The organism is Lysobacterales bacterium, assembly GCA_016721845.1.
Classification (GTDB): Bacteria; Pseudomonadota; Gammaproteobacteria; order Xanthomonadales; family Ahniellaceae; genus JADKHK01.
In genome coordinates, this window is the sequence record JADKHK010000005.1 from 171,484 (window position 1) to 227,658 (window position 56,175).

56 protein-coding genes (2 of these 56 cut by a window edge) are annotated in these 56,175 nt (G+C 65.4%); 39 read left to right on the plus strand and 17 right to left on the minus strand.

The features are described 5' to 3' along the window. The 3 genes in view from IPP28_03170 to IPP28_03180 are tightly spaced (at most 53 nt apart) and all read left to right on the plus strand, a layout consistent with a single transcriptional unit that may run on beyond the window. A protein-coding gene (locus tag IPP28_03170) for a restriction endonuclease subunit S (GenBank protein MBL0040053.1) crosses the window boundary here: on the plus strand, positions 1-260 show its 3' end. 997 nt of this gene lie to the left of the window's left edge; the window shows 260 of its 1,257 coding nt (coding positions 998-1,257); its start codon lies beyond the left edge, outside the window; it ends in the stop codon at positions 258-260. Between the two features lie 38 nt (positions 261-298). Then, on the plus strand, positions 299-1,396 hold the full coding sequence (locus IPP28_03175; GenBank protein ID MBL0040054.1) for a nuclease: 1,098 nt from the start codon (positions 299-301) through the stop codon (positions 1,394-1,396). A 53-nt stretch (positions 1,397-1,449) separates the two neighbouring features. Then, positions 1,450-3,804 (plus strand): hypothetical protein, encoded by a 2,355-nt coding sequence (locus tag IPP28_03180; protein ID MBL0040055.1) that lies wholly within the window; start codon positions 1,450-1,452, stop codon positions 3,802-3,804. A 209-nt stretch (positions 3,805-4,013) separates the two neighbouring features. On the opposite strand, the gene IPP28_03185 is transcribed toward IPP28_03180, so the two are convergent. After that, positions 4,014-4,670 (minus strand): hypothetical protein, encoded by a 657-nt coding sequence (locus IPP28_03185; protein ID MBL0040056.1) that lies wholly within the window; start codon positions 4,668-4,670, stop codon positions 4,014-4,016. 245 nt (positions 4,671-4,915) lie between these two features. On the opposite strand from IPP28_03185, the gene IPP28_03190 reads away from it, so the two are divergent. From IPP28_03190 to IPP28_03200, 3 genes are read left to right on the plus strand one after another with little or no spacing between them, the layout of a single operon-like run. Then, positions 4,916-5,593 (plus strand): hypothetical protein, encoded by a 678-nt coding sequence (locus tag IPP28_03190; protein MBL0040057.1) that lies wholly within the window; start codon positions 4,916-4,918, stop codon positions 5,591-5,593. A gap of 34 nt (positions 5,594-5,627) precedes the next feature. Continuing rightward, positions 5,628-6,917, plus strand: coding sequence for an O-antigen ligase family protein (locus tag IPP28_03195; protein ID MBL0040058.1), 1,290 nt, complete (start codon positions 5,628-5,630; stop codon positions 6,915-6,917). Then, the gene (locus IPP28_03200; protein ID MBL0040059.1) at positions 6,914-7,435 is read left to right on the plus strand and encodes a hypothetical protein; all 522 of its coding nucleotides are present in this window, start codon (positions 6,914-6,916) and stop codon (positions 7,433-7,435) included. The genes IPP28_03195 and IPP28_03200 overlap by 4 nt, the downstream gene beginning before the upstream one ends. Here the strand turns inward: IPP28_03200 and IPP28_03205 are convergent, their stop codons facing one another. Continuing rightward, entirely contained in the window at positions 7,436-8,617 is a 1,182-nt protein-coding gene (locus IPP28_03205) for a glycosyltransferase (protein ID MBL0040060.1), read from the minus strand. 79 nt (positions 8,618-8,696) lie between these two features. On the opposite strand from IPP28_03205, the gene IPP28_03210 reads away from it, so the two are divergent. The 6 genes from IPP28_03210 to IPP28_03235 all read left to right on the plus strand — a co-directional run bounded on the left by IPP28_03210 (position 8,697) and on the right by IPP28_03235 (position 18,275). Then, on the plus strand, positions 8,697-9,872 hold the full coding sequence (locus IPP28_03210; GenBank protein MBL0040061.1) for a glycosyltransferase: 1,176 nt from the start codon (positions 8,697-8,699) through the stop codon (positions 9,870-9,872). 40 nt (positions 9,873-9,912) lie between these two features. Then, positions 9,913-11,085, plus strand: a complete 1,173-nt coding sequence (locus IPP28_03215) for a beta-aspartyl-peptidase (GenBank protein MBL0040062.1) — start codon at positions 9,913-9,915, stop codon at positions 11,083-11,085. Continuing rightward, a complete protein-coding gene (locus tag IPP28_03220) occupies positions 11,085-11,924 on the plus strand; it encodes a cyanophycinase (protein MBL0040063.1) in 840 nt (279 codons plus the stop codon). The genes IPP28_03215 and IPP28_03220 overlap by 1 nt, the downstream gene beginning before the upstream one ends. Positions 11,925-11,978: 54 nt before the next feature. Next, positions 11,979-14,777: a cyanophycin synthetase gene (gene cphA, locus IPP28_03225; protein MBL0040064.1), complete on the plus strand. Its 2,799-nt coding sequence runs from the start codon at positions 11,979-11,981 to the stop codon at positions 14,775-14,777. Positions 14,778-14,854: 77 nt separating this feature from the next. Continuing rightward, positions 14,855-16,507, plus strand: coding sequence for a Mur ligase (locus IPP28_03230; protein MBL0040065.1), 1,653 nt, complete (start codon positions 14,855-14,857; stop codon positions 16,505-16,507). Between the two features lie 49 nt (positions 16,508-16,556). Beyond that, complete coding sequence (locus tag IPP28_03235; protein MBL0040066.1) at positions 16,557-18,275, plus strand: L,D-transpeptidase family protein; 1,719 nt, start codon at positions 16,557-16,559, stop codon at positions 18,273-18,275. On the opposite strand, the gene IPP28_03240 is transcribed toward IPP28_03235, so the two are convergent. Next, on the minus strand, positions 18,225-18,926 hold the full coding sequence (locus tag IPP28_03240) for a murein L,D-transpeptidase catalytic domain family protein (GenBank protein ID MBL0040067.1): 702 nt from the start codon (positions 18,924-18,926) through the stop codon (positions 18,225-18,227). The genes IPP28_03235 and IPP28_03240 overlap by 51 nt on opposite strands. Positions 18,927-19,029: 103 nt before the next feature. Here IPP28_03240 and queD point away from each other — a divergent pair, with 103 nt between their 5' ends. Both queD and IPP28_03250 read left to right on the plus strand, forming a co-directional pair. Further along, a complete protein-coding gene (gene queD / locus IPP28_03245) occupies positions 19,030-19,386 on the plus strand; it encodes a 6-carboxytetrahydropterin synthase QueD (protein ID MBL0040068.1) in 357 nt (118 codons plus the stop codon). A 111-nt stretch (positions 19,387-19,497) separates the two neighbouring features. Beyond that, positions 19,498-19,881, plus strand: a complete 384-nt coding sequence (locus IPP28_03250) for a phasin family protein (GenBank protein ID MBL0040069.1) — start codon at positions 19,498-19,500, stop codon at positions 19,879-19,881. 122 nt (positions 19,882-20,003) lie between these two features. Here the strand turns inward: IPP28_03250 and IPP28_03255 are convergent, their stop codons facing one another. After that, positions 20,004-20,384: an MAPEG family protein gene (locus tag IPP28_03255; protein MBL0040070.1), complete on the minus strand. Its 381-nt coding sequence runs from the start codon at positions 20,382-20,384 to the stop codon at positions 20,004-20,006. Between the two features lie 80 nt (positions 20,385-20,464). Here IPP28_03255 and IPP28_03260 point away from each other — a divergent pair, with 80 nt between their 5' ends. Beyond that, complete coding sequence (locus IPP28_03260; protein ID MBL0040071.1) at positions 20,465-22,144, plus strand: SpoIIE family protein phosphatase; 1,680 nt, start codon at positions 20,465-20,467, stop codon at positions 22,142-22,144. Here IPP28_03260 and IPP28_03265 read toward each other — a convergent pair whose 3' ends face one another. Together IPP28_03265 and IPP28_03270 are read right to left on the minus strand one after the other, a co-directional pair. Next, positions 22,145-22,729 carry an STAS domain-containing protein gene (locus IPP28_03265; GenBank protein MBL0040072.1) on the minus strand — a complete coding sequence of 195 codons (585 nt, stop codon included), beginning with the start codon at positions 22,727-22,729 and terminating at the stop codon, positions 22,145-22,147. It abuts the gene before it with no gap. After that, positions 22,726-23,514 carry a cyclic nucleotide-binding domain-containing protein gene (locus IPP28_03270; protein MBL0040073.1) on the minus strand — a complete coding sequence of 263 codons (789 nt, stop codon included), beginning with the start codon at positions 23,512-23,514 and terminating at the stop codon, positions 22,726-22,728. The genes IPP28_03265 and IPP28_03270 overlap by 4 nt, the downstream gene beginning before the upstream one ends. A 133-nt stretch (positions 23,515-23,647) precedes the next feature. Here IPP28_03270 and IPP28_03275 point away from each other — a divergent pair, with 133 nt between their 5' ends. The 13 genes from IPP28_03275 to IPP28_03335 all read left to right on the plus strand — a co-directional run bounded on the left by IPP28_03275 (position 23,648) and on the right by IPP28_03335 (position 35,188). Further along, complete coding sequence (locus tag IPP28_03275) at positions 23,648-24,595, plus strand: hypothetical protein (GenBank protein MBL0040074.1); 948 nt, start codon at positions 23,648-23,650, stop codon at positions 24,593-24,595. A 147-nt stretch (positions 24,596-24,742) separates the two neighbouring features. Beyond that, positions 24,743-25,111, plus strand: a complete 369-nt coding sequence (locus tag IPP28_03280) for a hypothetical protein (protein ID MBL0040075.1) — start codon at positions 24,743-24,745, stop codon at positions 25,109-25,111. A 10-nt stretch (positions 25,112-25,121) separates the two neighbouring features. Next, a complete protein-coding gene (gene atpB / locus IPP28_03285) occupies positions 25,122-25,961 on the plus strand; it encodes a F0F1 ATP synthase subunit A (GenBank protein ID MBL0040076.1) in 840 nt (279 codons plus the stop codon). Between the two features lie 62 nt (positions 25,962-26,023). Further along, positions 26,024-26,302 carry a F0F1 ATP synthase subunit C gene (gene atpE, locus IPP28_03290; GenBank protein ID MBL0040077.1) on the plus strand — a complete coding sequence of 93 codons (279 nt, stop codon included), beginning with the start codon at positions 26,024-26,026 and terminating at the stop codon, positions 26,300-26,302. Positions 26,303-26,396: 94 nt separating this feature from the next. Continuing rightward, a complete protein-coding gene (locus IPP28_03295; protein ID MBL0040078.1) occupies positions 26,397-26,867 on the plus strand; it encodes a F0F1 ATP synthase subunit B in 471 nt (156 codons plus the stop codon). 2 nt (positions 26,868-26,869) lie between these two features. Beyond that, positions 26,870-27,403 carry a F0F1 ATP synthase subunit delta gene (locus IPP28_03300; GenBank protein MBL0040079.1) on the plus strand — a complete coding sequence of 178 codons (534 nt, stop codon included), beginning with the start codon at positions 26,870-26,872 and terminating at the stop codon, positions 27,401-27,403. A gap of 67 nt (positions 27,404-27,470) precedes the next feature. Further along, positions 27,471-29,018 (plus strand): F0F1 ATP synthase subunit alpha, encoded by a 1,548-nt coding sequence (locus IPP28_03305; GenBank protein ID MBL0040080.1) that lies wholly within the window; start codon positions 27,471-27,473, stop codon positions 29,016-29,018. 12 nt (positions 29,019-29,030) lie between these two features. Continuing rightward, positions 29,031-29,894: a F0F1 ATP synthase subunit gamma gene (atpG, locus tag IPP28_03310; protein ID MBL0040081.1), complete on the plus strand. Its 864-nt coding sequence runs from the start codon at positions 29,031-29,033 to the stop codon at positions 29,892-29,894. A gap of 63 nt (positions 29,895-29,957) precedes the next feature. Beyond that, positions 29,958-31,364, plus strand: a complete 1,407-nt coding sequence (atpD, locus tag IPP28_03315) for a F0F1 ATP synthase subunit beta (GenBank protein MBL0040082.1) — start codon at positions 29,958-29,960, stop codon at positions 31,362-31,364. Positions 31,365-31,388: 24 nt separating this feature from the next. After that, positions 31,389-31,811, plus strand: coding sequence for a F0F1 ATP synthase subunit epsilon (locus IPP28_03320; GenBank protein ID MBL0040083.1), 423 nt, complete (start codon positions 31,389-31,391; stop codon positions 31,809-31,811). A gap of 120 nt (positions 31,812-31,931) precedes the next feature. After that, positions 31,932-33,362 carry a M20 family metallopeptidase gene (locus tag IPP28_03325; protein MBL0040084.1) on the plus strand — a complete coding sequence of 477 codons (1,431 nt, stop codon included), beginning with the start codon at positions 31,932-31,934 and terminating at the stop codon, positions 33,360-33,362. Next, positions 33,362-33,820: a nuclear transport factor 2 family protein gene (locus IPP28_03330; protein MBL0040085.1), complete on the plus strand. Its 459-nt coding sequence runs from the start codon at positions 33,362-33,364 to the stop codon at positions 33,818-33,820. Before IPP28_03325 ends, IPP28_03330 begins: the two co-directional genes overlap by 1 nt. A gap of 102 nt (positions 33,821-33,922) precedes the next feature. After that, positions 33,923-35,188: an FG-GAP repeat protein gene (locus IPP28_03335; protein ID MBL0040086.1), complete on the plus strand. Its 1,266-nt coding sequence runs from the start codon at positions 33,923-33,925 to the stop codon at positions 35,186-35,188. A 222-nt stretch (positions 35,189-35,410) separates the two neighbouring features. Here IPP28_03335 and IPP28_03340 read toward each other — a convergent pair whose 3' ends face one another. After that, positions 35,411-36,427, minus strand: coding sequence for a 3-oxoacyl-ACP synthase III (locus tag IPP28_03340; protein MBL0040087.1), 1,017 nt, complete (start codon positions 36,425-36,427; stop codon positions 35,411-35,413). A 146-nt stretch (positions 36,428-36,573) separates the two neighbouring features. Here IPP28_03340 and IPP28_03345 point away from each other — a divergent pair, with 146 nt between their 5' ends. The 4 genes from IPP28_03345 to IPP28_03360 are packed head-to-tail and all read left to right on the plus strand — an operon-like array spanning position 36,574 to position 42,405. Beyond that, entirely contained in the window at positions 36,574-38,040 is a 1,467-nt protein-coding gene (locus tag IPP28_03345; protein MBL0040088.1) for a wax ester/triacylglycerol synthase family O-acyltransferase, read from the plus strand. An 11-nt stretch (positions 38,041-38,051) separates the two neighbouring features. Then, on the plus strand, positions 38,052-38,810 hold the full coding sequence (locus IPP28_03350; GenBank protein MBL0040089.1) for an alpha/beta hydrolase: 759 nt from the start codon (positions 38,052-38,054) through the stop codon (positions 38,808-38,810). 2 nt (positions 38,811-38,812) lie between these two features. Beyond that, positions 38,813-40,927, plus strand: coding sequence for a hypothetical protein (locus IPP28_03355; GenBank protein ID MBL0040090.1), 2,115 nt, complete (start codon positions 38,813-38,815; stop codon positions 40,925-40,927). Next, positions 40,924-42,405 carry a M20/M25/M40 family metallo-hydrolase gene (locus IPP28_03360; protein ID MBL0040091.1) on the plus strand — a complete coding sequence of 494 codons (1,482 nt, stop codon included), beginning with the start codon at positions 40,924-40,926 and terminating at the stop codon, positions 42,403-42,405. Before IPP28_03355 ends, IPP28_03360 begins: the two co-directional genes overlap by 4 nt. On the opposite strand, the gene IPP28_03365 is transcribed toward IPP28_03360, so the two are convergent. From IPP28_03365 to IPP28_03375, 3 genes are all read right to left on the minus strand, one after another. Further along, positions 42,390-42,704 carry a DUF4156 domain-containing protein gene (locus tag IPP28_03365; protein ID MBL0040092.1) on the minus strand — a complete coding sequence of 105 codons (315 nt, stop codon included), beginning with the start codon at positions 42,702-42,704 and terminating at the stop codon, positions 42,390-42,392. The genes IPP28_03360 and IPP28_03365 overlap by 16 nt on opposite strands. A 71-nt stretch (positions 42,705-42,775) precedes the next feature. Beyond that, positions 42,776-44,641: a signal peptide peptidase SppA gene (sppA, locus tag IPP28_03370; GenBank protein ID MBL0040093.1), complete on the minus strand. Its 1,866-nt coding sequence runs from the start codon at positions 44,639-44,641 to the stop codon at positions 42,776-42,778. A 34-nt stretch (positions 44,642-44,675) separates the two neighbouring features. Then, entirely contained in the window at positions 44,676-46,079 is a 1,404-nt protein-coding gene (locus tag IPP28_03375) for an MATE family efflux transporter (protein MBL0040094.1), read from the minus strand. Between the two features lie 58 nt (positions 46,080-46,137). Here IPP28_03375 and IPP28_03380 point away from each other — a divergent pair, with 58 nt between their 5' ends. From IPP28_03380 to IPP28_03395, 4 genes are all read left to right on the plus strand, one after another. Beyond that, positions 46,138-47,310 carry a DUF3667 domain-containing protein gene (locus tag IPP28_03380; GenBank protein MBL0040095.1) on the plus strand — a complete coding sequence of 391 codons (1,173 nt, stop codon included), beginning with the start codon at positions 46,138-46,140 and terminating at the stop codon, positions 47,308-47,310. A 111-nt stretch (positions 47,311-47,421) separates the two neighbouring features. Next, a complete protein-coding gene (locus tag IPP28_03385) occupies positions 47,422-47,859 on the plus strand; it encodes a rhodanese-like domain-containing protein (GenBank protein ID MBL0040096.1) in 438 nt (145 codons plus the stop codon). Positions 47,860-47,958: 99 nt separating this feature from the next. Then, complete coding sequence (gene secB, locus IPP28_03390; GenBank protein ID MBL0040097.1) at positions 47,959-48,450, plus strand: protein-export chaperone SecB; 492 nt, start codon at positions 47,959-47,961, stop codon at positions 48,448-48,450. A gap of 48 nt (positions 48,451-48,498) precedes the next feature. Continuing rightward, positions 48,499-49,515, plus strand: coding sequence for an NAD(P)-dependent glycerol-3-phosphate dehydrogenase (locus tag IPP28_03395; protein ID MBL0040098.1), 1,017 nt, complete (start codon positions 48,499-48,501; stop codon positions 49,513-49,515). A 63-nt stretch (positions 49,516-49,578) separates the two neighbouring features. On the opposite strand, the gene IPP28_03400 is transcribed toward IPP28_03395, so the two are convergent. From IPP28_03400 to IPP28_03415, 4 genes are all read right to left on the minus strand, one after another. Further along, positions 49,579-50,130: an outer membrane beta-barrel protein gene (locus tag IPP28_03400; GenBank protein ID MBL0040099.1), complete on the minus strand. Its 552-nt coding sequence runs from the start codon at positions 50,128-50,130 to the stop codon at positions 49,579-49,581. Between the two features lie 88 nt (positions 50,131-50,218). Then, positions 50,219-50,704, minus strand: a complete 486-nt coding sequence (locus IPP28_03405) for a tRNA (cytidine(34)-2'-O)-methyltransferase (GenBank protein MBL0040100.1) — start codon at positions 50,702-50,704, stop codon at positions 50,219-50,221. A gap of 30 nt (positions 50,705-50,734) precedes the next feature. Further along, positions 50,735-50,965 (minus strand): hypothetical protein, encoded by a 231-nt coding sequence (locus tag IPP28_03410; protein MBL0040101.1) that lies wholly within the window; start codon positions 50,963-50,965, stop codon positions 50,735-50,737. 168 nt (positions 50,966-51,133) lie between these two features. Then, positions 51,134-51,664, minus strand: a complete 531-nt coding sequence (locus IPP28_03415) for a hypothetical protein (protein ID MBL0040102.1) — start codon at positions 51,662-51,664, stop codon at positions 51,134-51,136. Between the two features lie 188 nt (positions 51,665-51,852). Here IPP28_03415 and IPP28_03420 point away from each other — a divergent pair, with 188 nt between their 5' ends. Next, a complete protein-coding gene (locus IPP28_03420) occupies positions 51,853-52,533 on the plus strand; it encodes a 2-C-methyl-D-erythritol 4-phosphate cytidylyltransferase (GenBank protein MBL0040103.1) in 681 nt (226 codons plus the stop codon). 1 nt (position 52,534) lies between these two features. Here the strand turns inward: IPP28_03420 and IPP28_03425 are convergent, their stop codons facing one another. Both IPP28_03425 and pyrE read right to left on the minus strand, forming a co-directional pair. Further along, the gene (locus tag IPP28_03425; protein ID MBL0040104.1) at positions 52,535-53,170 is read right to left on the minus strand and encodes a DUF4124 domain-containing protein; all 636 of its coding nucleotides are present in this window, start codon (positions 53,168-53,170) and stop codon (positions 52,535-52,537) included. 20 nt (positions 53,171-53,190) lie between these two features. After that, complete coding sequence (gene pyrE, locus IPP28_03430; GenBank protein ID MBL0040105.1) at positions 53,191-53,838, minus strand: orotate phosphoribosyltransferase; 648 nt, start codon at positions 53,836-53,838, stop codon at positions 53,191-53,193. 103 nt (positions 53,839-53,941) lie between these two features. Between pyrE and xth the strand changes: the two genes are divergently transcribed. Continuing rightward, positions 53,942-54,709, plus strand: a complete 768-nt coding sequence (gene xth / locus IPP28_03435) for an exodeoxyribonuclease III (GenBank protein ID MBL0040106.1) — start codon at positions 53,942-53,944, stop codon at positions 54,707-54,709. Here xth and IPP28_03440 read toward each other — a convergent pair. Further along, on the minus strand, positions 54,697-56,007 hold the full coding sequence (locus IPP28_03440) for an MFS transporter (protein ID MBL0040107.1): 1,311 nt from the start codon (positions 56,005-56,007) through the stop codon (positions 54,697-54,699). The two genes, xth and IPP28_03440, sit on opposite strands and share 13 nt — an antisense overlap. A gap of 101 nt (positions 56,008-56,108) precedes the next feature. On the opposite strand from IPP28_03440, the gene IPP28_03445 reads away from it, so the two are divergent. Next, on the plus strand, positions 56,109-56,175 hold the start of the coding sequence (locus IPP28_03445) for a hypothetical protein (protein ID MBL0040108.1). 182 nt of this gene lie beyond the right edge of the window; only the first 67 of its 249 coding nucleotides appear in the window; its start codon is at positions 56,109-56,111; its stop codon lies beyond the right edge, outside the window.

Sequence of the window (56,175 nt, forward strand, 5' to 3'; positions counted from 1 at the left end):
AGTTTCTTGTCCTGCTTCTTCGTTTTCTCGACCTAAATCATTTGTCGTTTGACGGAAGCCAGCCAGTCATCTCAGGCAAGCGAGTTTATCCACTCCCCACTCCTCTGCCGCCCATCGCCGAGCAAGCTGCGATCGTAGCGAGGGTGGAGGCGCTGATGACCACCTGCAGTGCGCTGGAAGCGGAAATCGAGCACGCCCGCACCCACGCCGCCCAACTCCTCCAAGCGGTCCTGAAGGAAGCTTTCGCCCCTGCCGCTTGAAAACACTGTTCGACATTCTCAATGCCGCGAGATGAAACATGTCCATCAAACACGCCATCTGGAAAGTCGGTGCACGGCCTGCGCCCTTGAGCGACGCAACCCTCAGCACCGAGCAACTGCTGGAGGACATGATCGTGGCCTCGCCGCAGATTCTCTCGAGCGAGTGGATGCTGATCGGCAAGCAGGAACTGACAGGGCTTGGCGGAAAGATCGACCTCTTGGCGATCGCGCCCGACGCATCGTTGGTTCTCATTGAACTCAAGCGCAACCGGACTCCTCGCGAAGTCGTGGCGCAGGCGCTGGATTACGCGTTCTGGGTGGAGCAATTGACCGCCGAAAAGATCGCCCAGATTTACCAGCGCTTTTCCAACGGCGGCAGTTTGGATGCGGCCTTCAAGCTGCGCTTTGGGGCGGATCTTGATGAAGAGACGCTCAACGAATCCCATCAGATCGTTGTCGTCGCGGCAGAACTCGACGCTCAGACAGAGCGCATCATCAGCTATCTGAATGCCCGCGACATCGCCATCAACGTTCTGTTCTTTCAAGTCTTCCAGCACGGCAGCGAACAGCTGCTGAGTCGAGCGTGGCTCATCGACCCCGGTGAAACGCAGGCCAATGTCGCTGCAACTGCGAAAGTCAAAGGAGAGAAGGAGCCGTGGAATGGCGAGTTCTATGTGTCCTTTGGAGATACGAACTCGCGCTCTTGGGAGGACGCTCAGAACTACGGTTTCATCAGTGCTGGCGGCGGTGCCTGGTATAGCCAGACGCTGAAGCTTCTCTCGCCAGGTGATCGCGTGTGGGTGAAGATTCCCAAGACGGGCTACGTCGGCGTTGGCAGAGTCACGGAGCCCGTTCAAAGCGTCAACGACTTCAAGGTGAAAACTCCGGAAGGCGAACGCCCGTGTCTGGACGTACTTCAACACGCGGACCTCTACAAGAAGCATGCCCATGATCCAGAGACCGCCGAGTATTTCGTGCGTGTGGAATGGCTCGACACCGTGCCGAAGAAGAAGGCGGTCAACGAAGTTGGCCTTTTCGGCAATCAGAACAGCGTCTGCCAGCCGACCACCCCGAAGTGGCGGCACACCATCGACCGACTGAAGGCGCATTTCCCGAAGTGGGATGCCCAAGCTTAGACGCGCTTGTTCACCTTGTGCTTTTCGCCTACCCGAACTGAGGCCCATTGAGGATGACGACAGAAGTCGAATTGGTCGGGTCGATCAATAGTGATGATCCGGTGCGGTACGAGACCGATGATCTGCTCGACGGTCGCGCAACTGCTCGGACTCTGTTGCGCGCAATACGCGCAATTCCGAGCGAGTCGTCGGGTCGTATCGGTCTCGTCGGTCCTTGGGGCAGTGGAAAGACGACAGTCCTCAACCTTGCAGCAAATCAGTTGAGCGACGCTGCAATCGTTGTCCGGTTCTCGACGTGGGCTGTCTCCAACGACGTTGAACTGTTTGGCCGCTTTGCCGATGCTCTCATTCCCGAATTAAAACGGTCGAAAGTCCCCGTCCCTCGTTGGGTTCTAGCCAAGCATTATGTCGGTCGCAGACTCCCACTCCTTCGCCTATTGGGTGGAGTTGTAGCCGTTCCTGTCAAATGGATTGCTACTTACTGCGGCGTTTCAATGCTCTCAGACTGGCTTGCACTCAATGTGCCCGATCTGCGCCAGCTGTCAGATCAGAATGGCTGGACAAAGATCGGTGAGAAAGATCTCAAGAGGTTGACGGACGGGCTGCAAGGGAAACGGGTCATCGTGATGATAGATGACGTTGATCGCACCGATCCCGTTGTATTGCCAAAAGCCCTGCTCGCATTGCGCGAACTACTCGACTGGAAGGGTTTTGTATTCATTCTGGCGCTTGATCACGGGGTGGTTTCGGATGCCTTAACGGAATACTCAAAGGTGTTCGGCACGCGAGCGGGTGGGTTCCTGGACAAGGTACTCGACGTTGTCGTGTTGGTGCCCGAGCCCACGCCAGCCATGAAGCTGCAATTCGCACGGAAGGTCTTCGCCGCCAGCTGTGCATGCGTCTCACAAGCGGTTCTTGACCAGGTTGTTCATGCGATGCCGCGCAATCCGAGGCGGCTAAAAACAGTTGCGCGGCAAATTGGGGTTGTGACTGAGGCAGCAAAGCGCCACGACGACGATGCGATTGATTGGACAGGCTTGGCCTTGTTCGTTGCCCTGCGCGTTGAAGCACCTGTTCTCGCGCGTCGAGTTGTCAGTGCGTTTTCGAGTAGGCCTGACGTTGAGGACATCGCAATAACCTACTCCCAGATATTCGGCGTCGACACCGATCAACTCAACAATGCAGCGGGACTCGAAAAGCTTTCAGAGACCCTGACGGCGCTGGTTGATGATGAAGTCGCTGATGTTTCCGAGCGCAAGCGTCTCGGACAAAGCGCTGCCGGGCTCGTGAAGCACTGGCGATACGTTACCGAGGTCACTATCGAGGCAACAGCCGATCTAGTTGAACGCGACCCGATGATCACTGGGCGCGAGCTGAGGTCGCTCGTTTCACGATGCGAGGGGCAGTGGAGTGATCAGCTTCTGAGGGAGTGCGTTGCGGGCATGGCCGCCGCGGGGCTAGTGACCGAGCAGCTCGCGGCAGAAGCGCTCGTCAGCGGTCTGCATCGCCTCTATGCTGAATCGATCTCAGCGATGGCAGACGGTCAGACGACCGAATCTCAACAACGTAATCGCCGCTGCGCCACAACGGCTTTGAGCGGATTGCTACATATCGCAGATACCACGGGGATTGAGGTGCTAAGAGACGCCGTGCGCTCGACTGAGAGTGCCGCCGCGGCGGTCAAGTCGGTTGAGGCTCGCGTGGACTGGGTCGACGATGCCATCGACCGACCATTGCGTGTCGCCGAGCGCAAACTCGCTCAGGCACTTATCGACACCACATCTCAACCCGATGCCCTGCTCGAGATGCTGGACTTGGTTGATGTGGAGAGTCTGGGCTTTTTTTCGCGCGCCCAGCATGAGTATCGATCTGAGGTGCGGAGCGCCTTGTATGAGCGGCTAATCCCGATGTTGCTGCCAAAGCTTCGACACGAAGGATTCGTTTCGAGTGTTCTCGGTGGAGGGGATCCATGCGCGACTTGGCTGTTGCAGAGCAAGCGATCAATTCTATACGACCATTTCAGCGACAAATTCGTGGCGGCATTCGGCGACCCTGGGAGCTCGACGAAGCGTCACGCGCTGCAAGTGAACGCGATCGACTATTTGGGGGTCCTAACGACTCGCCAGACCATGGCCAGTTGGCAGCCCAGCCTTCGCGAATGGATTGATCGCCTACCGGAATTGTTCAAGGCCGCGTGGTTAGCTGCCGTCGCGACGCCAGTGCCGTTCAGAATGTTGGGAAATATTTTGAGTACAAGGCAGCAGCTCATCAGCCAAGGAATGTCCGAAGCCAATTTGGAAGTGCCGCCATGGCTTAGCGAACGGCAAGCTGAATTAAGTGCGATGGTCGAAGCTAGAAAGGCGACTGTACGGGGAGACGATGACACTGCTGTGCTGTCTGGGGATTGACCTCTGGTGTCGGTCGCCCACGCCCCGCAGAAGTGAAGAGCCGATCTTGATAAGCACCTATGGCCGTGGTCGGTACAGTCTCGTCGCCGAGAGAGACTTTACAACTTTTAATTTTAGGCCGTCGGAAGTGGGGGTCGAACCGCTGCACCTTTACAAGCAACGAAGGGTCGTAAAATTGGCCCATGGTGATACAACCTTTATTTTTAGGTTCAGAAAGGCCACAGCGGACGAAACAAGTCCCACGGTCCCGGATCGAAGCGCAAGCTTGGCGCCTCCCCTTTGTCGAGGATTTCTTCCGCCGTGATCAAGTGGTCGATCCGGTCGATGACTTCCTGGGCCTCGATCGACACGCTGCGCAACTTGATCTTGTCCGCCAGCAGCCGCTCGCGCAGGCGCTCCAATGCGGTGCGGAACGCCGGCAACTGATGCAGGCGGTCGCGCGTGGCGAGGGTGCGGGTGATCACCAGCAATCGAAGCGACTTGTCTTTGTTCAACAGCGGACGCACCCGGACCTTGTCATCCACCGACGCGGCCGCTTCGGTCACCGCGGTCTCGATGGACCGCCACACCGGCTCGAACGGATCGGCCGGTGCCGCCGGGGGCAGCACGGGTCCATCGGCGTACCGCCGGACCGCGCGAGCCGCGGTCGATGACTCGAGGAAGGCCTCGAGGTCGGCGGGCAGCACCATGAAGCGAAACGCCACCGCCGCCTTGCCGAACTCGCGCTCGAGCTGCTGCCATTCGGCCGGCGGCAGGGCCAGGAAGGCCAGTGTCAGGCCGATGGAGTCGACGCAGCAGCGGAGCTCCCCCTCATGCGGCTGCCGGACCTGCGTGTGCCAGATCAGGTCATCTTCATGATTGAGCATGTCCTCCCAGCTGCAGCTCGCGGGAGACCGGGTCAGCATGCGTTGCGCCAGACGCAATGAATGTTCTGATGTCATGTCGAGGAGTGGGTTGACGTAGTTCTTGAACCGCTTCGGTGACGCTGCCGTTGTCCCGGCCATCCCGGTCTTGCAGCAAGGCCCCGCCCGGCTTCGGCATTGGGCCAGCCGATGATATTAGTGCCTAGAATGGACCGTAGACTCGCACACCCAGGTTGCAGGGACTGACCATGAAGCAATTGCTGATGATGATCTTGTTGGCCGGATGGTCTGCGCAGGTGAGTGCACAGTCCGGCCCGGTGGCCGATTATCGTTTCGATGGCAACTTGAACAGCTCGGTCATCGGCGCACCGGCGCTGAGCGCGCTGGCCGCCGGCCAGAGCTTTGCGACCGAAACCGTGCAGGGCCAATCCGATCAGGTGCTGCTGTTTCCGGCGGGTGCCGGGTTGCTGCTGAACGCGACCGGGCTGCTCACCCGCAACGACGAGTACACGATCGTGTTGACCGTGCGATTGGACAACTTCATCGGGTTCCGCAAGTTGATCGACTTCAGCGGCGGTGTCCAGGACCCCGGTCTGTACGTGCAGGGCAGTACCTTGCGGCTGTATCCCTACGCCGGTTCGCAGACGGCGCCCATCACCACGCTCTACTACCAGATCGCGCTGGTTCGGGAGAGCAATGGCACCGCACGCGCTTATGTCGATGGCGCGGAGATGTTCAGACTCAATGACACCAGCTTCGCCGTTGCCGTTCTGGATAACGCGAATACCTTTCGTTTGCTGGCCGACGATACGCAAAGTGCCGGGTTCGAGCAGAGCTCCGGTGCGATCGCGAGACTGACGCTCTACAACCGCGCGCTGACCGGTGAGCTGCCGATGGTGACGATCTTCAGGGACACCTTTGAGTAGTCGGCCATCGGAAAGGACCTCAAGGGAGATGGCAATGGCGGTCGGCGCGGGACGGACGTTGGCAGCAGTGCTGATGTTCGCGCTGCTGGCTGCGGGCTGCGCAGTGGCGCCCTGGGATGCGGCAGCCTTCGATGCGCCGAAGCGTTTGCTGGTCGCGCTCGCGCTGGGCTCGGCCCTGTGGATCGCGCTGTGGTGGTCGCCACGGCCGCGATGGCAGGACCTGTCCGGTCCGGCGCGGCTGCTGTTGATCCTGACCGCCGCGCTCGGGATCGGGGTCGGCGTGTCGATCGGGCTGTCGCCGCAGACGCGGATCGGCATCGACCAGGGTCGCTGGATGCTGTTGCTGTCGAGCGGGTTGTGGCTCGGCGCCTCGACGCTGTTGGCGGAAGCGGATCGACGCCGGATCGGCGTCGCGGCGGCACTGGTCGTTGTGTTGAATGCCTTGCTGTCGCTGGCGCAGGCCGCAGGGTGGGGGCCGCAGTTCACGCTCGCCGAGAGTGGCGGCCGCTTTCCGACCGGTGCCTTGTTGGGCAATGAAGCCTATGTGGCGCTTGCGTGCGCGCTGCTGGGCGCCGCAGCGACCGCGGCGTGGATCGGTGCCGGCCATGCACGCGAACGATGGACGGCGGCGCTCCTGGTCGTGCTCTGCCTCGCGACGATCCTCGTCAACCAGCAGCGCACCAGCCTGATCGCGTGGATGGTCGCGACACTCGTGTTGGTGCTTGCGCGGTATTGGCTGAGTGGCCTGCGCCGATTGCTGCCGGCGGTGATGGTGCTGGCGGTGCTTGCCGTGCCGCTGCTGCGCGAACCGGTGCGCACGGCGCTGACCGACCCGCAGCGGGTCGCGGCGTTGGAACAGGCCACGACCTACCGGATCGGGGCCTGGGCAGCGGCGTGGCAGATGATCGAGGCGCGGCCGTGGACCGGTCATGGTCCCGGCAGTTACGCACTGCAATCGCAGCGCTACCGGTTCGTCGCCGAACGGACCCTCCAGGTCCGATTGCGGCCGCCGCCGACCGCCACCGCTTATGCCAACGCGCATCAGGACTATCTGCAACTCGCGGCGGAGTGTGGCGTGCCGGCGCTGATCGCGGCCCTGCTGGCCATCGGCACCTTGCTGCACGGCTTGCTCGCGTGTGTCGAAGCGGCCGCGCGTGAGGGTCGTCGCGATGTCGAGGCGCTAGGTCTGCTCGCGATCCTGGTCGCGGGTGCGGTGGCTGCGCTGGCCTGGTTTCCGCTGCAGATTCCGTTGACCGCGCTGATCCTGTTGCTCGCCGCGGGCCGCGCGTGGCGGCGCGTGGCGGCGTTGCGGAGCGCGCCATGAATCGGCTGCCGCGAGTGATCGCGATGCTCGTCGTCCTCGCTCTGGTCGCACCGGAAATCCGGCGCGAACAGGCCGAGCGCCAACTCGCGCAGGCGACGGCACGGATCGATCCGGTCCTGCGTGGCGATCTGCAGGGTGCCCCTGCCGTGGCCGCCGCCGCCGATGCCGCGACCCTCGCTGCTGCTGCTGCGCGCGCGCTGCCGGGCGATCCGCGCCCGCCATTGCCGGGAGCGATTGCGGCCATGCTGCTCGGTCGCACGGACGTCGCCGTCACCCTCCTCGATGCTGCGATCGACGAAGGCGAACGCCCCGAGTTCACCGTGAATCTCGGACGTGCCCGAGCCATGCAAGGCGACATGGCTGGGGCCGACCGCGCCTACCTGCGCAGCGCCTGGGCCAGCGAGCTCGCGCTCGCCACCTTGCCAGCGGCGATGCGCGACGATTTGCTTGCGCGCGTGCGGCTGCTGGAAGCAGCGCTGCATCGGGGCACCCTCGACGTGCCGCCGCCGCTGGATTGATCAGGCGCGGCCGACGGCCTGCAGCCAAAGCCGTTCCAGCGCCAAGGCCGAATCGCGCCAGGAATGCCGTTGTTCGACCAGGCGTCGTGCCGCGCCCGCCATGCGCAGCGCAGCAGCGCGGTCGTGCATCACATCGAGGATCGCGGCAGCCATGCTCGCAGCATCGTCGGCGACGCGCAGATGTTCGCCCGGCACTGCGTCGAGGCCGGCCGCGGCGATCGACGTGGCGACCACCGGCGTGCCCGTCGCCATCGCTTCCAGCACCTTGAGCTGCTGTCCGGACCCAGCGCGCAACGGCACGACCGCGATCGCAGCGCGGCTCAGGTAGGGGTGCACGTCGGCGACCGGACCGACCAGGTCGATGCACGGCGAGCGCCGCGCAAGTCGTTGCAACGATGCGGCAGGTCGAGCGCCGACCAGCACGAGGCGCAGCGCCGGCACGTGGGCGCTCAGCAGCGGCAGCACGTTGGCGGCGAACCAACTGATCGCGTCGACGTTCGGGAAGTAGCCGAGATTGCCGACGAAGACGATCTCCGGTCGCGGGTCCGCGGTCGCGACAAAGCGGAAGCGGTCGAGATCGACGCCGTTGTCGATGCGGACCAGGTTGGGATAGTCGCCGATTGCGGCGCGGTCGACCGGCGAGCAGACCGCCACGCCGGCCGCCTGTGCGCACAACACCCGCTCGTAGTCGACGAGGCGCGCGGCCTCGCGCCGCGCGACGAAGCCGCTCAAGCCGCGATCGAGCGCACCCCGCCGCGCCATGTTCAGCGACAAGGCGTCGATCAGGTCGAGCACGCAGGGCACGCCGCGAACGTGTTGCACCAGGCCGCCGAGTCGGGCCAGTTGCACGTGTACGAGATCAAACGGCGTGTCGGCCAGCAGGGCGTCGACACAGCGCCGTTGCGCCGCGGTGTCGTAGATCGCGGCCTGGATCGGGCGCGGGTCAAACATGGCGCCGGCGAGGCGCGGCCCCAGCAACAGCCGTCGCCGCGGCAGGGTCACGACGCGTTCGCACCACGCCGCCAGATCGGTGCCGGCCGAATGCCGCGGATGGGCCGCCTCGAAGCTGAGCAGGGTGATCGCGTGCCGTTGCGACAGGTGACGGATCTGCTCGAACGCACGCAGCTGGTCGCCGCGCATCGCTTGGCCGGGGAATCGGTTGGTGACGAACAGGATGCGCATCGGGAACCGGATTCTGACCGTCGCCGGCGATGCCGTCGATTAGACTCGTCGGCCCCCGTCATCGTGATCCGGCCCACGCGTGAAAATCCTCGTCGTCGCGACCAAGTCGCCATGGCCGCCCGACGATGGCGGTCGGCTGGTGCTGTGGACGATGTTGCAGGGCCTGCGCGCGGCCGGGCACGAGTTGATGTTGATCGCGCCCGCCGATTCGTCGCCGCCGCATCGACAGGCGCAGGTGGACGCGGCCCTGCGCGAGGTCTGCTTGCCGCGACTGTTCGATGTGCGACCACGCAGCTGGCTCGTCGCGATCATCCTGTCGCTGCTGCAAGGGCGCGCGCTGAGCCTGGTGCGACATCGTCATGGCGTGCTGCTGCACGCTGTACAGGCGGCGCTGACGAATTGGCGGCCGGACGTGGTGCATGTCGAGCAGTTGCAGGCCTGGGCGCACGCGGCACCCGCTCGGGCGGCGGGCGTGCCGGTGTTGCTGCGCATGCAGAATGTTGAGTCGTCGTTGTGGCGACAGGTCGCGCGCGCGCGCTGGCGGGCTTGGCCGCTTTGGTTCGAATCCTGGCGGCTGCAACGCGGCGAGCGCAGGGCGATGCAGGCCGCGGCGGCGGTGCTGGCCTTGACGGCGCCCGATGCCTTGGCGCTGAAGGCGATCGCCGGGCCGGCTGCCGATGCAGTGTCGACCATCGCCCCGGCGTTTCCGTTGCGGCTGCCGGCCGCGCCTGCGGTCGCGGGCGAACCGGCCCTCGTGCTGTCCGGCAGTGCCGGGTGGTGGCCGAACCGCGCCGCGCAACAGTGGTTTCTGCAGCGCGTTCTGCCCGCACTGCGGGCTGCAGGCGTTTCTGGCTGCCTCCACATCTACGGCGGCGCGCCGGTCGATGGACCGGGCGTGGTCTGGCATCGCGCACCGGCCGACGCGATCGACGCCTTTCCCGAAGGGGCGATCGCCGTCATTCCGCTGCAGGTCGGGTCGGGCATTCGCATGCGCATCCTCGAGGCCTGGGCGCGCGGTCTGGCGGTCGTCGCGAGCCCGACCGCTGCAGCGGGTCTCGCCGTCGTATCGGGACGCGAATTGCTGATCGCCGACACGCCGGCGGCATTCGTCGCCGCCATCCAGCGACTGCAGACTGACCCCGGCCTGCGTGAGCGCTTGATCGCCGGCGGACGGGCCTATCTGGCACGCCATCACGACCCCGAGACGCAGACGCGACTGCTGCTGGCGCGCTACGTGTCGGTGACTCCGGGATGACCCGGTATCATCTCGCCCTGTCCTCGTCCTGCGCGTGCCCATGTTGACCTTGATTCGAAACGCCACTGTCTTTGCGCCCGCTGCCCTGGGCCGGCGCGATCTGCTGGTTGGTGGCGGCCGACTGTTGTGGATGGGCGATGCGGCCGAAGCCGCTGCTGCGACCGCGATCGCGACCGAGGTGGTCGATCTGCGCGGGCGTCGCCTGCTGCCGGGTTTCGTCGATGGTCATGCGCATCTGACCGGCGGTGGCGGTGAGGCCGGTGCGCATACCCGCGTGCCGCCGCTGTCGCTGTCGCGTTACACGCTGGCCGGCGTCACCTCGGTGGTCGGCGTGCTCGGCACCGACGACACCACGCGCAGCACGCGCGAACTGGTCGCGACGGTGCACGGATTGCGCAACGAAGGCCTGAACGCCTGGGCCTATACCGGCGGCTATCACTTGCCGCTGGCGACCCTGACCGGCAGCGTGCGCGACGATCTTGCCTTCATCGATGGCCTGATCGGGGTCGGTGAACTCGCAATCTGCGACCACCGTTCCAGCCAGCCGACACTGGACGAATTGCTGCGCGTCGCGGCCGATGCCCATGTCGGTGGTCTGCTCACCGGCAAGGCCGGCGTGCTGCATCTGCACCTCGGCGACGGCGCGCGCGGCTTGTCGCTGGTGCGCGAGGCGCTGGCCGGCAGCGAACTGCCGGCGCGGGTGTTCCATCCGACCCATGTCAATCGCCGCAAGGCACTGTTCGACGAAGCGGTCGCGCTGGCGAAGCAGGGCTGCACCATCGACATCACCGCGTTTCCGGTCGACGAGAACGAAGACGCCTGGCCCGCCGACGAGGCGCTGCTGCGCTATCTCGACAGCGGCGCGCCGGCCGAACGGGTGACTGTCAGTTCCGATGGCGGTGGCTGCCTGCCGCACTTCGACGGTGACGGTCGCGTCGTGCACATGGACATTGGTTCACCGAGTTCTCTGGCCGAGACCTTGCGCAACCTGCTGCTGCGCGGGCAGGATCTGGCGCGGGTACTGCCGGCCTTCACGCTCAATCCGGCGCGCTTGCTGCGTTTGCGCGGCAAGGGCGAGGTAGCGGTCGGTTCTGATGCGGATGTCGTGGTTCTGGACGAGGAGCACCGGGTGAATGACGTGATGATCGGCGGACGTTGGCACGTGCGTGACGCGACGGCCGTGGTCCGCGGCACCTTCGAGGACGCGCGCTGATGCCGAGCCAGGTCCCCCAGGGCGGCAGCCGCGGCTGGATCATTCCGATCGGCGGTGCCGAGGAGAAGGAAAACGATCGCGCCATCCTGTCGCGCTTCGTCGATCTGTGTGGTGGTCGTGACGCGGACATCGTGGTCATCCCGACCGCAAGCAAGCTGGCCGATACCGGCGCGCGCTACGAGGCGATCTTCCGCAGCCTCGGCGTGGGCCGCGTCGACGCCGTCGATTTCGACACCCGCCGTGACGCCGAGGAACGTGGTCGCATCGTCCGCATCGAACGCGCCAGCGGCGTGTTCATCACCGGCGGCAACCAGTTGCGTCTGGCGACCCTGCTCGGCGGCACCTCGGTGGCGCGCGCGCTGCGCCAGAGCAATGCCCATGGCACCCACATCGCCGGCACCAGCGCCGGCGCGGCGTTTCTCAGCGAACACATGATCGCGTTCGGCGAAGAAGGCGCGACACCGATCGCCGGCAGCGTGCGCCTGGCACCGGGCCTCGGCCTGACCAATCGCTTCATCATCGACCAGCATTTCCGCCAGCGCGACCGTCTCGGTCGCCTGACCACGGCGCTGGCCTACAACCCCTTCGCGATCGGCATCGGCCTCGACGAGGACACCGCGGCCTTCATCGCGCCGGACAACACGGTGGAAGTCGAAGGCAGCGGCGGCGTCACCATCGTCGACGCATCGGAACTCGAGTTCTCGTCGATGGACCAGGTCGACGAGGGCGAGCCGGTCTGCCTGCTCGGCCTGCGCCTGCACGTGCTGGTGCGTGGCGCGACCTTCAATCTGCATACACGGCGCGCGTCCGCCGGCCGGATCGCCTTCGTCAAAGCCTGATCGGGTGCGCAATCGGCTATCGTTGATCTCTCTCGGCCAGGGGTGGAATGCCGCATGCGTATCCTCGATCGTCAGGTCTTCGTTGGTCCGTCGCTGTATGCCCATTTCCCGGTCATTCGGCTGGAACTGGATCTTGGCGTGCTGGAAGCCTGGCCGACCGCGCGTCTCGGGCCGGCCTTCGTCGAGGCGCTGGTCGCGGCCTTGCCGGGGCTTGCCGAACACGGTTGTTCCTATCGCGAACCCGGCGGCTTCATCCGGCGCATGAACGAAGGCGAGGGCACCTGGCTCGGCCATGTGCTCGAACACGTCGCGATCGAGTTGCAGAACATCGCCGGCGAAGACATGACCTTCGGCAAGACCCGCAGCATCGACGATCGTCCCGGCGTCTACTCGGTGGTCTACGAATATGCCCAGCGCGAAGAAGGGGTCGAGGCCGGAGAACTGGCGCTGCGCCTCCTCAGTTCGCTGTTGCCGGCAGAGCTGCGCCCAGCCGACAGCGTGCCCGACGACTGGCATTGGCCGGATGCGCGCGACAGCTTCATCCGTTATGCGCAGCGGCGTGCGCTGGGTCCGTCGACGGCGTCCCTGGTCAAGGCCGCGGAAGACCGCGGCATCCCGTGGCTGCGCCTGAACGACCAGTCGCTGGTGCAACTCGGGCACGGCAAATACCAGCAGCGCATTCAGGCGACCGTGACCGGCAAGACGCCGCACATCGCGGTCGAACTCGCCAGCGACAAGGAGGAAACCAACAAGATCCTCGGCTCGCTCGGCCTGCCGGTACCGCGTCAGGAACTGGTGCAGAGCGAGTCCGGCGCCGTGCGTGCGGCGAAACGCATCGGCTTCCCGGTGGTGACCAAGCCCTACAACGGCAACCACGGGCGCGGCATCTCGATCCGCCTGATGAACGACGACGAAGTGATCGCCGGTTTCAACAAGGCCAAGGAGATCTCGCGCTCGGTGATCGTCGAGACCTACCTCGAAGGCGATGATCACCGCCTGCTGGTCGTGAACGGCGAACTGGTCGCGGCGACGCGGCGTACCCCGGGGCACGTGGTCGGCGATGGCCGCCACACGATTCGCGAACTGGTCGAGATCGTGAACCAGGATCCGCGCCGCGGCATCGGCCACGAGAAAGTGCTGACGCGCATCGAACTCGATGCCCAGGCCGAAATGATGATGACGCGCGCCGGCGTGAACGCCGATTCGGTGCCGGACGTGGCCCAGGTGATCTACCTGCGCTCGACCGCGAACCTGTCCACCGGTGGCACAGCCACCGACGTCACCGACGTGATCCATCCCGATAACCGGGACATGGCGGTGCGCGCGATCAAGGCGATCGGTCTCGATGTCGGCGGCGTCGATTTCCTCAGCACCAACATCGCCGAAAGCTACAAGTCGATCGGTGGTGGCATCTGCGAAGTGAACGCCGCGCCCGGTTTCCGCATGCACGTGGCGCCGAGCGAAGGGCGCTCGCGCGATGTCGCCGGTCCGGTGATCGACATGCTGTTCCCGACCGGGACGCCGTCGCGGGTGCCGATCGCGGCCCTGACCGGCACCAATGGCAAGACCACGACCGCGCGCATGCTGGCGCACGTCGTCAAGATGGCCGGCTACACGCCGGGCCTCACCACCACCGACGGCGTCTACATCGACGGCCAGCGCACGGTCGAGGGCGACATGACCGGTCCGGTCTCGGCACGCATGGTGCTGGCCGATCCGCAGATCGATTTCGCGGTGCTGGAAACCGCGCGCGGTGGCTTGCTGCGTGCCGGCATGGGCGTGCCCAAGGTCGATGTCGGTGCGGTGCTGAACGTGCAGTCCGACCATCTCGGCATGAAGGGCATCGACACGCTCGAGCAACTGGCCGAGGTCAAGCGCATCGTCGTCGAAGTGGCCGAGCAATGCGCGGTGCTGAACGCCGACGACGCCAACGTGCTGAAGATGGGCGCGTACACCGATGCCAAAGTGATCTGCTACGTCACGATGAATCCGCAGCACGGCCTGGTGCGCGAACACATCCGTGCCGGCGGCCGCGCCTGCGCGCTCGAAGCCGGCGTCAACGGCCAGATGATCACGCTGTACGACAAGGGCGGTCACATTCCGCTGCTGTGGACGCATCTGATTCCGGCCACGCTCGAAGGCCGCGCACTGCACAACGTGCAGAACGCGATGTTCGCGGCGGCGATGGCGTTCTCGCTCGGCATCAAGCTCGATGCGATCCGCCAGGGCCTGCGCACTTTCGACAGCACCTTCTTCCAGGCGCCCGGCCGCATGAACGTGTTCAACGAGCATCCGTTCAAGGTGCTGTTCGACTACGGCCACAATGCGCACGCGGTCTCGGTGATGGCCGACCTGGCCCAGCGGCTCGACGTGGCCGGACGGCGCATCGTCGTCGTGGCAGGACCGGGCGATCGCCGCAACGAGGATCTCGTCGACATCGCGAACGCGGTGGCCGGCCGATTCGATCATTACATCTGCCGTCGTGACGACGACCTGCGTGGTCGCGACGGCGACGAAGTGCCGAAGCTGATCGCGGCGACGCTGCGTGGCCGCGGCGTGCGCGACGACCAGATCACCCTGATTCCGGATGAGCAGGAAGCGATCGATGCGGCGCTGCGCATGGGCGAAGCGGGCGATCTCTTGCTGGTCTTCGCGGACGCGTTGGTGCGTTCGTGGAAGCAGGTGATCAAGTTCCGCCCCGAGGGCGCACCGGCGCGGACCAGCTTGGCCGAGGTCATGTCGGCAGCGCCGGTGGCACAGCCCGTGGTCGAGGAACCAACCGCGGCGGGGAGTTGGGAAGGCTTGGTCCGTGACGAGCGCGGCGTACGTCTGGCGCGCGAGGACGCCGACTGAAACCGGTCACACCCGAGCTGTTCGAGGACTCGCGTCGTCTTACCGGTCCGAACCTGTTCTTCGCGGACTGCGGGGCCGTGCTCGACGTGCCCGCGACGACACCGGCGTTCGCGCAGCGATGGGTCGCGCAGGTGCGTGCGTTGCGGGCCGAACTCGGCTGGCCGGCCGACGCCGCGATCGTCACGCGGCTGCATCGCGATGGTGCGTCGTTCGCTGCCGCCGCCGCCGACGACCAGCTGTTCACCGCGACCGAGGTCAACGAATTGGCCTGGTTGCGACTGGTCGCGCAGGAGCATGACGCCGCGTGGCCGCTCGCACCGGCGTATCCGGCCGTGTTCGATCATGAAGCGGCGCGGCAGACGCTGCAGCGTTCCGCGCTCGCCGAACGCGCGCCGCGCCTGATGGCGTTGCTGCAGGAAGCGCAGCGGCGCGCGCTGGGCGTGCTCTGCGACGACGAGATGTTCAGCCTCGGTGGTGGCCACGGCAGCCGGACCTGGCCACTGCAGGCCTTGCCGGAGTCGGTCGACTGGTCGACATTGAGTGACGTGCCGACCGCCCTCATCACCGGGTCGAACGGCAAGACCACGACGGTGCGGCTGGTCGCGGCCATGGCGGCGGCGGCCGGGCGCTCGCCCGGGTTCAATTGCACCGACGGTGTCTTCGTCGATGGCGAGTGCGTGCTTCGTGGCGACTATTCCGGCCCGGCCGGTGCCCGCGCCGTATTGCGCGATCCACGTGTGCAAACAGCCGTGCTGGAGACCGCGCGCGGCGGCATCTTGCGGCGTGGCCTGGCGGTACGCCGCGCCGACGCCGCGATCGTCACCAATGTCAGCCCCGACCACTTCGGTGAATACGGGGTACACGATCTCGCCGACCTCGCCGACGCCAAACTCGTCGTCGCGCGTGCGCTGGGTCCGGCCGGCACCCTGGTCCTGAATGCGGACGATCCGCTGCTGGTCGCGAAGTCGGCGGCACTGACGGTGCCGCTGGCGTGGTTCGCACAGGATGATGCGCATCCGCTGCTGCTCGCTGCGCGAGAGCGCGGTGGCGGCACTTGCGCCGTCGCCGGAGGGCGCCTGCGTCTGTACTGGCGAGGTGTCGCACATGACCTCGGTGCAGTCGCGGCGATGCCGCTGACCGTCGCGGGCAGCGCCGCGTACAACATCGCCAATCTCGCCGGTGCGGCCCTGCTGGCCGCGGCGCTCGGCATCGGCGTCGAATCCATCGCTGCGGTCTGTCAGCACTTCGGCGCGCGCCGCGACGACAATCCCGGTCGCCTCGAACGCTGGCGGATCGGCGACGTCGATGTGCTGGTCGATTACGCGCACAACCCGGAAGGACTGGAGGGATTGCTGCAGGTCGCCGAACAGTTGCGCAAGTCGCGCGACGCTCGCATCGGTCTGCTGCTCGGTCAGGCCGGCAATCGCGATGACAGCGCGATTCGCGCGTTGGCTCAGGTCGCCGCCGCACATCGCCCGAGCCGGATCGTGCTGAAGGACATTCCCGGCATGCTGCGCGGAAGGGCACCCGGCGAGGTGCCGGGTCTGTTGCGCGAGGGTCTGCTCGACACGGGCTTCGCGGCCGCGGATCTGCACCTCGAACTGGATGAACTGGAAGCGGCGCGGCAACTGTGGTCGTGGTCACGGCCCGGGGACGTGCTGGTGCTGCCGGTGCACGCCGCCGCAACGCGCCTCGCACTGGCGCAGTGGCTGGATGCACTGCAGCGATAGCGGCGCGCCGGGCCTTCGACGAAAGTCGACCCACATGACGCGATACACCATGACGAGCGATGTTCCGGCAACGATCCAGCGAACTTCGGCGCATCCCGCCCTGCCGTGGTGGCGCCCACATGCAGCACCGCTGGCGCTGATGATGGCGGCCTCGGTGGCTGCCAATCCGCCGGTGTCCGAGGTGGAGGCGCTGCGCGCAATCACTTGCGGTGCTGCGACGACGAGAGTGGCCTCGACCGAACCGGCGGACGTGTCGTGTGTGCTGTATTCGGTGCGTGCGTTCCGACCACTCTGGCTCGATGCCGCCGGGCAGCCAACCGTGTCGGCATGGCGCATGATTGATTCGATGCAGCGTGCCGAACGGCGCGGTCTGCGTTCAGCAGATTACGACGCCGACGCCTGGACGGGCAGGGCGGCGGCCTTGCGTGCCGGCGGTCCCGCCGCACGCGCCGGTTTCGACGACGCATTGACGCGACAGGTCTTGCACTTCGCGCTCGACCTGCATCGTGGCCGCATCGATCCGCGCCGCCTCGGCGTCGGCATCGATCCATCGAGCAAGCGTCTTGATCGACCGATGCTCGTGGAATCGCTGGCCGGTGCGCAGGATCCCGATCCGTTGCTGGATGCACTGGAGCCGCCGTTCGCGGGGTATCGACGATTGCGCCAGGCGCTGGCGACCTTGCTGATGACGTCCGCGCACGCCGATGTTCCGGTGCCGGCGCCCTCGTCCCGCGTGCTGGAGCCCGGTGCTGACGATGCCAGTGTCCCGGCGTTGCGCGCGCGTCTGCTGCAGCTGGGGGATCTCGTCGCGATCGACGGCGTCGTCGAGGCGGGCAGCGCGACGCGCTTCGATCCCGCGCTCGCAGCCGCACTGCAGCGGTTCCAGGCGCGGCATGGGCTGATGATCGATGGCCGCCTTGGCGCGAACACGCTGGCCGCGCTGAATGTGCCGCTGTTGCGACGCATCGACCAGATCCGCTTCGCGATGGAACGCTGGCGCTGGGTGCCGAGCGGATTTCCGGAGCCGCCGATCGTCGTCAACATTCCCGAATTCCAGCTGCGTGCGGTGGGCGACGACGGTCGGTTGGCGTTGCAGATGCCGGTCGTCGTCGGGCGTGCGTTTCGTACCGAGACGCCGGTGTTCGCCGAACTGCTGCGCACCCTGGTGTTCCGGCCGTCGTGGACGGTGCCGCCGTCGATCGTGCGCGACGAGTTGCTGCCGCGCGCGCTGCAGGATCCGGGCTACTTCGCCCGCCAGGGATTCGAGATTGTCGGTGTCGACGATCAGTCCCTGACGCCCGAAACGCAGCGCGGCTTGCGTCGTGGGCAGCTGGCGCTGCGCCAGAGGCCGGGCCCGGGCAACGCCCTCGGTCGCGTCAAGTTCCTGTTCCCGAACGCCCACGCGGTCTATCTGCACGACACCCCGTCACGCGGTGCGTTCGCCCGCGCGCGTCGCGACCTGAGTCATGGCTGCGTGCGCGTGCAGGACCCGGAAGCACTCGCGAACTTCGTCCTGCGCAAGCAGCCGGAATGGACGCCGGAACGCATCCGCGCCGCGCTCGACGGCGAGCACGACGACGTCGCGGTGACGGTGTCGCCGCCGATCCCGGTGTACCTGGTGTATGTCACCGCCGTGGCGCCCGGAGACGGCGCGGTCCACTTCTTCGACGATCTCTACGGCCACGACGCGACGCTGCAGGCGGCGCTGGACGAGGACTCACGGACGCGCTGCGGTGTTGTTCCGTTGCGCGCCTGCGCGCGCGACTGAGTCGCGCCGGCATTCGGCGAGGGCCGAGGTGTCGGCCGTGTCCGGCGCCTCCGCGTACAACAACTGGCCTTGCTTGATCGCATCGATCAACGGCCGGGCGATGGCCGTGCGCACCGCCGGACAGCCGAAGCTGCGCCCGAGGCGTCCCTGGCGAAGGGCCTGGAGCGGGTCGACATAAGCGGCGCCATGCATGACGATGGCGCGCGCCCGGGCACGGTCGTTCAGGCCTGGCTCCAGGCCATCGAGTCGCAAGGAATAGCCGTTGTCCCCGTCATAAGTTTCACCGGTGCGGAACAGCCCCAGACTGGACTGATGGCTGCCCTCCCGGTTCGAGAAGTGTCGTGCCAGATTCTCGCCGCTGCCCTGGCCGTGGGCGACATGCTCGATGAACAGCAGCGACGGTCCGGACAGGTCGAACACCCACAGGCGTGGCTCCGTCGAGGGCCGGGCGTAGTCGATCACGGCCAGTCGCTCGCCCGCGGTGGCGAGTCCTCGCGCGATCGCGCAGTCGCGTGCCGCCAGCGCGCGTTCGAGCACGGCGCTGTTCGCCGCCGGTGCCAGCGCCGTGAGTTCATCGACCAGAGACGTTGCCGTCGCAGGTGCTGCAGCGAACAACAGACCGATCCGGCCGAGCAGGGAGGAGACGCGCATGGGCGCAGCATAGATCACGCGGACAATAGTCGTGACGCGATCGTTCATGTCGCCATCAGCGTCGTGACAGACGGTGCGCGGCGCCGGCCGCTAGACTCCAGCGATGGATATTTTCAAGATTTTCACGATCGAAGCCGCGCATCGACTGCCGAATGTCCCCGCCGGGCACAAGTGTGCGCGTGTGCACGGGCATTCCTTCCGCATCGAATTGCATGTGTCGGGTCCAGTCGACCCGCAGTTCGGCTGGGTGCTGGATTTCGCCGAGCTCAAGGCAGCCTTCAAGCCGTTCTACGAACAGCTCGACCACCACTACCTCAACGATATCGAGGGTCTCGACAACCCGACCAGCGAACAACTGGCGCGCTGGATCTGGTCGCGCCTGAAGCCATCGCTGCCGTTGCTGTCGGAAGTGGTCGTGCACGAGACCTGCACCTCGGGCTGCCGTTATCGCGGTGACTGAGCGTGGCCCCTGGTTCCGTTCAGCTGCGCATGTTGCACTGCAACAAATACCCGGTTATGCTGCACCGCAGTAACGTCGCCCATCGTGGGCACGTGCATTCGGGGCAGAGCCATGTTTGAGCAGATCAGCAGTCCGTTTATCGCAGCGACCAAGCAGTTTGCCGAAGCCGGTTTCAAGGCGCAGGGCATTGCACTCGAAGGATTCGAGAAAGTCGTCGGTGCGCAGATCAACACCTTCGAAAACCGCCTGAACGCGACCCTCGACTTCTGGTCGCAGGCTGCGGAAGTGCGCAACCTCGACGGCGTCAAGGCGATCATGCCGAAGTCGATGGCGCTGGCGAAGGAAACCGCCGAGACCGTGTTCGCGACGACCCAGGAAGTGGTCACCATCACCGTCAAGACCGGTGAGGCGCTGAACGCCATCGCCAAGACCCAGATCGATGCGTCGAACGACGTGTTCGTGAAGCCGGTCGTGGCCGCGCGCAAAGCCAAGTAATTCTTGCGGGCGGAGCCCGCTCCCACGCTTGCGTGGAAGACGTCACACGGATCTCCCTCCCCTGTTTGATATCGTGTGACGTCCTTTTGAAGGCCGACGGTCCCCCGTCGGCCTTCGTTTTTTCAGGCCGCGGCGGCGCTGAAATACAGTGCCACCGTGCAGGCGAATGCTGCGCTCCAGGCCAGGCTGCGCTGCCAGTGCAGGTCGGCCAGATAGAAGCCGCCATAGACCAGACGCAGCACGATAAAGGCGACCGCGAGCTGGTCGATGCGATCGGCGTTCGCGCCAAGCTGGTGCGCAATGATCACGCCGGCTGCGAATGGCGGAAACGCTTCAAAGCTATTCGTGTGCGCCCAGTGCGCGCGTTGCCGAAAACCGCTCAGGCGGGCCTGGAACTCGGGCACCTTGCGGTTGTTGTAGCCGCCGCCGGAGAACTTCGCGATCGCGGTGTACAGCAGGGGCATGAAGGCAGCGGCAAGAACGCACCAATAGGCAATGGGCATGAGCTCTCCAGACGGGTGGCGGCGGGTGCGCAGTCTCGCACTTGTGAGACACTTCGGTGCGAAATCGCGTCAGGCACAGCATGCTCGAATTGTTTGTCGAAGCCGGTCCCCAGTCCGGCCAGCGTTTTGCGCTGGCGGCGAGCACCGTGCTCGGTCGCGGCCAGTTCGCCGACCTGGTGATCGCCGATCTGGCGGTCTCCCGCCGGCATGCGCAGATCGAGCCTGAAGGCGCGGCCTGGCTGCTGCGTGACCTCGAGAGCGCCAACGGTACTCGCCACAACGGCAAGGTCCTGCTGGCACCGGTCCGGCTCGATGATGGCGATGCCGTCGAACTCGGCCAGACCCGATTGCGGGTGCGCATGCCCGATCGCGGCGAAACGACGTCGGCCCCTCCGCCGGCGCCGCCAGCGGTCGTCGCGGTGTCGCTGCCGGAAGCGACGATGATGGAGGCCGATGTGAGCCTGCCGGCGCCGCGCGGGGTCTACGAGACGTCGCCACCGGGAGAACTCAAGGCCTTCGTGCCCGGGGTCGAACGCCGCCAGCAGGTGGTGCAACGCCTGCAGTTCTTCCAGCGCATGGCCGAGTTGATGGCCATCGCCGGTGTGATGCAGCACCAGATGCGGGACGCACTTGCGGCGCTGGCCGAAGTGTTCCCGCTCTGTCGTCGGCTGGTGCTGATGGTTCGCGACACGCCGCACCGGCCGTGGCGGGTGCTGGCACAGCGCGTATCGGCGGGCGACGAACTGGATCTCGGCATCGCGCAGGCGCTCGCGAATGCGGCGCAAGGGGCGAATCGTGTCGTGATTGCCGGCAGCGACGCGGCGCCGGCACCGGTCGCTGCGGCGCTGATGCCGCGCATGCCGGCGGCGGCGGCGGCAGTCATTCTGTCGAATGCCGGCACGCAGCTGGGCGTGCTCTACCTCGATGCCCAGGATGATGCCGAGGCCCTGAGTACGCGCGACGCCGATTTCCTGCTCAGCTGCGCCGGCCAGTTTGGCGCCCTGCTCGCCGCGTATCGTCACGCCGAGAGCGGACGGCTGGTGCATGCCGAGGAATTCGAATTGACGCGCCGCATCCAGCGCCGATTCCTGCCGACGGCGACGCCGCGCTTCGACGGCTACGAAATCGCCGACAGTTACAGTGCCGCACGCATTGTCGGTGGCGACCTGTTCGATTTCCTCACCCTCGCCGATGGCCGGCCGCTGTTCTTCATCGGCGACGTGTCCGGCAAGGGATTTCCGGCGGCGCTGCTGATGGCGCGGATCGGCGCGCAACTGCGGGCGGTGGCGGTGCGGGCGCGCAATGCCGCCGAGGTGCTGCGGTTGCTCGACACGCAGATGCGTCCGGAACTCGAAAGCGGCATGTTCATGACCGCGGTGGCGGCGGTGCTGGACGTTGCCCGCGGCGGCGTCGATATCGCCAGCGCCGGGCATCCGATGCCGCTGTTGCGGCGTGCCGATGGCGTCGTCGACACCTTGCCGGTGGTCGCTGCGCCCGCATTGGGGGTCGGTGGCGGCAATTTCTACGAGTCGCGCATCGATCTCGCTCGTGGCGATGGCTTGCTGTTCTATACCGATGGCCTGGACGAAGCCCGCAACGCCGACGACGAGGCGTTTGGACTGGGACGCGTGCATGCGTTGCTGGCAGCGGCGCGTTCCGCAGGCCAGGCGATCGAAGCCTTGACCAGTGCCGTCGAGGCTTACTACGGCGACCTCGAGCCCTTCGACGATCTCGCCCTGATCGCGCTCTGGCGGCGCTGATCAATCCTTGCCGAACAGTCGTTTCCAGCGACTTTCGGCAGGTGCGGCCGGGGCCGCGGCCGGTTCCGCCGTCACGGCCGGCCCCACCACGGTCGAACGTTTCTGCAGTTCCTCCGGGCTGGCCGGGGCGCCGAGCAGCTGGGCGGCCGCTTCGCTGCGGGCGACATCGTCATCGGCGGGTGTCGGGTTGCGTCCTACGCCGAGCAGTTGTGCGGCGGTGTCGAGCAGCATCGCCGAGGTGTCGAGTTTGTGCGGGTGCTGCTCGACCGCGCCGTGGCGATTCGGGAACAGCGCGAACATCGAGGTGAAGCCGGCGATGTCGAAGACCTGGCGCACGCTGGCCGACAAGCCGCACAGTCGAACGCTGCCGACACCGCCGTCGAGGCGCTTGGCCAGCGCCAGCAGCACGCGCAGGCCCGCCGAACTGACATAGGTGACGGCAGCGAGATCAATCACGAAGTGGCGACGACCGGCGTTGCCGGCGTCGTGCAGCACCAGCTCCAGTTCGCCCGATGTCTCGGAATCCAGCCGGCCGCTCGGTGCGATCAGCAGGACCTGGCCATGCGTTTCCTGCAGGATGTTCACTCAGACTCCGCCTGCACGGTCACGTCGACGCTGCCGAAGCGCAACACGTCGCCGATCGCGAACGCGACCGCGACGCCGGGCTTCACGCGCTGACCGTTGTGGAAGGTGCCGTTCAAGGTGCCGACTTCCTCGCGCACTCGCCAGGTGCCGCCCTCGTCCAGGATCTTGGCATGGCGGCGCGACAGCGAACGTTGCGCATCCAGCGGCCCGAGGTTCACTTCGGGCGTGGTGGCGGTGACCGGGTCGGGTCGGCCGACCAGGAATTCGGTCTTGTCCTTCAGCACGAAGCGGGTCTGGGTCGGGATGTGGACCAGGCAGAGCGGACGCCTCGGCGCGGCGTCATCCGATGGCATGACCACCGCCTCGGCGCGCGCGGACACGGTCTTCGGCATCGGTGTGAACTCGGTTGCGGAAGCCGTCGCACGACGGACTTCGACCGGATGCGGCACCGTCGTTTCGCCGCCGCGCGATTCGGCCCGGCGCAGGCGCCCGGCCAGCTTGCGCATGATGCGGATCGCGATCTCGACATTGCCGGCAATCACGCCCGGGAATGCCGCGCGATCGATCCGCAGCAACTTGGTCGGTGCGCGCGCGACTGCACTGGCGAAGCGCGGCTGGTCTTCCAGAATCGCCATTTCGCCGAAGAAATCACCGGGTCCGAGCGTCGCCAGCGGCTCGCTGCCGCGGGCGGCACGCACGATGTCGATAGCGCCGGACTCGATGATGTACATCTCGGTGCCGTCGTCGCCCTCGCGGAAGACGATCTGCCCCGAGGGCACCATCATGAACATTTCCTGCGACATGGGTCGCGACACTCCGTGGGCGGGGGCGGATTATGCGGAGCCGTCACAGCGCGTGACAATGGCCGCAAGGCGCTAGGCTAGCGCGAAGCCGCGCGGGAGGCGTGTCGGGCCGCACATGCTGCGCATATTCGGATTGCTTGCACTTTGGTGGATCACGGCCACCGCACAGGCGCAGATCGTGCGCCTGCCGGACGCCGCGTGTGCCGAACCCGGCGCCCGTGGCGACGGGTTCGAGGAGCCGTGGCCGAGTTGGCCCTCGCGCGGCAGCGGCGGCGTGTTCGGCAGCGGCAGTGGCTACATCGCGGTACCCGGGTTCGAATCCCATCCGGCCTATGCGCATCGCGAGTACTTCTGGTTCGTGCCGGAATTGGCCGATGCCGGTCCGATGCCGGTGGTCGTGACCCTGCATGGCAGCGCCGGCTCGCCCGCCAACGCGCGCAACGAAGCGCGGATCGTGCGCGACCTCTGGATCGACGCGGCGCGGCGCCATGGCTTCGCCATCGTCTCGCCGGTGGCCGGCGGCAGTCGCGGCAGTTGGGTCGCGCCGCTCGCGGCGGGCGACGCGCCGACCGACTACGACGTGATCGCGGCGGTGATGAATGACCTTGAATCGCACTTCGATATCGAGCGTGCGCGGCGCTATCTGTGGGGGTTTTCGGCCGGTGGCCACGTTGCGCTGGATGTCGTGTTGAACCCGGTGCATCCCGCTTTCGGGCGGCGGCAATTCGCTGCGGTCGCCGTCAATGCAGGGGTGCTTGCCGGTCTGGCCTGTGCCGGTCGCAGTGAGACGGATTGCAACACTGCGCTGCGCCAGGCATTCCCGCGTTTGCCGGTGCAGGTGCTGGTCGGCGACGCGGATCCGCTGCGAACCTACGCGGAAGGCGATTCGGTACGATTTCCGGCCCAGGGCTGGGTCGCCGACCGAACCGTCCGCCATCTGGCGTTTTCCGGCGGGCATTGGGTCGATTTCACCCATCCGGACCTGCACTGGGACTGGCTCTGTCAGTTTGCGCGCCGGTTCGACCCGAGCGAGCGTTTCCGCCTGCGCCCGTCGCTCCCCTGAACGGATGTCCTTGGCGGGTTCATCCAGCCCCCGGCACAGCGACTTCCTTGCCTTGCACGCCCCAGCATTTGCCGGCTAAAATCCCCCGGCTTTGTCGGTGCATTGTCGTACCGCCTCTTCCCGCAGATTCGTCACGAGCGCACGGCCATGAGCACGCAACTTGCACAAGGCCGCGCCTTAGTCCCGCGGATCGCGATGGCGGAAGCGGTGTCGGTGTCGCTCGTCGCCCTGGGATTCGCATTCGTCTCGGTGCAACACGCGGGTGCGGTGCTGGTGGGCGGTGCGCTGGTGGTGATCGGAACCTTGCTGTTCGGCTGGCGCATGTTCGCCGGCGGGGTCGGGTCGCCGGGCACCGCGCTCACCTCGATGCTGGTCGGCAAAGCCCTGCAATGGATCACGCTGGCGCTGGGACTGTTATTGGTCATCGGCGTCTGGCACTGGCCCGTCGTCCCCGTGGTGTCTGGCGTGATCGCCGCCCAGGTGGGCTTCTGGATCGGAACCGGATTAGTTCATTGAGCCCCAAATCATGTCGGATCACGCCGAAAAACTGACGCCCACCGAGTACATCCAGCACCATCTGGGACATTTCGCGCGAGACCTCACGCCGCAAGTGTCGAAAGACGGTTTCATGGCGATCCACGCGGATACCATGGTGATGTCGTTCGTGCTCGGTCTGGTGATGTGCCTGGGCTTCTGGCTGGCGACGCGCAAGGCGACTTCCGGCGTGCCCGGGCGCTGGCAGGCCTTCGTCGAAATCGTGCTCGAATTTATCGACGGACAGGCAAAGGACGCGTATCACGGCACCAGCAAGCTGGTGACGCCGATCGCGATCACCCTGTTCTGCTGGATCTTGTTGATGAATGCGATGGATTTCATTCCGGTCGACTTCATCGCGAAGATTTCCGGCTTCGTCGGTGCCACGTTCTTCGGCATGGATCCGCATCAGGTGCATTGGCGCCCGGTCCCGACCGCCGATGTCAACGCTACGCTGGCGATGTCGATCACCGTGTTTTTCCTGATGATCTTCTTCGCGCTGCGCGCCAAGGGCATCGGCGGCTTTGTGCATGAAATGTTCACGGCGCCGTTCGGCAAGTGGATGTTCCCGGCCAATATCCTGCTCAACATCGTCGAGCTGCTGTCGAAACCGGTGTCGCTGGCGATGCGACTGTTCGGCAACATGTACGGTGGCGAGATCGTCTTCCTGCTGATCTGGGTGCTGGGCAGCGTCAGCGTTGCCGGTGCGCTTGCCGCATCCGTCCTCGGGCTGGCCTGGGGACTGTTCCATATCCTGATCGTCATCCTCCAGGCCTTCATCTTCATGATGCTCTCGATCGTTTATTTGAGCCTCATGGAAGAGCATCACTGAGTTCCGTTCCACCCTTTCGTTTTCTTTTTTCTTTCCATCAAATCCGTAGACGGAGAACCACCATGGACGTTCAAGCCCTCATCGCCACCATCAACGCCTCGACCGCCATCGCGATCGGCATCATGGCCGGCCTCGCCGCACTCGGCGCCGGTATCGGCATGGGCCTGATGGCCGGCAAGTTCCTGGAATCGGCGGCGCGTCAGCCGGAACTGATCCCGGTCCTGCAAGTGCGCATGTTCATCACCGCCGGCCTGATCGACGCGGCGTTCATCATCACGCTCGCCGTCGCGCTGATGTTCGCGTTCGCAAATCCGCTCACTTCCGCCATCGCCGGCGGCTGATCGGTCTGATGCGCGGCTTCGGCCGCGCATCACCCGGGTTCGATCGTGCGACGGGATTCACCGTCGCCGAAGTCCACAAGCGGAGCATTACGCCATGAACATCAACCTGACGCTGTTCGCGCAGGCGCTCATGTTCGCCGGTTTCATCTGGGTCATTGCGACCAAGATCTGGCCGCCGTTGAGCAGCGCCATCGAGGAACGCCAGAAGAAGATCGCCGACGGCCTGGCCGCCGCCGACCGCGCCAAGCAGGAACTCGCCGACGCCGACGCCCGCGTCGCCGACGAGATCCGCAAGGCCCGTGTCGACGCCAGCCAGATCACCGACAAGGCGCATCAGCAGGCTGTCCAGATCGTCGACAAGGCGAAGCAGGACGCGATCGCCGAAGCCGCGCGCCAGAAAGCCGCGGCGGAAGCCGAAATCGCGAACCTGTCGTCGAAGGCGAAGGAAGTGTTGCGTTCGCAGGTCGCGAGCCTCGCCGTGAAGGGCGCGGAAAAGATCCTCGGTCGCGAAATCGACGGCGCGCGGCATCGTGAGTTGCTCGACCAGGTTGCGGGCGAGATCTGACGATGAGCACGCGCGAAACGCTGTCTCGCCCCTATGCCCGTGCCGCCTTCGAGCTCGCACGGGCAGCCGGTGCTGTCGCCGACTGGTCGCAGAAGTTGGCCTTTGCGAGCGCTGTCGCCGCCGATCCGCAGGCGTCGGCGCTGATCAGCAGCCCGCGCATCGCACCTGAGCAGCTGACCACGCTGTTCCTGCCGCAGGGCGAAGCGTCGGATAGCGCATTTGCGTTGTTCATCGCCCAGCTGACCGGCAACCGCCGCATCGGCTTGCTGCCGGAAATCGCAGCGCAGTTCGAGCATCTGAAGCGCGAATCGGAGCGCGTGCTGCGTGTGCGCGTGACAACGGCGGTGGCGCTCGAATCGGCGCAGGCAAGCGCCATCGGTGCGGCACTGAAGAAGCGCTTCGATCGCGATATCGAGATCGAGGCGAAGGTCGATCCGAGCGTGCTCGGGGGCGCGTTGATCAATGCGGCCGGACTGGTGATCGACGCATCGGTGCGCGGTCGCCTGGAACGCCTCGCGCAAGACCTGTCGCAGTAACGAATTCGAATCTGGGCACGCCCGGCGTGCACAGACCAAGCAAGCATTCACCCTTTCGGGAATCGTCATGGCCACACAACTCAATCCCAGCGAAATCAGCGAACTGATCAAGAACCGCATCGAGCAGTTCAAGACCGGCGCGACCGCGCGCAACGAAGGCACGATCACGTCGGTGTCCGATGGCATCGTGCGCATCCACGGTCTGGCCGACGTGATGCAGGGCGAAATGATCGAGATGCCGAACAGCACCTTCGCGCTCGCGCTGAACCTCGAGCGCGACTCGGTCGGTGCCGTCGTGCTGGGTGCCTATGAGCATCTGCGTGAAGGTGACGCGGTCAAGACCACCGGACGCATTCTCGAAGTGCCGACTGGCCCGGGCCTGCTCGGCCGCGTCGTCGATGCGCTCGGCAATCCGATCGACGGCAAGGGTGCGATCGTTTCCGAAGTCAGCGCCCCGATCGAGAAGGTCGCCCCGGGCGTGATCTGGCGCAAGTCGGTGTCGGAACCGGTGCAGACCGGATACAAGTCGGTCGACGCGATGATCCCGATCGGACGCGGCCAGCGCGAACTGATCATCGGCGACCGCCAGACCGGCAAGACGGCGCTGGCCATCGACGCCATCATCAACCAGAAGTCGTCGGGCGTGAAGTGCATCTACGTCGCGATCGGCCAGAAGAACTCGACCATCGCCAACATCGTGCGCAAGCTCGAGGAACACGGCGCGCTCGCCTACACGACGGTCGTCGCGGCCTCGGCCTCGGAATCGGCGGCGATGCAGTACATCGCGCCGTATTCGGGCTGCACGATGGGCGAATACTTCCGCGATCGCGGCCAGGACGCGCTGATCATCTACGACGATCTCTCGAAGCAGGCTGTGGCCTACCGCCAGATCTCGCTGCTGCTGCGCCGTCCGCCGGGCCGTGAAGCCTACCCGGGCGACGTCTTCTATCTGCACTCCCGCCTGCTCGAACGCGCTTCGCGCGTCAGCGAGGAATACGTCGAGAAGTTCACCAATGGTGCGGTCAAGGGCAAGACCGGTTCGCTGACGGCACTGCCGATCATCGAAACCCAGGCCGGCGACGTTTCGGCCTTCGTTCCGACCAACGTGATCTCGATCACCGACGGTCAGATCTTCCTTGAAACCGACCTGTTCAACGCCGGTATCCGTCCGGCCGTGAACGCGGGTATCTCGGTGTCGCGCGTCGGTGGCGCCGCGCAAACCAAGATCATCAAGAAGCTGTCCGGCGGCGTGAAGCTCGCACTTGCGCAGTACCGCGAACTGGCGGCCTTTGCGCAGTTCGCTTCCGACCTCGACGCAGCGACGCGCGCACAGCTCGAGCGCGGTCAGCGCGTCACCGAGTTGATGAAGCAGAAGCAGTACGCACCGATGTCGATCGCCGAACTCGCGATCTCCGTCTACGCAGCCGAGAAGGGTTATCTCGACGAAGTGCCGGTCGCGAAGATCCTGTCCTACGAATCCGGTCTGCACGCGTTCATGCACAGCAACCACGGTGCGCTGATGCAGGACATCGCCAAGACCGGCAACTGGGACGACAAGATCGAAGCGACCTTCAAGGGCGCGCTCGACGAGTTCAAGAAGACGGGCAGCTGGTAAACGGGATCTCACATGGCCGGTACCAAGGAAATCCGAACCAAGATCAAGTCCGTGCAAAACACCCGCAAGGTGACGCGCGCACTCGAAATGGTCTCGGCAAGCAAGATCCGGCGCGCGCAGGACAAGATGCGTGCGTCGCGCCCGTATGCGCGCCTGATGCGCCAGATGATCGGCCACATCGCCAAGGCGAACGGGGACTACAAGCACCCGTTCATGAAGGACCGCGCGACCATCAAGCGCGTCGGTTACGTCGTCATCTCGACCGACCGCGGCCTTTGCGGCGGCTTGAACTCGAACCTGTTCCGCAAGATGCTGGCTGAGATCCGCGAGCACCAGAAGAACGGCGTCGAAGTCGACATCGTCGCGATCGGGCAGAAGGCCGCAACCTTCTTCCGTCGTCTCAAGGTGAACCTGGTCGGTTCGGTCACGCACCTCGGCGAGAATCCTCAGGTCGCCAGCCTGATCGGCATCATCAAGGTGATGCTGGATGGCTTCACCGAGGGCCGCGTCGACCGCGTGTTCCTCTGCTACAACGATTTCGTCAACACGATGACGCAGAAGGCGACAACCGACCGGTTGTTGCCGCTGCCGCCTTCGGACACGCTCGAAACCGCGCACGACTGGGACTATCTGTACGAGCCCGATCCGGCGACCGTCCTCGACAGCGTACTGACGCGCTACGTCGAGTCGCTCGTCTACCAGGGCGCGCTCGAGAATCTGGCTTCCGAACATGCCGCGCGCATGGTCGCCATGAAGTCGGCTTCGGACAACGCAACCAAGCTGATCGGCACCCTGCAGCTCGTCTACAACAAGGCGCGTCAGGCTGCGATCACGCAGGAAATTTCCGAAATCGTCGGCGGCGCTGCCGCGGTCTAAGTGCTGTCTGTAGGAGCGCCACTCGTGGCGCGACCACAAAGAATTCAAATTTGAGGATAGGTCATGAACCAGGGCAAAGTCGTACAGATCATCGGCGCCGTCGTCGACGTCGAATTTCCGCGCAGCGCCGTGCCGAAGATTTACGACGCGCTGAAGGTGCAGAACACCGAGATCACGCTGGAAGTGCAGCAGCAGCTCGGCGACGGCATCGTGCGCACGATCGCGCTCGGTTCCACCGACGGCCTGCGTCGCGGCTTGATCGCCGACAACACCGGCGAAGCGATCAAGGTGCCGGTCGGCGTCAAGACGCTCGGCCGCATCATGGACGTGCTCGGCAATCCGATCGACGAAGCCGGCCCGATCGGCGAGAACGATCGCTGGGTCATCCATCGCGCTGCGCCGAGCTACGAAGATCAGGCGGCCTCGAATGACCTGCTCGAAACCGGCATCAAGGTCATCGACCTGGTGGCCCCGTTCGCGAAGGGCGGCAAGGTCGGCCTGTTCGGCGGCGCTGGCGTCGGCAAGACCGTGAACATGATGGAACTCATCAACAACATCGCCAAGGCGCACTCGGGCCTGTCGGTGTTCGCCGGCGTCGGCGAGCGCACCCGCGAAGGCAACGACTTCTATCACGAGATGAAGGACTCGAACGTCCTCGACAAGGTCGCGATGGTGTACGGCCAGATGAACGAGCCGCCGGGCAATCGCCTGCGCGTCGCGCTGACCGGCCTGACCATGGCCGAGTACTTCCGCGACGAGAAGGACGCGTCCGGCAAGGGCAAGGACGTGCTGCTGTTCATCGACAACATCTACCGCTACACGCTGGCCGGTACCGAAGTCTCGGCGCTGCTCGGCCGCATGCCGTCCGCCGTGGGTTACCAGCCGACCCTCGCGGCCGAGATGGGCGCCCTGCAGGAACGCATCACCTCGACCAAGACCGGCTCGATCACCTCGATCCAGGCCGTGTATGTGCCCGCGGACGATCTGACCGACCCGTCGCCGGCGACCACGTTCGCCCATCTCGATGCCACCGTCGTGCTGTCGCGAAACATCGCCTCGCTCGGCATCTATCCGGCGGTCGATCCGCTCGATTCGACCTCGCGCCAGCTCGATCCGCTGGTCGTCGGTGTCGAACACTACGAGACCGCGCGCAAGGTGCAGTCGACCCTGCAGCGCTACAAGGAACTCAAGGACATCATCGCCATCCTCGGCATGGACGAGTTGTCGGAAGAAGACAAGCAGACCGTGTCGCGCGCGCGCAAGGTCGAGCGCTTCTTCTCGCAGCCGTTCCACGTCGCCGAAGTGTTCACCGGTTCGCCCGGCAAGTACGTGTCGCTGAAGGAAACCATCCGCGGCTTCAAGATGATCGTCGAAGGCGGCGCCGACGCGCTCCCGGAACAGGCCTTCTACATGGTCGGCGGCATCGACGAAGCCTTCGAGAAGGCCCGCAAGATGGGTGTCGCGGTTTAATCACCGCGCATCGGGAGAATCCATATGTCCACGATCCGTTGCGACATCGTCAGTGCCGAGGAAGAGATCTTCCACGGCACCGTGACGATGGTCGTTGCCACCGGCGAGATGGGCGAGCTCGGCATCGCGCCGCGCCATGCGCCCCTGATCACCCGCCTCAAGCCGGGCCAGGTGCGCGTCATTCTCGAAAATGGCGACGAACAGTTCTTCTACGTTTCCGGCGGCATTCTCGAAGTGCAACCGCAGGTCGTGACCGTGCTGGCCGACACCGCGATCCGCGCCAAGGATCTTGATGAAGCAGCGGCCAGCAAGGCCAAGTCCGAGGCCGAGAGACTGCTGGCCAACCGCACCGACGCGATGGAAATCGCCGAGGCGCAAGCCCAGCTCGCCCAGGCCGTCGCCCAGCTGCAGGCCCTCGAACGCCTGCGCAAGAACCTCAAACACTGAGTTCAACACTGTCCCCACAGGACGCGCCGACGCCGACCCACAAGGTCGGCGTTGTCGTTTGTGGGGTTGGAGAAACCGGGCGCGCTAGAATGCGCGTCTTGAACTCGCCTGGAGCAGGACATGACGGACGCCGAGAAGATCTACGACTTCTGCGACGAGATGTGGGAGCGCCAGATCATTCCGCAGCTCACCGAGTACATCAAGATTCCGGCGAAGTCGCCGGCGTTCGACGCGGCCTGGGAAGACCACGGCTACATGCGGGCCGCGATGGACCTGATCGAGACCTGGGTGCGCGCGCAGCCGGTCACCGGCATGAAGGTCGAGCGCATCCAGCTGCCGGGGCGCACGCCACTGCTGTTCATCGAGATTCCGGGCAAGGGCGACGACGTGGTGCTGATGTACGGGCACATGGACAAGCAGCCGGAAATGGTCGGCTGGAATGTCGATCTCGGCGCCTGGAAGCCGCTGCGCGCCGGCGACAAGTTGTATGGTCGTGGTGGCGCCGACGACGGTTACGCGACCTTCGCATCGCTGACCGCGGTGATGGCCCTGAACGAACGCGGCATCGATCATTCGCGCATCGTCATCGTCATCGAGGGCTGCGAAGAGTCGGGTTCCTACGACTTGCCGTTCTACATCAATCATCTTGCCGATCGCATCGGCCGGCCCTCGCTCGTGGTCTGTCTCGATTCCGGCGCCGGCAACTATGATCAGTTGTGGTTGACCACGAGCCTGCGCGGCCTCGCTGGCGGCACACTCAATGTGCGCGTGCTCGAAGAGGGAGTGCACTCGGGCGATGCCAGCGGCATCGTGCCGAGCTCGTTCCGGATCCTGCGCAACCTGCTCGACCGCATCGAGGACTCGAAGACCGGGCGAATCACCGCCGACGTGCTGAACGTCGACATCCCGAGCGACCGCATCAGCGCCGCGAAGGAAGCGGCGGGCGTGCTCGGCACCCAGGTCTACGACAAGTTCCCGTGGCCGCAGGGCGTGATGCCGATGAACTCGGACCTCGCCGAACTCGTGCTCAACCGCACCTGGCGCCCGACCTTGTCGGTGACCGGCGTCGAGGGCATGCCCAAGCTCGAAGATGCCGGCAATGTGCTGCGTCCGTACACGGCCGTGAAGTTGTCGGTGCGTATTCCGCCGACACTGGACCCGATCGTCGCTTCAAACAAGTTGAAGGAAATCCTGGAGAAGGATCCGCCCTACGGCGCCAAGATCGAGTTCGACATCGAGAAGTCCTCGCAAGGTTGGGCGGCGCCGTCGCTGGTGCCGTGGCTGGCGGACACCGTCGATACCGCATCGAAGACCTGGTTCGGCACCAAGTCGGCGCAGATGGGCGAGGGCGGCACCATCCCGTTCATGGGCATGCTGCAAGACCGTTTCCCGGAGGCGCAGTTCGTCGTCACCGGGCTGCTCGGTCCGAAGTCGAACGCGCATGGTCCGAACGAGTTCCTGCACATCCCGACCGGCAAGAAACTGACCGCAGCGATGTCCAAGGTGATCGCCGACCACTACGTCAACCGCGGCTCGCCGACGGTGGCCTGATGCGCACGCTCGCGCTGGTCGCATTGCTGGGTGTGGCGTCGCTGGCGCAGGCCGAGCGACGCATCTCGATCGATGTCGATCTGCGTATCGATGCGAGGGCGATCGCGGCGGTCGACGTCGCCGATGCCTTCGCCGATGCACTCGCGAGCGGTGATCTCGATGCCGCGAAATCGATGCTGGCCGAGGACGTGATCGTGCTCGAATCCGGCGGTGTCGAAGCCTCGCGCGACGAATACTTCGCGCACCACGCCGCGGCCGATGCCAAGTACCTCGCCGACGCGACGCAGACGATCACGCGCCGTGTGGCCAAAGCCGAAGACGGCGCCGTCTGGATCGCGACCGAATCGACCCTCGCCAAGCCGAATCAGTCGCCGAGCAAGAACACCGAAACCCTGGTGCTCGCGAAGCGCAAGGGCGGCTGGAAGATCGTGCACATCCACTGGTCGAGCCGGGACTGACTCGTGCGGAAGAACTGCAAAAATGGCAGTGGTACGCTGATGTTCGACGGCTTTGCGCCGTGGACTATCGAGCATTAAGGCTGGTTCGACTCGGGAGACGCGATGTTTCCTTTCCATAGATCTGCACTCTTCGTTGTCTTCGCCACTGCGTCATCCCTGGCTTTCGGCCAAGCGATCCTCGTCGATGGCTTCGAAGAACCGCGACTGTGGGCAACCTCGTACGAGAACAAGCACAACGCCGGCATCGACAACCCGCGCTTGCCTTACCTGAGCGACGTCGCCTCGACCGCCCTCGAACCGCAGGAGACCTACTTCTGGGCTCGGGCGGTGGCCTTCGCCGACTTCTTCCAGGATGGCACCGTGGGCGCGATCGCGTTCAGCGCGTTCTGGCGGAACACGTTTCCGCAGTTCAACCCAAACCACATGCCGGACTCGCCGTCCAAGCTGTACTTTCTGCACCGGTTGGCGGATGGCAGATGGGAAGAGCGCACGATGTCGTTGCTTGCAGACGGGCAGTCGCGCTTCACCTGCATCCAGCCGAACTATCTGCAGGTGGCCGACTTCAACCATGACCGACGCCCCGATGTCTTCCTGACCTGCACCGGAGTGGACTTCGTGACGGACTCGCAAACCGACGGACTCTCCGACCAGTTCGTCGTGCTGAGCCAATCGAACGGCCGCTACCTCATCAACCGCCTGGACATGCCGATGATCTACTCCCATGGCGCCACGGTCGCCGACATCGACGGCGACGGTCACCAGGACATCCTGACGGTCGCGCCCGCAGCAGGGAGCCAGGGGTTCGGTCGCCCGCTCGTGTTGTGGGGACGCGGGGATGGCACCTTCCAGTTGGACGCGACCCGGTTTCCAGCGGAGATGCAGAACAAGCCGATCTACGGCATCACGGCGATTCCGATCGACGGACAAATCAAGGTCGTCGTCAGCGGCAATGCACCGGGCGCGGTCTCACCGCCCGATCCGGTCTGGCAATACGGTACGAAAGTGTTCCGCTATGTCGATGGCCTGTTCCAGCTTGAGCTGGACCTGACCCCGACACTGCCCGATGTGACCGGCACAAACGTAACCTTCGGACTCGCATTGGATGTCGTCTACGACGCCGGCTACTACTACCTGTGGCACGTCGATCATCTCTACCAGAACCAGGCCTTGGTAAAGACGCACGCCACCAACGGCCAGACCTCGGTGCTATGGCAACGACCGGTCGACTTGAACAACTGGGAGAGCGGCTCGATGAAACTGATGTCGTCCGGGGCCCTGCTCAGCCAGATGGCAGGCTGCGGAACCGGTACGGAGGTTCCGGGCTCATACAACTACTACGCTTGCAGCTGGAGCTTTCCGATCCGATAAGTCGAGCGACCTCACCCCGGTCTCGAGTACCACCGTGAATTGAAGTTGTGTGGCTCGCTGACAGGCAATTCGAAAGTCCGCTTCCAGACTGCGGACACGATTGATGCCAATGCGCGGTCATCAAACTGCGGAGCGGCGGCTGATGTAGGCCGGCGACTGCATCCGCAAACAAAAACGGCGCGATTGCTCGCGCCGTTGTCGTTCAATCTATGGGGGTCGGGATTACCAGACCACTTCCGCCATCGAGCAGTTCAGGCCGGAGCCGATGCCCATCAGGCCGATGCGCTTGCCTTTCTGCAGGCGGCCCATTTCCTTGAGGCGGCTGAGCGCGATCGGCACCGAGGCCGGGCCGACGTTGCCGTACTCCGGGAACACCGTCAGCACCTTCTTCGGGTCAATGCCGAGCAGTTCGCAGATGGCGCTGGTGTGCACCTTGCTGATCTGGTGGATGACGAATTCGTCGAGTTCTTCGCTGGCCCAGCCGAGCGCCGCGCGTGCGGCCTGGAAGGTCTTGGCCGCGAGCTTCAGGCCCTCGACGAGCAAGGTACGGGTATCGGTGACCATGCGGTCGACATTGCCGCGGCACAGGTGCGAGAAGTTGGTCGCGGCGCGGGTGACGCAGCCGAGATAGCGATGGCCATCCGGAGCGAGCTCGGCGCGCGCCAGCACCATCGCGGCGCCGCCGGAGCCCAGCGTCAGCGACGCGAATTCGTTGCGGAACTGTTCGGCGGTGACGTCCGGACCAAGCAGGCGCTGGATCGTGTGCTCGGTGATCGCATTCGAGTTTTCGCCGTCGACCACCAGCGCGTATTCGATGTCGCCACGCTCGATCATGCGGGCGGCAATGTCCATGCCGTTCAGGAAGGCGAGGCAGGCATTGCCGACATCGAAGTTCTGGCAGGTATCGGCCAGACCGAGGTTGCCGTGAATGATGCTGGCCGTGCTCGGTTCGAGGTAGTCCCGGCACACGGATGTGTTGACCAGGATGCCGATCTTCTCGTGCGGCACGCCCGATTCCGCGATGGCCTTCTGTGCGGCCATGGTCGCAGCATCGGAAGGCATCGTATCGATGCTGAACATGCGTCGCTCGCGGATGCCGGCAATATCTTCCAGCAGGTTTTCGCGGATGCCGAGGCGATCCAGCGTCGGCTGCAAGCGCGCCATGATGTCGACCGAGGACAGGCGAATCGGCGCCTCGACATGGGTGACGCTGGCGATGGCGACGTGCTTGTAGAGCATGGAAGTTCCACGATGCGAAAGCGGACGCGCAGGCTAGCGGCTTTGCGGAGAGCGGGCAAACCGGGGCACCTTGTTTCACGTCCCCGGTTTTGACGAGTCCGGGCGCTTGCGCCAAGCTCCGGCGGCCTCAATCGTCGGGAGCAGTGATGGGTATCCGCAGTCTGAGTGGTCTCGACGCCGGATTCCTCTACATCGAAACACCGGAAGCGCCGATGCATGTCGGGGCTCTGGCGCTGTTTGCGTATCCCGAATCGATCGACGGATCGCTGATCGAGCATGTGCGCGCGCATCTGGCCGGTCGACTGCATTTGTCCGGCGTGCTCAACCAGCGACTCGCGCTGATGCCATTCGACCTCGGCCACCCGATCTGGGTGAATGCCGACGAGATCGACCTCGGACAACATGTCCGCCATGCCCGCTTGCCCAAACCGGGATCGTTGGCCGCACTGGAAAAGCTGGTCGCCAAGCTGCATGCCGAGCCGCTCGACCGCTCGCGGCCGCTCTGGCAGTTCTGGATCATCGAAGGCTTGCGCGACGGGGGTTTCGCCTTGTTCACCAAGGTCCACCACGCCGCCCTCGATGGCGCTGCCGGTGTTGCGCTGGCGCATGCACTGCTTGATCTCGGGCCGGTGCCACGCACCGTGTCGCCACCGTCCCACAAGGAACCCAAACCGCCGCCGGGCGTGCGCCGCAAGCTCGGCATGCTGTTCACGAACACCTTGGCGCAATACACCAAGCTCGCGAAATCGCTGCCGGACATCGCCCAGATGGCCAGCAGCGGCGCCGGCAAGTTGCGCGATGCGCTGAAGACGCCGACCGCGCTGGTCGACCGCTGGCTGGCGCCGCGCACACGCTTCAATGTCGCCATCGATGCCTCGCGCGCCGTGGGCACCTGGTCATTGCCGCTGCCCGAATTCAAATCGGTGGCGGCGATGCTGGATGCGTCGCTGAACGACCTGCTGCTGGCCTTGTGTTCGGGTGCCCTTCGGCGCTACCTGAAGGCGCAGCGCGAGTTGCCGAAGGCGTCACTGATCGCAGCGATTCCGGTGTCGCTGCGGGAAAAGGGCGACACCAGCGCGAACAATCAGGTGACGATGTTGCCCTGTCACCTCGGCACCCAGCACGCCAAGCCCGAGGATCGACTCGCCGCGGTCCAGGTCGGCATGGCCGAACTCAAGCAGGCGACCAGCAGCTACAAGTCGCTGATCCCGACCGACTACCCCTCGCTCGGTGCGCCATGGATCGTGTCCGGGTTGGCGCAGTTGTATGCGAAGTCGAAATTGGCCGAACGCGTGCCCTTGCCGGTGAACCTGATCATTTCGAACGTGCCGGGTTCGCCGGTGACCTTGTTCCTAGCTGGAGCGCGCATGCTCGCCTACCACCCGATTTCGGCGATTACGCACGGTCTGGCCCTGAACATCACGGTACAAAGTTACGAAAAGGCGCTGGACTTCGGTCTGGTGGCCTGCGCGCGCGCGGTGCCCGATCTCGATGCGCTGATCGACGCACTCGCTGCTGAATATGATGAATTGAAGGCCCTTGCCGCGGCCCGCCTGGCCCCCAAGCCAGTGCGCAAGCGCAAGCCGGCCGCACGCCCACGGAGCAAGGCATGAGCAAGACGACGATCACCCCCGATTCCGCCGCCCGCCCAGGCCTGATCAAGCTGGCACTGGAAGCACGCGCGCCCTACGAATTTGCGGCTGGCGTCGCCAACCTGTTCTACACGCAGCACCTGCCGCGCGGTGAACGTCATCCGGTGCTGGTGTTTCCGGGGCTGGTCGCCTCGGATCGCAGCACCCTGGTGCTGCGCAGCCTGCTCTGGCGACTTGGCTATGATCCCTATGGTTGGGAGCAAGGGTTCAACTTCGGGCCGCGTCATGGCGTCGTGGCCGGTTGCCGGGCGCGCGTCGAGGAACTGTTCGTCGAGCACGAGAAGAAGTTGACCCTGATCGGTTGGAGCCTCGGCGGCATCTATGCCCGCGAGATCGCCAAGCTGGTACCGGAATGCGTGCGCCAGGTGATCACCCTGGGGTCGCCGTTCAAGGGCGACCCGCGCGCGAACAACGCCTACAGCATTTTCCGGATGGTCTCCGGGCATCGCGTCGATGCCAACATGGTGGCGCGCATCGGCGAGAAGCCCCCGGTGCCGAGCACGTCGATCTACAGCAAGAGTGACGGCGTGGTGCCGTGGCAGGCCTCGCATCAGGAGTCGCAGGAAGAAGCCGAGAACATCGTCGTCAAGGCCAGCCACCTCGGCCTCGGCTTCAATCCGGCGGCGCTGTATGCGATCGCCGATCGCCTCGCACAGCGCGAGGGTGAATGGCGGCCGTTCGAGCGTCGCGGTCTCAAGCGCCTGATCTTTCCGGACGCGTTCGCGCTTTGAGCATGCGCGCCGCTGCGCTGCTGCTGATGCTCGTCACTGCGCCGGTCTGGGCGGCGAGCGACATCAGCGCCGTGCTTCCGAGCGGTGCGCATGTGCGCGTGGCAGTGCCGGACGGGTGGCACGCAGGCGACACGCTGCTGCTCTACCAGCACGGCTTCGACATGGATGCGGACGACAACCCCGACCTCGGTCCCTTGCGCGATCTGCAACTGGCGCAGGGTTATGCGATCGCGGCCAGCGGCTATGCGCAATCGGGATGGGCGTTGTTCACGGCGGCGCAGGACAATCGCGATCTGGTCGAGTACGTCACCACGCATTACGGCGCGCCGGGCGCGTTGATCACGATGGGCGGTTCGATGGGCGGGCTGATCGCGCTCAAGCTGGCGGAGTCGCCGGGCTTCGAGTCGACCAAGGGCGTCTATGCGTTGTGCCCGCCGGCTGCGGGTGCGCGCAGCTGGGATGCGGCTTTCGACCTGCGCTTGGCCTATGACGCCGTCTGCGAAGGCGTCGGTGGCGGAGAACTGCTGGATGGCGATGCGCCGCTGGCCTGGGCGACGAACCTCGTCGATATTCCCGACAGCATGGGTGACCTGAGCGGCTCGCGTTCGGTGCAGCAGACCTACGCCCGCATCCATCAATGCACCGGCATCGCGCTGCCGAACTGGCTGCGCACATCGCCGCAGCGAGATCGACTGGCGCGACTGATGCGTTTCGGCGCCTTCACCAGCGAAGATTTCCTGCTCTACAACCTCGCGTATTCGGTGTTCGCGCTCGGGGATCTGGTGCGCGCACCGGACAAGCTTGCGGCGCGCAATCCGTTCAGCAGTCGCGGCGTCGACTACGGCGACGAATTGATCAACCTGCGCGTACCGCGCGTCGATGCCGATCCACTCGCCGCTTTCGATTTCGCGCGCGCGTCGTCCCTGAATGGCCGGGTCGGCGCCGCCACGCGCATCGTCTCGCTGCATACCGATGGCGACGAGCTGGTGCGGCTCGCGCATCAGCAGTCCTTGCGCAGCAGGTACGGCGGCAAGCTCGTGTCGGTGCCGATCGACGAATCTTCCGGCACGCATTGCGGCTTCAGCGCGGCCGAACTGGTCGCGGGCTGGGAACGGTTGCGCGGCTGGATCGCGCAGCCGCAGTCGGCGCCGGATACGGCGGCGCTGGCCCCGGCCTGCAGCGCTGCAATCGCACAGGGGTGGCCCGGGCCCTGCCGGTTCGCGCCGGCCCTGGCCGTCGGGGCACTCGCGACCACGATGCGTGATCGCGATGCGACCGCTGCCGCATACGCGGGTGCAGCGGAAGCGCGCATCAGCGGCAGCTGGTTCGACCCCGAGCGATCCGGCGAAGGCGTGCTGATCGAACGCTTCAACGCACGTCAGGCCAGCGTGCTGTGGTTCACCTATGCGCCCGAAGGCGAGCCGGCGGGACTGGTCTGGCTCGGTGGCGTCGGCGAGATCGATGCGAACGGCATCCATGTTCCCGTGCTGCGGCGCATGAGCGGCGCCCGCTTCGGTGATGCGTTTCGGTCGGTCGACGTGGTCGCCGCGCCCTGGGGCAGCGTCGATCTCGCCTTCGATGGCGCCGACGTCACGAACCACGCCGCACGCCTGCATCTGCGGTATCGCGGGCCGGCGGTTTTCGGCAGTGGCCAGCGACGCATGCAGCGTGCCCTGTCGGTCGGGCCGGACGGCAGTTCGCATCGGGTCGACGATCCGCGCGACTGGCAGTACAGCGGCACCTGGTTCGATCCGTCGCGCAGTGGCGAAGGCTGGCTGATCCAGCAGTCCGGTGCACCGCTCGAACGCCTGACCAGCGTCGTCTGGTTCACCTACGACCTCGATGGCAATGCGCTGTGGCTGACCGGGCATGCGCTCGAGCTAGCGGGGCACATCGAGATCCCCTTGCATCGCACTGCGGGCACGCGCTTCGGTGACGCCTTCGATGCCGCCGCCGTCACCACCACGCCGTTCGGGCGCGTGATCCTCGACGTCGCCGATTGCGATCATGCAAGGCTGCAGTTCACGGCGATCGATCCGCGCTACGGCGCGTTCACGCGCGACCTCGTGCGGTTGACGCGGCCCGATGCCGTCGGCACGGCATGCGCGCCACGATGAGGCGAGTACTGCGATCGGCCTTGATCGCGCTGTCGTTGGTGCTGGCGGTGATGGCGCTGAATGCGTGGCGCGTGTCGGTGCCGATCGTCACCGCACAGCCGTATCGACCCACGCTCGAGGCCGATGCGATGGCACGGCGGCTCGCGGCAGCCTTGGCGATTCCGACCCTGAGCGCCACCCCGGAAGCGCCCTCGCTGGCGCGCTTCGATGAACTCCATGCATTGCTGCAGGCGCAGTTTCCACGGGTGCACGCGGCGCTAACGCGCGAGATCGTGAGCGGCGCCAGCCTGTTGTACCGCTGGCGTGGCCGCAGCGATTGCGCGGCGACCTTGCTGGCCGCGCATCAGGACGTGGTGCCGGTGGAGCCGGGCACCGAGGCCCTCTGGCGACACCCGCCGTTCGCCGGTGTCGTCGCCGAGGGTGCGGTCTGGGGACGCGGTGCGATCGACGACAAGTCGGCGCTGATGGCGATCCTGGAAGCGGTCGACTACCTGCTGGCCCGCGACGTCCGGCCAGAGTGCGATGTCTGGCTGGCCTTCGGGCACGATGAAGAGGTCAGCGGTCTGCAAGGCGCGCGCGCGATGGCCGCATTGCTGCAGGAACGCGGCGTGCAACTGGCCTACGTGCTGGATGAGGGCGGTGCCATCACGCTCGGCGCGATTCCGGGAACGGACAAGCAGCTGGCGACCATCGGTGTCGCCGAGAAGGGTTACGTCAGCGTGCGGCTGATCGCCCGCGATGGCGGCGGGCATTCCTCGATGCCGCCGCGCAGAACCGCGATCGGCCGATTGGCGCGTGCGGTGGCGCGACTCGAAGAGCATCGCCCCGCGGCGGATTTTTCATCGGTGCAGCGGGAAATGCTGAGGCGCATCGCGCCGCATGTCGATCCGCTGCAGCGCATGGTGTTGTCGAATCTGTGGATCACCGCGCCGCTGGTCGAGCGCCTGCTGTCGGCGCAGCCGGCCAGTGACGCGACCCTGCGCACGACGACTGCACCGACCATGCTGCGTGCCGGCATCAAGGACAACGTGCTGGCGCAGCAGGCCGAGGCCGTGGTGAATTTCCGCGTGCGCATCGGCGACAGCATCGATGCCGTGCTGGCGCATGTGCGCACCACCATCGATGACGCCGACATCGAGATTGCGGTGGATGACGGCTTCCGCAGCGAACCGAGTGCGATCTCGTCCTGGGAAGACGCCGCATTTCTGCGCATCGAGCGCGTGCTGCACAGTGTGTCGCCGGAATCCGATCTGGTGGTCGCGCCCTATGTCACGTCGGGCGGTACCGATGCGCGCCATTACGCGGTGTTGACCCCGAATCTTTACCGTTTCCTGCCGGTGACGCTGACGCCGGAACTGCTGGCGAGTTTCCACGGCAACAACGAACGCATCCCGATCGATGAATATGTCCGGATGGTGCGCTTCTACCTGTTGTTGCTGCAGCCGGACGGCGCAGTCGATCCTCAGCGGCAGTCGTAGGCGCCGAAGCGTTGCTCGCCGTTCAAGGGCTCGTCGGCGGCCTGGATGGTGTCGGCGCCGATGCGCGCAGCCTCATTGCGCGCCAGTGATTCGAGTTCGTCACGCACCTTCAGGTCATTGCGTCGATACAGGCCGACCTTGTGTTTCACCGACACCGTGATGTCGCCTTTCGACGTGCACGCGCCGAGATTCTTGCCGTAGGCGACCTGCACCTGCTTCCCGGCCGCATCCGGTTCGACCCAGGTGCAACCTGCGGCCATCAGCGGCAATACCAATACGAGCGAGACGATCAGACGCATGAACCTTCTCCGGAGCGGAAACCGTCGCGAGCATAGCCCGCGACGGTGGCATGACGATGAACGCGCGCCGATCAGCGCACGCCGCATTCGCAGTGGGCCTGGATCGCAATCGGCAGACCCCCGCCGGCACGCGCGTGCATCAGGCGCTGCAGCCGCGCGAGGTCGGTGCGGGCGGGTTCGCGCAACAGCGACAGTGGCGTCAGCAATCCGTGCTCGCGCAACATCGCGGTCGCACCGGAACGCGAGGCTTCGATCATGAAACTTTCGAACAGGCTGGGCGTTTTCTCGATGTAGCGGGTCACATGATCGGCGCCGAGCTTGGCGCGTTTCGCCGCATCGGCGACCGCACTGTCAAGTCCGCCAAACGCGTCGACCAGGCCATGCTGCTTGGCCTGTGCGCCACTCCAGACCCGTCCGCGCGCGATCGCATCGATCGCGGCCACGTCCTGTTCGCGCGCGGCCGCCACCTTGGTGGTGAAGTCGCGATAGCCGGCGTCGAGCACGTCCTGGATCATCGCGCCGACCTTGGGATCGAGCGGGCGGGCCGGATCGAAGGCGCCGGCCAGCCAGGTCGTGCCGACGCCGTCGGTATTCAGTCCGACCTTGCCCATGGCATCGGGCACGTTGAAGAACAGACCGAAGATGCCGATCGAGCCGGTGATGGTGCTCGGGTCGGCGTAGATGCGGTCGGCATCCATCGAGATCCAGTACCCGCCGGATGCGGCAAGATCACCCATCGACACCACCACGGGCTTGCCGGCAGCCTGGGTCAATTCCACTTCGCGCCGGATCAGTTCCGACGGGAACACGCTGCCGCCCGGCGAATTCACGCGCAGCACCACGGCCTTCACGTCGTCCGCTTCGCGCGCTTCGCGCAGCAGGGCACTGGTGCTCTCGCCCCCGATGCTGCCGGGCTCGCCATCGCCATCGACGATCTCGCCCTCGGCCACGACGATGGCCACGGCCGATCGCCCCGGCATCTGCGGTACGGCATTCACGCGCTGCAGATAATCCATGAAACCGATCTGGCGGAATCCGCGATCGTCATCGCCGGCGGCACCGCTGGCGGCGATCCGGGCTTCCAGTTCATCACGCGTGACCAGGGCATCGACCAGCTTCTGCGACAGCGCGAGCTGGGCCAGGTCGCCGTTCGCGGCGTGAAGCAGGGTCGGATAGTCGTCGATCTGCGCTTTCAGCGTCGCGGCGTCGAGCTTGCGCGCCTCGGCGATATCGGCGAGATGGCGCGACCAGACATCGTTCATCCAGTACAGGTCGGCTTCATCGGCTTCCGGCGAGGAATCGGACCGGATGTAGGGCTCGCCGGCCGACTTGTATTCACCGACGCGAAACAGGTGGGCCTCGATGCCGAACTTGTCGAAGGCATCCTTGAAATAGGTACGGTAACGACCGAGACCTTCCAGCAGCACCGCGCCCTGCGGGTGCAGCAGCACTTCATCGGCCTGGGCCGCGAGCAGGTAGCCGCGTTGTTCGTAGCCGTCGGCGTAGGCATAGAGTTTCTTGCCGGACTTGCGGAACGTGCGCAGCGCCGCGGCGAGTTCGCGCGTGCTGGCCGGGCCGATGCCGGCGATGCCGTGCGTGATCAGCAGGACCTGGCTGATGTGCGGATCCTTCGCGGCGGCTTCGAGCGCCTGGGTGATGTCGCGCAGACGCGTTTCCTTGACCGGATCGCCCAGCGATTCACCGAGCGCGCGATCGAGCGGTTCGGCAGTGTATTGCTCGACAATCGCGCCCTGCGGATTCAGCACCAGGGTGGTCTTCTGTTCGAGCGCGCCATGGCCGCCGCCGAAGATCGCGATCAGCAGGATCAGCATCACGAGCAGGAAGATCGCGTTCATGACCAGTCGTCGCGAGAAATCGACGGCGTGGAAGAGTCCGCCGAAGAAGCGGCGGATGGGGCCTTTCTGGGGTGCGTTCATGGGCGGATCCGGTAATGAGACGGGAAGCGTGTGGTCAATGCGGTGCGGATTCAAGCACGCCGCCATCGGCTGCTGCGGCGGCGAGGCCGTCGATGTCGCGTGGCAGGCGGCGCAGGCGCAGGAACAGGCGCGTCAGCAACAGGGTGGCGGCTGCGGTGAGTCCGGCGATCAGGCCGATCCACATGCCCGGTGCGCCGCGTCCGAGTCGGAACGCACAATACCAGCCGACACTCATGCCGATGCCCCAATAGGCGATCGCGGTCAGCAGGGCCGGCACTCGCGCATCCTTGAGACCACGCAGCGCCGATGCGGCGACCACCTGCAGCCCGTCCGAGAATTGGAAGATCGCCGCGTAGACCATCAATTGCGCCGCCAGGCTGCCCACCACGAGGTCGCCCGTGTACAGCGCCGCGATCTGCGGCGCGAACGCCGCCAGCATCGTCGCCGACACCAGTTGTGCGGTGATGGCCAGCAGCAAGCCGGCTTCGGCGGCACGGCGTGCCCGTTGTGCATCGCCCGCGCCGACCGCATGACCGACGCGCACGGTCGTGGCCATGCCGATGCCGAGCGGCACCATGAAGGTGATCGACGCGACATTGATCGCGACCTGATGGCTGGCAACCGCATTCGCGCCCAGCGAGCCGATCAGCAAGGCCGTCACCACGAACAACGAACCTTCCATCAGGATCATGATGGCGATCGGCAGACCCAGGCCGAGCAGGTCGCGGATCAGCGACCAGCGCGGCCGCGAAAAGCCGCGCAGCAGATGCAGGTCGGCGAAGCGCGGGTGGTGCAGCACGAAGATCGCCATCGCCACCGCCTGCAGCCAGACCGTGCAGGCCAGCGCGATGCCTGCCCCGACGGCGCCGTGTTCGGCAAAGCCGAAACGCCCGAAGATCAGTCCGTAACCGAGCGGGATCAGCACCAGCAATCCCATCGCGCTGACGTACAGCGTCGCACGCGTGTAGCCGAGACCCTCGCAGAAAAAACGCAGTGCGAAGAAGGTGGCCAGGCCGGGTGCGCCCCACGAGGCCGCCTTCAGGAACGCGGCGGTGTCCGCACGCAGCGAGGGATCGACCGCCATCACGTCGAGCAGGAGGCTGGCCGCGCGCAGGAGGATGAACAGGGTCAGGCCGATCGCCCAGGCGATCCAGAGCGCCTGACTCAGCAACGGTGCGATCTCGTCGCGGCGGCCGGCACCGTCACGTTGCGCCACGTTCGGCGGAATCGCGAACAACAGGCCGAGACAGGCGATCAGCACCAGCGACCACACCGCTGAACCGACCGCGATCACCGCCAGTGTGTGCGGCCCATGATGGCCACCGAGCACGGTATCGGCGACATTCATCAGCATCGCCAGCAGCTGCCCAACGACCAGTGGCAGTGCCAGTCGTCCGACTTCGCCCAGTTCGTCGCGGAATGGCGTGTTCTGCCGCATGGGCGTTGTGACCTCGAGTTCAGCGCTCTATCTTACGGGCCACGCAGCGAATCCACCCATGCCGATGAGCACGTCCAACGAATCCGCGGTCGAGATGGTCCGCAGCGAGCAACCCTGTCTGAACTGCGGCGCGCCGATGCTGGGCGAGTTTTGTTATGCATGCGGGCAGCCGAAGAAAGGCATGATCCGGCACCTGCCGGGGCTGATCGCGGACTTCTTCGACAGCGTGTTCAATCTCGACACGCGTACCTTGCGCACGCTGGGTCCCCTGTTGACCCGGCCGGGCTTTCTCAGCAACGAATACTTCGCCGGACGGCGCACGCGCTATGTCACGCCGCTGCGCCTGTACCTGTTCATGTCGGTTCTCGCGTTCCTGATGGTGTCGATGGTGACGCCGGTCCAGGAGGGTCGCGACAACGGTTTCCGCGTTTCCGTCGGCGACCCGCCGGCGCGCTCGGAAGCCGAGATCGCGGCCGGCGAACAGGCCGCGATCCGCGGTTTGCAGGAGGCGCGCGGCGTGCTTCCCGATGCTGCGGTCGACGAGTTGAGTCGCGAAATCACGGCCGAAGTCGCGGCCGAACGAGCGCGTGCGCGCGACGGGAAAGGCGGGGATGCCGCAGCCGTGCCCGAGGAAGATCTGGCGGTCACGCCGGACAATCCCAATCCCGGTCGGGTGTCGATTTTCGGCAGCAAGCCCTGGCATCCGGTCGACAACCCGGTGCATGTCGGCTGGCTCGGCGAGACCGGCAATGCCTGGCTCAATGATCGGGTCGGCATGCTGGTCGCGAATTCGATCGAGGCGAACAAGCATCCGGCCAAGTTCGTCGCGGCGATGTTCAGCGTCGCGCCGCAAGCCCTGCTGATGATCCTGCCGGTGTTCGCGTTGCTGCTGAAGATATTCTTCGTGTTCAAGCGGCGGCTGTACATGGAGCATCTGATCGTGGCCCTGCACAGCCACAGCTTTCTCTGCCTGTCGATCTTGCTGCTGGTGCTGCTGAACCAGATCGCCGGATGGACGGCCGAATGGCCCGTGCTGCCCGGTCTGGTCGGACTGCTGATTTTCGTCGTGAGCTGCTGGATCCCGCTGTACCTGCTGGTGGCGCAGAAACGCATCTACGGACAGGGTTGGCCGATGACCCTGCTCAAGTATTTCTGCATCGGCATCGTCTACACCGTGCTGCTCTCGTTCGGGCTGATCCTCAATCTGCTCTGGGCGCTGGCGTCGCTTTGATCCTCCGCGATGTCCGCTGGCCGGTACTCGTTTGGCGCGTCGAACCCGCTTGAGGTTTGGTGATCCGGCCCCACTCCGGGATAATCGCCGGCCGTCGCGATGGAGTACCCCGTGTTTTTTGAACGTCTACCCGAATTCATCGGCAATCACTTCATCCTGGTCACCTTGTTCCTGCTGGTCGCGCTGATGCTCATTTCGACCGAGTTCTCGGCGCTGATGCGGCGTTACAAGGCGATCGCGCCGGCCGAACTCACCCGACTCGTCAACCGCGACAACGCGTTGCTGGTCGATGTGTCCGCGAACAACGAATTCGAAGCCGGCCATATCGCCGGTGCGAAGCATGTCGCGATGGCGCAGTTCGATCCCGAGCACAAGGATCTGGCGAAGGTGAAGGATCTGCCGGTCATCGTCGTATGCCGCAGTGGCCAGACCTCGGCCAGCGCCGCCGCGAAGTTGTCGGCGGCCGGCTTCACCAAGGTGCACTGGCTCGATGGCGGCCTCGCCAGTTGGACCGGCGCCGACCTTCCCCTTGCCAAGGGCAAGGCCTAAACCCTTCATTCCGCTGTGAAACCTGCAGCGGCTCGCCTCGTCGGGCCGGCCGTGGAATAATCCGCGCCCTTTTTTCCGACCTTTCAACCGGAGTCTGCAATGACCGATACCGCACCCGTCGCCAATGGCGCCGCTGACCAGCCGCAAATGGCGCAGGTCGCCGTCCAGAAAATCTACGTGAAGGACTCCTCGTTCGAAGCCCCGAACGCCCCGATGATCTTTCAGGATCAGGGCCAGCCGAACATCCAGCTGAACCTCAATCAGAAGGTGCAGACGATTGGCGAGAACGTCTATGAAGTCGTGCTCACGGTCACCCTGACCTGCAAGATCAGCGACAAGACGGCTTACCTCGCGGAAGTCCAGCAGGCCGGCATCTTCGGCATGGTCGGCTTCGATCCGGCGACCCTGCACGGCATGCTCGGCACCTTCGCGCCGAACACGCTCTTCCCGTATGCGCGCCAGGCGATCTCGGCCCTCGTGCTTGACGGCGGCTTCCCGCCCTTCCTGCTGCAGCCGGTCAACTTCGACCAGATCTACGCCGAAAGCATGCGCCGTCGTGCGCAGGAACAGCAGGCCGCCGCAACGGCCTGAGGCTGCGACGCCCCGGTGCGCCGGGGCGTTCCGCGGGCGCATCCGGTCATGCAGAACCTCTCCATCAGCGTGTTTGGCGCCGGCTCCTGGGGTACGGCGCTGGCCGCCGTGCTTGCCCGCCATGGCATCGACACCCTGCTTTGGGGGCGCGACGGCGCGGCCATCGATGCAATGCGGTCGACGCGCCGCAACGCCCGATATCTCGGCGACATCGATCTGCCCGAATCGCTGAATTTCACCGCCTCGTTGAGCGAAGCCGCAGCGCGTCCGTTGTGGCTGATCGTTACGCCCAGCCACGCTTTCCGCGAATTGCTGGAAGAGCCCGTGCTCCGTGCCGCCCGGCCGGACGGCGTGGCATGGGCGACCAAGGGCTTCGAGCCGGGCTCCGGACGATTCCTGCACGAAGTCGCCGCGTCGCTGCTGTCGGTCGGCACGCCGCTCGCCGTCGTCACCGGTCCCTCGTTCGCCCGCGAGGTCGCGCTGGGCTTGCCGACCGCGGTGACGGTGCATTCCGATGATTCCGGATTTGCCGACCAGATCGCGTCCTGCCTGCATGGCCCGGCGTTTCGCGCCTACACCGGCAGCGACATGATCGGCGCCGAACTGGGCGGTGCGATGAAAAATGTGCTGGCCGTCGCGACCGGTGTCGCCGACGGCATGCAGCTCGGCCTGAATGCCCGAGCCGGCATGATCACGCGCGGCTTGAACGAGATGCTGCGCGTCTGCGTCGCGATCGGCGGCAAGCCCGAAACCCTCATGGGGCTCGCCGGGGTCGGCGATCTGGTGCTGACCTGCACCGGCGACCTGTCACGCAATCGACGACTCGGCCTGGCGCTCGGCCGCGGCGTCGGCCTGCAGCAGGCGGTGCGCGAGATCGGCCAGGTGGTCGAATCGGTGCAGACGGTGAATGAGGTGATGCGCATCGCGCGCCGGCACCGCATCGAACTGCCGATCACCGAGCAGGTGCAACGCGTGCTGGCCGAGGAAATCACGCCGCACGAAGGCCTGAAGTGCCTGCTGGCACGCGAGCAGAAGCCGGAGTATCCGGACTACCTGTTCCGCTGAGTCCCGCAAAACGAAAGCCCGGTCGCGAGACCGGGCTTCGGAATTGCAGTGTCGCGCGAGCGATCAGAAGCTGATGCGCGGGCCGACGAACAGTTCGTTGCCGTCGTTGCTGAGATTCAGCGTGCCGACGATGCCCCACTCGCCGAACTTGTACTGGCCGTAAAGTTCCACGCCGGTGCTGCTGTCGTCTTCGAGGTCGATGTACTTCAGCGAGGCGCCGGCTTCGAAGTGCTTGGTGAAGGCGTTGCGCACGCCGGCTTCCAGGCCCCAGCCATTGCCGTCGACGATATCGGCGTCGACCTTTTCATAGGACACGCGGCCGAAGAAGTCGGCCGAATCGCTGATGCCCATGTTGTAGCCGAAGCCGGCGTTCCAGCCGTCGACGTTGTAACTGGTATTGAGCACGTTGACGTCGTACGAGCGGTAGTTGCCGAACACGTGCCAGTTCTCGGTCAGCGCACCGGCGCCGCCGAAGCCGAAGCCGTTCTCGGCATCGCTGCCGTCCGGATCGATGCGCGTCGCACCCGCCTGCAGGTAGGAGTAGCTGAGATCGCCGGCATTGGCCGCGAACGGCAGGGCGAGGACGAGGGCAAACGCGATTTTCTTCAAGTTCATGTGGATCTCCATGGGTGTGTCCCACTATTCGGTGGGCGGGGCGAAGGGTGCTGTCTTGCTCATGTACGCAGTCTGAGCGGCATCCGTATCAGGCAGGGAGGGATTCATTCAGCGCGGCGCCAGCAAAGCCACTCTGGCGCCACGCCTCGTAGACCATGACCGCAACGGCATTCGAGAGGTTCAGGCTGCGGTTTCCGGGTTGCATCGGCAGCCGCAGGCGCGCGGATTCGGGAAGGGCATCGATGACGGTATCGGGCAGGCCACGGGTTTCGCAGCCGAACACGAAGGCGTCGCCTGGCGCGAATGCCACATCGGCATAACAGCGGCGACCGCGCGTCGAGAGCGCGAAGACCCGCGGCGGATTCACGTCGCCCAGAAAGGCGGCGAAATCGTCATGGACCTGGACCCGCGCAAATTCGTGATAGTCGAGGCCGGCGCGGCGCAGCTTGGCGTGGTCGAGGTCAAAGCCGAGTGGGCGGATCAGGTGCAGTCGGGCGCCGGAATTCGCGCACAGGCGGATGACATTGCCGGTGTTCGGCGGAATCTCGGGATTGAACAACACGACATGCCACATCGCCGCGAGATGGAGGCGTGAATGCCCGACTCAAGACGGGCGTGCGCGTCGCAACACGATCACCGCCGGCAACTGGTCGCGCCAGGCGCGTCGCGTCGCCGCGGGTGCGGTGTCGGCGGTCTCGGCCAGCGGCAGCACGATCACCTCGGTGACCGGGCCGATCGACTGCAGGGGTTCGGCGGTTGCCGCCAGGGCGAGACCCAGCACCGCGAAGGCGGCGGCCGCCACCGGAATGCGCTTGAACGGATGAACTCGGGACATTGCCATCTCCATGATCGTCGTATGCCGGATTGACGCAGTTCCCGTGCCAATCGTGTCATCCATTCAATCGATTGATTTCAAATGATTTATGACGGCAGGTCGGTGTTGGTTCGATGTCCGGACCGCGCTGCTGTCCGGACCCGGACAGCAGCGCGGACACCGCTGCGGTCATTGCGCAGCAGGCTCCTCGACGTGCTTGCGCACGATCACCACCTTGCGCTCGCCGGTCCCGTCGCCCGGCGAGTCGGCCAGGGCTTCCGGATCGGCGTCAATCAATGCGTCGATTTCGGCATCGTCGATGGTCGCGTCGCCATTGCGACGCAGCACCACGACCCTGGTCTCGCTGGCGGGCTCGCCATGGCGCTCGATGCGCACCTGTTTCTCGACGTTGGCCTCGATACCGGCGTGGTGGTCGCCGGCCTCCGGCAGCGCGACCTGGATGGTCTTGTCGGCCATCTCGATGCGAAGCCCGTCCTCGCTGCGCGTGACGAGGACCGGCGTGCCGGCATCGGTCTCGTAGCCGCGTGCTTCGCCGACCGCGAGCGCACCGTCAAAGCGCAGTGACTCGACCGCGCCATCGGGATTCTTCAGCTTCAGTACGGTTGTCATGGCCGGTGTGGGGGTGGCGTCGGTAGCGAACAGGGGGCCGGCCGCGATCAGGGCGAGAACGGCGAGCAGAGGTCGCGGAAACGTGTGCATGAAGAACTCCTTGCGGGATCGGGATGGGCCGCGCTGCGGCAGATCGGGCAGCGTCAGCCGCCTCGTCTTCCATGGATGCACGGACACGCAAAAGCGTCGCGCGTCCTGTTGCCATCGTTTGCGATAACGCGCCTGCGCCCGGACTAATCTCGGAGCGGCGCGGCGAGCGCAATGCCGGAGTCGGTGCCATGGCGATCAAGGCGAAACGTACGCAGGCCAAGGTCAGCGCGATCATCGACGCGCGCAGCCGAATGCCGGATGGCACCCTGATCGCCAGCCTCAAGCTTGGCCGTGAGCATCTGCTGGATCGGCAGCTTCGGTTGATGCCGACCGAGGTGGACGAGTGCTGCATCGTGGGTGCAGACGATCTGGCCGTGGGCGATCGATTCGAGCCGGCCAGTCTGCACCGGGTATCCGACAGCGACGGAATGAGTGCATTGTCGTCCGCGCTGGAAGTCTGCCGGGGCGCCACCATCTTGCTGTTCAGCGCTGCACAACCCTTCCCGGACGTCGGCGACAGTCACCGTGTGCTGGCTGCATTGCGCAAGCGACCAGCAGCGGGCGTGTTTCAGAGCGGCCGCATGAGCCTGGCCCGTGCACAGGGCGAAACCGTGCTGTCGGCCACACCGTCCGATCACTACTGGACCACGCAATGGCCGCTTGGCTTCGAACGCGCCTTGCTGACCGAAGTCCTCGCCGCCGCCGAGCACACGGCGGGTGCCGACGGCATGACGGTCTGCGAACTCACCTTGCGGCTCGGTCATGCCATCGGGCTGATCGAGGGCAGGCGCAGCGGCTTCCTGATTCGTGACGTCTACGACTGGATGCTGGCGCAGGCGCTCGCGGCGCAGACCCGCGCCGCAGCCTGAATCACTGCGCTGGCGTGTTGGCGTTCCGCGCCGAGAGTTCGTGCCAGCGAAGCTGCTTGGCTTCATAGTCCTTGCGCACCGATTCCTTGGTGCTTTCGCGTTCGATCAGCGACTTCTGTTGCGCTTCGATCTGGGCGCGGACGTGCGCGATCGAGTCATTGACGGCTTGCGGCACCGGCTTCTTGCTGCGCTCGAAATCGGCGGCGTGGGCGAGCAGGTCGGAAAGATTCTTCTCCTGGCTGGCCATGGTCAACTTGGCGGTGGCCATGTTCGAATCGATCACACCGAGCTCCTGGTCGCGCGCCCGGATCAGGTCGTCCACGGTGGTGTAGGACAGCATCAACGCCCGGTCGGCCTGCGCCTGCGCCTCGGCGATCTTGCGTGCTTCCTCGTCCTTGATCTTCTGCGCGGCTTCGGCGGCCAGTTCTTCCTGCGTCTTCGCGCGCGCCACTTCCTTCACCGTGATGCCCGACTGGTTCATCTCCTTGTGCGCGAGCTTGGCCGCTTCCGGCGGCACCTTGTCGCTGAAATGGACATTGCCCTTCTCGTCGACCCATTTGTACAGCTTGCCCGCCGACGCCGGCGCGGCAATCGCCAGACCGAGCACTAGGAGCGGCACCCAAACCGATACACGCATGATCGACTCCGAAAGCGGCTTCAGGCCGCGACACCATACCGATTACGATAGTCCAAAAGGGCCGCGCGGTGCTGAATCAGTTCGGAATTCCCTTCCGTGAATTGCAACAGTTCCGTGAGGCCGGCGATGGCGACGACCGGCAGGCCGAATTCGGCGCGGACCTCGTCGACCGCCGAACGCTCTCCCTGGCCGCGCTCCTGGCGATCGAGCGCGATCAGCACGCCGGCCGGCTCGGCGCCCTGGGCGCGAATCAACTCGATCGCCTCGCGTACCGCGGTGCCGGCGGTGATCACGTCATCGACGATCAGCACCCTGCCGGCGAGCGGTGCGCCGATGATCGCGCCACCCTCGCCATGCGATTTGGCTTCCTTGCGATTGAAGGCCAGCGGCACGTTGCGGTGGTGGTGATCCGCGAGCGCGATCGCGACGGTCGTCGCCAGCGCGATGCCCTTGTAGGCCGGGCCGAACAGCATGTCGAAGCCGAGCCCGCTGGCGGTCAGCGTCGTCGCATAGGCACGACCGAGTGCGGAAATTGCAGCGCCGTCGTTGAACAGTCCGGCATTGAAGAAATAGGGGCTGACACGCCCCGACTTCAGGACGAACTCGCCGAAGCGCAGGACGTGATGATGCAAGGCGAGCTGCAGGAATTCACGTTGATGATCAAGCATGTCCGACTCCGGTCAGCGAGGCGCGCAGTCTAGCGATGCCCGCACTCGGCAGGATGCGTCGCATCGGTTATGGTGCGGGCCGATTCGGGACAGGTGCAGGCCCATGCGTATCATCAGTTTCAACGCCAACGGCATCCGCTCGGCCGCGACCAAGGGATTCTTCGACTGGTTCGCGGCGCAGCAGCCGGATGTGCTTTGCCTGCAGGAAACCAAGGCGCAGGTCGATCAGCTCGGCGACAACGTGTTTGCCCCGCCCGGATACCACCGACATTTTCGCGACGCGACCACGAAGAAGGGCTACAGCGGTGTCGCGATCTACACGCGGCGTGCGCCCGACGAGGTCCGTACTGGTCTGGGCTGGGACGCCTTCGACGAGGAAGGGCGCTACATCGAGGCGCGCTATGGCAATCTCAGTGTCGTATCGTTGTACCTGCCGTCCGGTTCCTCCGGCGAGGAACGCCAGCAGTTCAAGTTCAAGGTCATGGACTGGATCGCGCCGATCTTTGCGCAGTGGTTCGAGAGTGGTCGCGACTACGTGCTGTGCGGTGACTGGAACATCGTGCGCTCGCGGCTCGACATCAAGAACTGGACCTCGAACCAGAAGAATTCCGGTTGTCTGCCCGAAGAACGTGCCTGGCTCAATGGCTTGTGCGAGCGTGGCTGGGTCGATGCCTATCGTCATCTGAAGCCGGAAGGCGAGGATTACTCCTGGTGGTCGCAGCGCGGCGCCGCGCGCGCCAAAAACGTCGGCTGGCGGATCGATTACCAGATGCTCACGCCCAGTCTGCGCGAGCGCTTGAAGGCGTGCACGATCCACGCCGAGCCGAAGTTCTCGGACCACGCCCCGGTGGTGGTCGACTACGCGGATTGATCCGTTGCGGCGCGCGCTTCGATCGTGCGATCGACCAGTCCCGAACGCATCATCCAGACGAACAGCAGGATGCCGGGTAGCGCGGCGATGGTGCTGATCAAATAGAAGTTGACGTAGCCGAAGGATTCGATGAGGGCGCCCGCCGTGGTGCCGGTCAGCAGTCGTCCGGCGATCGACGCGGTGGCCGACAGCAGCGCGAACTGCGTCGCCGTGAACGCCAGGTTGCACAGCGCCGAGAGGTAGGCCACGACCGCGACGCCGCCGATGCCGCTGGCGAAGTTCTCGAAGCCGAGCGTGAACGCCAGCAAGCCATTGCTGTGGCCGACATGGGCCAGCCACGCAAACGACAGGTTCGACACCGCCATCAGGATCAGGCTGATCAGTACTGCGCGCTTCATGCCGAGCCGCGCGTAGAGCACGCCGCCGACGAAGATGCCGGCCATCAGCGCGAAGAAGCCGACACCGACATCATAGGTGGCGATCTCGTCGTTGCTGAAGCCGAGGTCGTTCAGCAGCAGGCGCAGGGTCAGGTTCGCCAGCGTGTCGCCGATCTTGTGCAGCAACACGAACAACAGCACCAGCCAGGCGCCGCGACGGCGCAAGAATTCCGACAGTGGTGCGACCACGGCATCGACCGCGGCCGCGAATGAGCCTGCGCTTGTACGCACGATATGGCGAACCGGTTCACCCAGCCACAACGATGCGAATACCGCCGGCAACGCGAACATCGCACACAGCGCGTAGGCCTTGCTCCAGCCGGCCTTGCCCGCGACAACCAGTGCCAGGCTGGCAGCCGCGGTCGAGCCGATGCGCCAGCCGTATTGCGACATGCCCGAGCCGGTCCCGAGTTGGTGGGGTGCCAAGGTTTCGATGCGGTAGGCATCGATCACGATGTCGAAGGTTGCGCCCGCCACGCCGACCAGGACCGCGGCGACGGCCACCGACGTCAGGCTGGCGCCGGGATCTGCCGCACCGAGTGCAAATACTGCTGCCGCAACGGCCGCGGCCGAAAACCATAGCCACGAGCGGCGTTGACCGAAGCGCGATAGCCATGGCAGCGGCGCACGGTCGATCAGCGGCGCCCACAGGAACTTGAAGTTGTAGACGAGAAAGGCCAGCGAGAAGGCAGTGACGCTCTTCTTGTCGATGCCATCCTGCGCCAGTCGTGTCGTCAGCGTCGCGCCGATCATCGCGTAAGGAAACCCCGACGAAATGCCGAACAGCAGCGCGCCGAGCGGTGCCTTTTCGAGATAGGAATGGAGCGAGCCGGCGGCCGGGACTGCGGGAGTGGAATTCATCATCCGCCGATCCTAGCCGAGCCGGTTGATCGGGAGCGACACATTCGGTTGCAGTGCCGGAAAGCGGCGGGCTAGCATGGTGGCGGGATCAGGACATCGCTGTGCCAGACATCGTCATCCGCGGCATCGACCATGACGTCGCCGAGCGCATCAAGGAGATTGCGCGGC

Excerpts from the sequence above, each read along its gene's own strand:
- IPP28_03300 (MBL0040079.1), top strand. The coding sequence starts at position 26,870 with ATGAGCACGCGCGAAACGCTGTCTCGCCCCTATGCCCGTGCCGCCTTC.
- IPP28_03250 (MBL0040069.1), top strand. The coding sequence starts at position 19,498 with ATGTTTGAGCAGATCAGCAGTCCGTTTATCGCAGCGACCAAGCAGTTT.
- sppA (MBL0040093.1), bottom strand. The coding sequence starts at position 44,641 with ATGAACGCACCCCAGAAAGGCCCCATCCGCCGCTTCTTCGGCGGACTC.
- atpE (MBL0040077.1), top strand. The coding sequence starts at position 26,024 with ATGGACGTTCAAGCCCTCATCGCCACCATCAACGCCTCGACCGCCATC.
- IPP28_03425 (MBL0040104.1), bottom strand. The coding sequence starts at position 53,170 with ATGCGTGTATCGGTTTGGGTGCCGCTCCTAGTGCTCGGTCTGGCGATT.
- IPP28_03215 (MBL0040062.1), top strand. The coding sequence starts at position 9,913 with ATGTTGACCTTGATTCGAAACGCCACTGTCTTTGCGCCCGCTGCCCTG.
- IPP28_03360 (MBL0040091.1), top strand. The coding sequence starts at position 40,924 with ATGAGGCGAGTACTGCGATCGGCCTTGATCGCGCTGTCGTTGGTGCTG.
- IPP28_03235 (MBL0040066.1), top strand. The coding sequence starts at position 16,557 with ATGACGAGCGATGTTCCGGCAACGATCCAGCGAACTTCGGCGCATCCC.
- IPP28_03220 (MBL0040063.1), top strand. The coding sequence starts at position 11,085 with ATGCCGAGCCAGGTCCCCCAGGGCGGCAGCCGCGGCTGGATCATTCCG.
- IPP28_03330 (MBL0040085.1), top strand. The coding sequence starts at position 33,362 with ATGCGCACGCTCGCGCTGGTCGCATTGCTGGGTGTGGCGTCGCTGGCG.
- IPP28_03320 (MBL0040083.1), top strand. The coding sequence starts at position 31,389 with ATGTCCACGATCCGTTGCGACATCGTCAGTGCCGAGGAAGAGATCTTC.
- IPP28_03280 (MBL0040075.1), top strand. The coding sequence starts at position 24,743 with ATGAGCACGCAACTTGCACAAGGCCGCGCCTTAGTCCCGCGGATCGCG.
- IPP28_03420 (MBL0040103.1), top strand. The coding sequence starts at position 51,853 with ATGGCGATCAAGGCGAAACGTACGCAGGCCAAGGTCAGCGCGATCATC.
- IPP28_03185 (MBL0040056.1), bottom strand. The coding sequence starts at position 4,670 with ATGCTCAATCATGAAGATGACCTGATCTGGCACACGCAGGTCCGGCAG.
- IPP28_03255 (MBL0040070.1), bottom strand. The coding sequence starts at position 20,384 with ATGCCCATTGCCTATTGGTGCGTTCTTGCCGCTGCCTTCATGCCCCTG.
- IPP28_03270 (MBL0040073.1), bottom strand. The coding sequence starts at position 23,514 with ATGATGGTGCCCTCGGGGCAGATCGTCTTCCGCGAGGGCGACGACGGC.
- IPP28_03405 (MBL0040100.1), bottom strand. The coding sequence starts at position 50,704 with ATGTGGCATGTCGTGTTGTTCAATCCCGAGATTCCGCCGAACACCGGC.
- IPP28_03415 (MBL0040102.1), bottom strand. The coding sequence starts at position 51,664 with ATGCACACGTTTCCGCGACCTCTGCTCGCCGTTCTCGCCCTGATCGCG.
- queD (MBL0040068.1), top strand. The coding sequence starts at position 19,030 with ATGGATATTTTCAAGATTTTCACGATCGAAGCCGCGCATCGACTGCCG.
- cphA (MBL0040064.1), top strand. The coding sequence starts at position 11,979 with ATGCGTATCCTCGATCGTCAGGTCTTCGTTGGTCCGTCGCTGTATGCC.
- IPP28_03175 (MBL0040054.1), top strand. The coding sequence starts at position 299 with ATGTCCATCAAACACGCCATCTGGAAAGTCGGTGCACGGCCTGCGCCC.
- xth (MBL0040106.1), top strand. The coding sequence starts at position 53,942 with ATGCGTATCATCAGTTTCAACGCCAACGGCATCCGCTCGGCCGCGACC.
- IPP28_03305 (MBL0040080.1), top strand. The coding sequence starts at position 27,471 with ATGGCCACACAACTCAATCCCAGCGAAATCAGCGAACTGATCAAGAAC.
- IPP28_03400 (MBL0040099.1), bottom strand. The coding sequence starts at position 50,130 with ATGAACTTGAAGAAAATCGCGTTTGCCCTCGTCCTCGCCCTGCCGTTC.
- IPP28_03355 (MBL0040090.1), top strand. The coding sequence starts at position 38,813 with ATGCGCGCCGCTGCGCTGCTGCTGATGCTCGTCACTGCGCCGGTCTGG.
- IPP28_03190 (MBL0040057.1), top strand. The coding sequence starts at position 4,916 with ATGAAGCAATTGCTGATGATGATCTTGTTGGCCGGATGGTCTGCGCAG.
- pyrE (MBL0040105.1), bottom strand. The coding sequence starts at position 53,838 with ATGCTTGATCATCAACGTGAATTCCTGCAGCTCGCCTTGCATCATCAC.
- IPP28_03205 (MBL0040060.1), bottom strand. The coding sequence starts at position 8,617 with ATGCGCATCCTGTTCGTCACCAACCGATTCCCCGGCCAAGCGATGCGC.
- IPP28_03295 (MBL0040078.1), top strand. The coding sequence starts at position 26,397 with ATGAACATCAACCTGACGCTGTTCGCGCAGGCGCTCATGTTCGCCGGT.
- IPP28_03195 (MBL0040058.1), top strand. The coding sequence starts at position 5,628 with ATGGCGGTCGGCGCGGGACGGACGTTGGCAGCAGTGCTGATGTTCGCG.
- IPP28_03200 (MBL0040059.1), top strand. The coding sequence starts at position 6,914 with ATGAATCGGCTGCCGCGAGTGATCGCGATGCTCGTCGTCCTCGCTCTG.
- IPP28_03340 (MBL0040087.1), bottom strand. The coding sequence starts at position 36,427 with ATGCTCTACAAGCACGTCGCCATCGCCAGCGTCACCCATGTCGAGGCG.
- IPP28_03240 (MBL0040067.1), bottom strand. The coding sequence starts at position 18,926 with ATGCGCGTCTCCTCCCTGCTCGGCCGGATCGGTCTGTTGTTCGCTGCA.
- IPP28_03365 (MBL0040092.1), bottom strand. The coding sequence starts at position 42,704 with ATGCGTCTGATCGTCTCGCTCGTATTGGTATTGCCGCTGATGGCCGCA.
- IPP28_03260 (MBL0040071.1), top strand. The coding sequence starts at position 20,465 with ATGCTCGAATTGTTTGTCGAAGCCGGTCCCCAGTCCGGCCAGCGTTTT.
- IPP28_03275 (MBL0040074.1), top strand. The coding sequence starts at position 23,648 with ATGCTGCGCATATTCGGATTGCTTGCACTTTGGTGGATCACGGCCACC.
- IPP28_03410 (MBL0040101.1), bottom strand. The coding sequence starts at position 50,965 with ATGTCCCGAGTTCATCCGTTCAAGCGCATTCCGGTGGCGGCCGCCGCC.
- IPP28_03395 (MBL0040098.1), top strand. The coding sequence starts at position 48,499 with ATGCAGAACCTCTCCATCAGCGTGTTTGGCGCCGGCTCCTGGGGTACG.
- IPP28_03380 (MBL0040095.1), top strand. The coding sequence starts at position 46,138 with ATGCCGATGAGCACGTCCAACGAATCCGCGGTCGAGATGGTCCGCAGC.
- IPP28_03345 (MBL0040088.1), top strand. The coding sequence starts at position 36,574 with ATGGGTATCCGCAGTCTGAGTGGTCTCGACGCCGGATTCCTCTACATC.
- IPP28_03325 (MBL0040084.1), top strand. The coding sequence starts at position 31,932 with ATGACGGACGCCGAGAAGATCTACGACTTCTGCGACGAGATGTGGGAG.
- IPP28_03180 (MBL0040055.1), top strand. The coding sequence starts at position 1,450 with ATGACGACAGAAGTCGAATTGGTCGGGTCGATCAATAGTGATGATCCG.
- IPP28_03335 (MBL0040086.1), top strand. The coding sequence starts at position 33,923 with ATGTTTCCTTTCCATAGATCTGCACTCTTCGTTGTCTTCGCCACTGCG.
- IPP28_03440 (MBL0040107.1), bottom strand. The coding sequence starts at position 56,007 with ATGAATTCCACTCCCGCAGTCCCGGCCGCCGGCTCGCTCCATTCCTAT.
- atpD (MBL0040082.1), top strand. The coding sequence starts at position 29,958 with ATGAACCAGGGCAAAGTCGTACAGATCATCGGCGCCGTCGTCGACGTC.
- IPP28_03375 (MBL0040094.1), bottom strand. The coding sequence starts at position 46,079 with ATGCGGCAGAACACGCCATTCCGCGACGAACTGGGCGAAGTCGGACGA.
- atpG (MBL0040081.1), top strand. The coding sequence starts at position 29,031 with ATGGCCGGTACCAAGGAAATCCGAACCAAGATCAAGTCCGTGCAAAAC.
- atpB (MBL0040076.1), top strand. The coding sequence starts at position 25,122 with ATGTCGGATCACGCCGAAAAACTGACGCCCACCGAGTACATCCAGCAC.
- secB (MBL0040097.1), top strand. The coding sequence starts at position 47,959 with ATGACCGATACCGCACCCGTCGCCAATGGCGCCGCTGACCAGCCGCAA.